The sequence below is a fragment of the Bacillus sp. AR8-1 genome (assembly GCF_008042345.1).
Lineage (GTDB): Bacteria > Bacillota > Bacilli > Bacillales > Bacillaceae_G > Bacillus_A > Bacillus_A cereus.
Window position 1 is genome coordinate 1 of record NZ_QNUB01000056.1, and the last position, 57,671, is coordinate 57,671.

The following is a 57,671-nucleotide window of genomic DNA, read 5'->3' on the forward strand; positions in this document are numbered from 1 at the left end:
TTATAATATAATATGCAAATTTATCACCTATTTTTATAATTCAAGCACCTATTATTAGGAAAAGAGAATATTTTATAATTAATTTACAACATAAATTTTGTCCATGTTTTAAACAATATGTATTTTGGAGGAGGTTAATTTGATTTTTTCAAAACTCATTGATCGGTACGCCTTATATGATTTACATAAAAAAAGAAGTGTAGCGTTTCAGTATACTTCCCTTTCTAACACTTCATTAAATATAAAGAACATAGAATCTTTTTATAAAGTAAAACCATCCTATATTCATTTTGACATTAAGCATTCAAAGCAGAAAAATGAATACATGGTTGGGCAATTCAAATATAAAAGCTCGGTTCAATCCGGTGATTCACGCAACGACTCTGTAACTGGGGAATTATTCTTACATAAAACTGAAGATGCACCTCATGTTATCTTTGTTCACGGTTGGAGAATGGATTCTAACGAACGTGTAAAAAAAATATTCCACGACCATATGACCAGCCTGAAGTGGAATATGTATTATTTCACTCTACCCTATCATTTTGAAAGAAAACCCGATCAATCCTTATTCAGTGGAGAGTACATGGTAAGTGCAAATATTGAACGAACAGTACAAGCAACTAGACAAGCGGTAGCTGATTTACGAGCTTTGATTAAATGGATTAAAGCAAATAAAAATGGGCCCCTGATTCTAATAGGAATTAGTTTAGGCGGATTTATTACTAACTTAACCTCTCTTGTTGAAGAAGAAATTGATGTGTTAGCATCCATTTTCTATGCAAATCGACTTTCTTATTCTATTTGGAATACAACTCCAGGTAAATTTATTAGAGAAGACTTGGAACATCATGGTGTTACGTATGATGATTTAATAGATTATTGGAAAATCACTGAACCGAGTCAAGCATTGCCAAAAGTAAAAAAAGAAAATATTTTATTAATTTCAGGTAAGCACGATCTATATGTGCATTCTGAGGATACAGACTACTTGTGGGAATCTTGGGAAAGACCTCCACGATATATTTATAAATGTGGGCATGCCGGGATCGTTCTTAAACGTAAAAAAATTGCAACTGATACTATTGATTTTATTCAAAATCGATTGAACTCCCCACACTTATCCAATGTCATGCCTTAAATCGCGAGATTACTAAGTACAAAATCTTATACTTATATTGTTATATTTTTTACTAGTCACCTTTGTAAATCTTCGCCCCTAGCCTTACACGATTGAAAATGAAATAAAATAAATAACTAAGGAACTAATTTACCATATGGAAAAACATTGCTCAACATTTTCACTAGTAGTCCCCGTATATGCAATATTACATATAAAAATCTTTATGTATTCCGTTATTAATTTAAAAGGAAATTATTCATCCATTAATCTATACCATCCGTATTTGCAGTTAAGGATACCCTAATTACATATGAAAAAGAGAGAAGAACATTGGTTAGTTCTTCTCTCTTTGTTTATTTTTAAGATAACTATCTATAAAATTTTGCTTTTCATAATTCTTCATGAGTCTAGAAAAGAATCTAATCCTTTTCTAGACTCAAAAAGAAATTTTTCTAATGTACATAATTACAACGACATTAAACCACTTTGCTCTTAAATCCACTACTTGTATTATTGATTGCATGAAACTCCTTCTTGAGAAAGGTTTTAATTTCCGAATATTCTGTTGACCGTTATAACATATCCAATTTACAATTTAATTGTGGTGTTCTTTCACAATTAAACTACTTAGAATACACTTCATTTATTTGAAAACAATTACAAATAGAGGTGCTAAAATGAAAACTAGAGTAAATCCAGAATTATTACAAGGGTTAGAGATGTTTCCGGATCTCGATTTACGCCCAGAAAATTTGCAATCAATCAGAGAAGGAATAGCTCAAATGAGACCACCTACCGTTGTTGATGACTCTCTTTCTTTAACAGATAAAGTCATTGTTGGGCCTGATGATAATCCGTTACCATTACGAATTTATCGTCCAAAATCAAATCATGAATCTTTACCTGTTTTATTATGGATACATGGTGGAGGTTATATCTTAGGGTCGATAGATGATAACGATGATACTTGTATGAGGTTTGCAAAAGAAGCTAGCTGTGTGGTCGTGTCTGTAGACTACCGCTTAGCACCTGAACACCCTTACCCAGCACCAATTGAGGATTGTTATTCAGCTTTAAAATGGATTGCTGATAATGCAAAGTCATTAAACATTGATTCGAATCGAATTGGGGTTGCAGGAGTAAGCGCTGGCGGTGGACTAACAGCAGCATTATCATTATTAGCCCGAGATCGAAAATATCCTTCAATTTGTTTACAAATGCCACTATATCCAATGATTGATGACAGAAATGATACACCTTCAGCGAATGAAATTAAAGAGGGATTTGTTTGGAACCAAAAGGCAAATGAAGCTGGCTGGAAAATGTATTTAGGAGAAATGTATGGAACGGATCAAATCCCTGTCTATGCAGCACCTTCTCGAGCTGAGGATTATAGTGACTTACCGTATACTTACACATTTGTTGGTCAATTAGATCCATTCCGCAGCGAAACATTAACCTATGTAAGCAAACTAGCACAAGCTGGTGTTGATGTGGAGTTTCATTTATATCCAAATGCCTATCACTGGTTTGAAGGGTTAAATCCAAATGCCGATGTATCTATTTATGCTGTGAACGAAATAGTACAAGCAATAAAGACTGGTTTCAAACGAGTATCCAAGGTTGAGGCTTAATCCCATTACAAGAGAAACACTTATAAATAGTATATATGTATTTATCATTTAAATATAATAGCCGATTCTAAATAAGAATCGGCTATTAATATGTAAAATCCGCCTAATATATTAAGGTTGAGAAACAGATATAAGATGTTTAGGCGATGTGTTTATTTCCTCTGCTAATGCTTTGATGTTCATCATGATTTGAAGTATTTCTTCTTTTGTTGTCCTTGGGTTGATAGAGCAAAGTCGAATTACTACTTTTTCTTTTAATTTAGTCGTACTTAGCATAGCAAATCCTCTTTGATTAATTTCTTCCACCAATTTTTTGTTTATTTCATGAATTGTATCTGTAGATGTTAGCTCACATGGAATATAACGAAAAGTAACAATTCCTAATTGGGCAGGTGTTACTACTTCCCAATCTTTTTCTTTCCTTAAAAACTCTTCAACTTGTTCAGCTAGCATAATGCCATGATCAATTGCCTCACGAAAAGCTGTAACTCCGAATGCTTTAAAAGAAAGCCATACCTTTAATGCTCTAAATCTACGAGAAAGTTCAATTCCACGCTCCCCAAAATTCACTTTTTCTTCTATATTAGTTTCTGTATCCTTAATATACTCTGGGATCATACGGAATGTTTCACTTAAATATTGGCTATTTCGAATAAGTACACAACCAACATCATAAGGCTGAAAAAGCCATTTGTGCGGGTCTAACGTTAAAGAATCGGCACGATGAATTCCACTTAATAACTCCCTTCCTTTTTCACTGAGAATTGCTGCAGCCCCATAAGCACCATCCACGTGTAGCCATATATCTTCATCACTACATACATCAGCCAATTCATCGAGGGAGTCCACCGCTCCGCAATTCGTTGTCCCTGCATTAGCAATAACACAGAATGGTTTTTTCCCTTTTAATCGATCTTCTTTTATTTGTTTTCTTAAAGTACTAACTGAAATTTTTAAATCTTCATCTGTCTCAATTCGGCAAATTTGATGCTGTTTAAAACCTAATACTTTAAGTGCTCGATCTACAGAAAAATGAGTTTGGTTAGAAAAATAAACAATCGTATTTTCTATGTCATTATTCAGCTTGACCTGTCTCGCTACAGTAAGTGCAGTCAAATTAGCCATGGAACCACCACTGACAAATAGTCCTTCAGCTGAATCAGGGAATCCTAGCATTGATTTTAACCAGTTAATTGTCGTTAATTCAATTTGTTCGGCACCTGCACCTACTATCCAAGCTGTAGGAAATACATTAAACCCACTTGCTAAAAAATCTGCTAATACACCAACATAATTATTAGGACCTGGCACAAAAGCCATAAAATGAGGATGATCCACATGAGTAATTTGATTAAACACATTGTTATTAAGAAAATGAAGTAATTCCTTTGGATTAGATCCGTTTTCCGGAATCGTTTCAATTAGCTTGTCTCTAAAAATATTACTATCAATCGTTTCTGAAACTGGTTTACTTTTTAAATGATTCATATGATCAACAATCAAGTCAACCGCTTGATATCCTAACTGACGCATCTCTTCGGCTGATAACTGCAAGTTTTTTGTCATTTGATTTACTCCTATTCTATTTAAAAAGGCGAGTTCTTGCTCGCCTTTTTATTTTTTATAATTTGTAATCACCAATTGCTTGTATTGGATTTTGAAGAATCATGTTGATTAATCCATGGATCTGATTTAATATTTCCTGTATTTTCTCTGCTTCATATACCGTTTGATCAAATCCAAACTTTATTGTAAGTTTTTCTTCAGGGAAGCACATAATTCCATACTTTACATGTGGCTCATCAACAACTTCGTAATCCGTGATAGCAAAATGTCTGTTTTCATTTGAAGAAAAGATTGCTGGATTAGTTGGATAGTTTTCAAAAACCCAAAGATGGTCAGTCAACTCAGTTTTTAATTGACTTTGCTTTTGTATATCAACAAATGAATAGTATGCATACTCATTACATTTCAATGTCTCTAGTTGTACCTTTTGCAGAAAATCCACAAAAGATTGCGTTTCTGTCCATGCTAATCGGATAGGCAAAATATTTGTGAACAGACCGAACATATTTTCAATTCCTTCTACTTCGGGAGGTCTGACTGATACTAGATTAGGCAATACTACTTCTCTCGTTCCGTTAAATTTGCCAAGCAATATTCCCCATACAGCTAGTAATGCCGTATTCATAGTTATATTATTTTTAGTTACAAATGTCTGTAACTGATCAGTCAAATCCTTGTCTAATGTTAAATCCATAAAAGTGAAGTTTAACCCTTCACTTTTAGATGGGACTTTCTTTTTAGGAATACTAATTTTCTGATTGTATCCTGATAAATAATCTCGCCAAAAATGACGTGCTTTCTCATGATCTTGTGCCAAAGTCCAATCTATAAATGTTTCAAAAGGTTTTACCATAGGTAACTCCGCCGTAGTTCCCGCATTTGTAGTTTCGTAGAGCTGGAATAATTCGTCTATCAAAATGCTGACGCTCCAACCATCACATAATAGATGATGGGAACTCCAAATTACCTTATACTCGTTATTACCTAGTTGGAATATACAGAGACGGGTCATAAGTTCACCATTTTTAAATCCTTGACTTAAATTTTCATTCATCCACTGATCTAGGAATTCTTGCTGTTCTTGTTTCGTCATCTCAATCAAGTTTTTTATTTCTGAATTTATTTGAACATCATATAGAACAGCTTGCCAAGGTTTTGCTTGTTCATCTTGCACAATTATTGTTCTTAAAGAATCATGACGATCAACTAATTGTTGGAAACACTGAATAAAGAGTTTAATATCCAGCTCCCCCTCAAGTGCCCAAATTGTTTGTTCAAAATATGCATTTGTATCAGGTTCATTCGTAGCATGCTCATAAATAACTTCCTGGAAAGGTGCTAGCGGGTAAATACGTTCTATTTTTATATCCGGCATTTTTTCTTGTATTTTGGTAAGTGTATGTTGATTAAGTTGTTTATCTTTAACATTTAGTAATGTAGCTTTATTATCGTTCATTATATTTACATCATTTGTTTGTGAACTTGAAAACTGGTCTAGCTTTTTAACAAATTGAACCATATCTCTTAATATAGGAAATGAAAATAGATTTTTTGGTTCAAGCTCGAATCCTTGTCGATACAGTCTAACGGACACTTGAATTGCTTTTATCGAATCTCCACCTAAGGCGAAGAAATGATCATTTACTCCAACTTGATCTATTTTGAGTACTTCTTGCCAAATACTAGTTAATATTTTTTCCATTTCAGTTTTTGGGGCAATAAATACTTCATTTTTTTGTTTCTCCGGAGTAGGGAGCGCTTTTCTATCTAATTTCCCGTTTGGAGTCAGGGGTAATTGGTCCAAATAAACAAAATAAGAAGGAATCATATAATCTGGCAAGTGATCTCGCAAATGCTTTCGTAGTTCTGTTGTACTAATATTTTGCTCAGTTACCACATATGCAACTAAAAATTTTATCCCGTTCTCATCTGTTTGATCAATTACGACAGCATGTTCGACTTGTTTATAAGTTAGAAGACAATGAGAGATTTCTTCTAACTCTACTCGATATCCCTGAATTTTCACTTGGTAATCTTGGCGGCCTAAAAATTCAATATATCCCTCAGAATGCATTTTTCCACAATCTCCTGTTTTATATATAAGACCAAAATCAGGATGTGAAACAAACGCTTCATTTGTTTTCTTTTCATCATTTAAATATCCTTTAGCAAGGCCCACTCCCCCAATATATAAATCTCCAATTACACCAACAGGGCACATTTTCTTTTCATAGTTCAACACATAATACGTTTGGTTTGCCAAGGGCATCCCGTATGGAATACTATTCCAATGTGATTCCACCTGTTTGACCGGATAATAAATTGACCAAATCGATGCTTCTGTTGCCCCTCCTAGTGAAACTACTTCTGCAATCGGAAAATGTCTTTTTATTTTTTCTGGTAAAGAAAGCGGAATCCAATCTCCACTATGTAAAACTAAACGTAAAGAAGGATATTCAAAATGAGAACCTACTTGATCCAATGCCAAATCCATGATTGCAGGCACTGTATTCCAAATTGTAATCCCTCTACGTTCGACAGTGCGGATTAATTCTTGCATGTCTCTCGGATCACGAATCATTACTAACATTGCACCTGTGCTTAAAGCTCCGAAAATATCGTATACAGATAGGTCAAAACACATGGAAGAGATACCAATAATACGATCATCTTCATTCACCTCATATTTTTGATTTATGTCTTGAATAGTATTTGTAACCGCTTGGTGAGTAATAATTACTCCTTTTGGTTTTCCTGTACTTCCTGAAGTGTATATAATATAGGCAATATCTTCTGGACCAGCAATAGCGGGCATATCTTCTGTTGTATAAAATGACAAATGATTTTCTTCATAAAGACTAGGTTCTAATAAAAGCTTGCATGAGCTATTTTTTAAAATATATGTTTGGCGATCTAAAGGATGATCGGGATCAATCGGAACATAAGCGGCACCTGATTTTAAAATACCTAACATATTAACAATTGTGTCAACTCGCCTTTTTGCTAAAAGACCCACTTTGTCACCTAGACCAATACCTTGCTCTTTTAAGAAGTGGGCAATTTGATTAGAACGTTTATGAAGTTCCGAGTATGTTAACCATTCTTGTTCAAATACCACTGCTACTTCATCCGGTGTACGTTTTACTTGGTCTGTAAATAATTGATACAGAGTAGTTGAAGGTATTTTTTCTGTTGTTTCATTGTATTGCTTAATTAAAGTTTGATCCGATTCTTTCATCTGCAAAGATGTTATATCGCTTTGTTTCACCAATTGTTCCAATAAGTCAACAAATTGGGAAAACATTGCTTCTATTACATCAACATCAAACAACTCTTCAACATAGTTCCAGCTAATTAGTAACTCTCCATTTTTTTCAATTACTACATTATCCAAATACACTTGTGGAGTCCGAGCATGAATATAGCGAAGAGAACCAAGTTGTTCCCAAGAGAAAGCACCTGCACCTGCTAACATCGAGGTGAAAACGATTGGCATAACTGCTTTTGGCGTCATTTGATGATATCGAGTAAAATCTCGAATAAAGTTAACTCCATCGTAATGACGATGTTCAAGGCCATCTAATAAAGTAGCTTGCGTTTCTTTTACTCTAGTAAAGAAAGTTTGCTCTGGTTTTACATCAACATCCAATAAAATAAGCGATGTGAAATCTCCAACAATCTGTTCTACTTCATCATGAACAGGATAACGGTTAAATACAGTTAAGTTAATTGCTAATCGACGTTGATTACTCCAATATGCCAACACATCACCATATATTGTACAAAGTAGAGCGGAAGGAGTTACCTCTTTCTCTTGTGCTAACTTTCGTAGCTTTGTCCATTTTTTATTATCCAGGATTTTTGTAAGTGATTGGAATTTAGGAGTAGCAATCTCTGCTGGATCCTTTTTTAACAGCAAAGAAGGTGCAAACGGAAAGTCAGGAAGCTTACTTGTCCAATAATCTTTTGCTGTTTTATATTCTTCGCTTTGTTCCATTTCATCATAGATAAACATATAATCTTGAAAATCAAAAGATAAAGATTCTAATTTTTGATTTGGTTTATAATAATAATGCAACAAATCCTGTCCAACAATGTTCATGCTTGCTCCGTCCATTAATAAAGCATCGTATCGAAAACATAATAAATACGTGTCTTCTTTTAAAAGAAAAGCTTTCAATTCAAACAAAGGCCATTGCCCCAAAGGGAATACATGGTTAGTCATTCGAGAACGCTCTTCTTGTAAGCGAGCATGTTGATTCCTATCATCTAAATCTATGAGACTCTCTATTTCAATCTCGTAATCAGGAACGCTTTGTAATATTTGCTGTTTTCCCTCTGGTAAAATTACAGCTCGCAACATTGGATGACGATGGATCACCTTTTGAAAACTTTTTGAAAGACGATTGATATCCAATGCTGTTTCATATTCAAAATATGTTTGAGGTGAAATACCACTTAATTCAAACTGTGAATTCCTTCCTAACATATACGCTGTCTGAACTTCTGTTAAGGAAAATGGATTAGACAAATCTTTAACATGAGTTGGTTTACTTTCAAAGTTTTCTTCTTTATGCTCTAACTTTACACAAGAACTCAGTTGAGCGATTGTAGGGTGCTTAAAAAAATCTGTTGTACTTATTTTTAAGCAGTCTTTTCTTAATAAATTAATTACCTGAAGTGCTTTAATGGATTCTCCTTTTAATGCAAAAAAATTATCATGAATACCGATTCCCTCAATCTCCATAACTTTTTCCCACGCACGCACCAATTTTTGTTCAATTTCATTGCGCGGAGCAACGTATGGAATTGATACATAATCCGTTTGGGTTATATCCAATAACCTTTTTCTATCCACTTTTCCATTTGGATTCAATGGAATCTCTTCTACCTGAATCATTTTTTCAGGAATCATAAACTCAGGTAATTTATCACTTAAATATTTTCTGATTTCACCAAAAGACACCTTGTTATCCGATACATAGTAGGCAGCTAATAATTTCCTATTTCCATACACTTGATCAACAACGATAGCCTGGTTTATTTCTGGATATTCCCTTAATTGAGTTTCGATTTCTCTTAATTCAATCCGATACCCTCGAATTTTCACTTGATGATCCATTCGACCTAAATACTCAAGTTCTCCATTAGGCAACCAACGAACGAGATCACCTGTATGATACATCATTTCCCCTGCCGCAAAAGGACTCTGTACAAATTTTTCATCTGTCAGTTTACTTTTACCAAGATACCCTCGTGCTACCGCTACTCCAGCAATGCAGAGTTCACCGGGAATTCCAAATGGTTTTAATTGGCCATACTTATTCAATATATAGGAATGATAATTCGGGTTAGGTTTGCCAATCGTAACTTCTTTGGAAGTGCTCAAGTCTTTTACTGTTGCGCAAATGGTTGTTTCTGTGGGACCATAAATATTTAAAATTGTTGCTTCACTGATACAACGAATTTTTTCAACCAAATCAATGGAAAATGCTTCTCCTGCTAATAAAATAGATTTTAAATCTTTTAGAAAATTTGCCCCTTCTGGATCACTCAAAATCACTTCCATTCGCGATGGCGTTGATTCCCATAAATCCACCTTATGTTTTTTGACCAAATGAGCCAATTCTTTTGTTGCAAACTGTTCCTCTGTAGCAATTACTACTTTTGAACCTTGCGTTAAAGGAAGACATATTTCTAACAAGGAAATATCAAAAGATACACTAGCAAGAAACAAGAATGATTGATTAGCTTTTACTTTTTCTCTCATTACATTTAAAAAATGAACTAGCGATTTTTGTTCTATCATTACCCCTTTTGGATTTCCTGTCGATCCTGATGTGTAAATAACATAAGCCAAATCATTAGGATTATGTTCTCGTACTAAATTACTTTCTTCACCTGGGGAAAGATATTCTTTATCAAGATACAGTACTTCACCCGCAAATTGCGGCAATACTTCCTCTGTTCGCTTACTAAGTAAATATTTTGCTTGACTATCTTGTAACATATATTCAATTCGTTCAGTTGGGTAGTTAGGGTCGATTGGTAAATACGCTGCTCCTGCTTTTAAAATCCCCATCATACCAATAATCATTTCTAATGACCGATCTACCATAACGCCAATAATACTTTCTTTTGAAACACCTTTACTTTGAAGAATAGAAGCCAATTGATTCGCTTTCTTATTCAATTCTCTATATGTCAAAGATTGATCATTACAAACAACAGCAATTTGATCTGGAGTTTTTAATACTTGCGCTTCAAACAAATCTTGAAATGATTGAAACAAGTCTATGCCCGTTTGAAAAGTATTCAATCCTTCTAACAACTCTTTTTCTTCTTCTGCAATAATACAAATATCTTTCAATGCCAAATTCGGATTTTGTGAAACTTGCTTTAAAACATAACAATACGAATTGGCAAACTGTTGCAAAGAAGAGAATGAACGGGACTTGCAAGAAATTTGAAATTCAAATTCATTATGTATTTCATTCCATTTTCTTCGTATCCATAGGGCTAAATTATTCTCTGCGTATTCTTCTAGCGAATTTTCATTATGTAATCCTTCCATCCCGATTACAATTTGAAAAGGAGTTAAATTGTGTTTAACTAATAATTCAGAGAGCGGATACTCCTGATTTTCATACCCGAATAAAGTCGTTTGTTCAATCTCATTTACTAATTGTTTAAAGGTGTGATGTGGCTGGATTTCACTTCCTAAAGGAATCAACTTATTAAGATTCTCACTTTGTTCAAGATTCTTTTCAATTATAGGAATACCAATAGTAATTCTTTCTTGATCTGTATAATGTGCCAAACAAACCCTTAAAGCGGCTTGAAACCAGCTAAATAATAATAAATCTTGAGACTTACTTATTTTTTGTATACTTTTACTAAATTCTACATTCACTATGACTTGAACGTACTCACAAGGTGTTTCTTTATTTAGTTGGTAATCGCTATTAAATTTAAATACAGAAAAATCGAGAATCTCGGAAGATAATTGCTCCTTCCAAAACGCTTCTACTTCTTTATTTTCATGAATTGAACTTCGATCTTTAATGTGCATTTTTACCTTTATCCCCCTAATATTCATTTCTTCTACTCGTTAATTTTTAAGCCAACTTCAAGCCCATGGAGAAACACTTGATGATTATCCAAACATAAAAATTGCTGAATATCTTCAAATTTCATATGACCAACTGAACAAACCCCTAAATTTAATGTTTCAGCAACCATATTTAAGGTAGCAGTGATAATGCCTGACTCAATACAAGCAAATAAATATCCATCTGAACCGTATTTCGGGATGGAAGCGTTCGCATTATAAACCAAATAAACTGAGAAGGCAGATTGAGTAAATAAATCCTGATTAATTAACTCATGATCACTTTTGATTACTTGATCAATGCTGTTTACAATCACAAGACTATTTTTTGATGGGTTATAATAATAAAATCCAGCTTTCATACCCTCTATACGTTTTGGTTTTACATAAACAAAGATATCAATGGGATAGAGCCCGCCTGCACTTGCGTAATGATAGTATATTTTTTCTTCCCTAACCTGTTTTAGAGTTGATAAGAATCGGGAAAATTCCGAAAAACTAATATGTTTTTCCATATCAAATTGACGACAAGATCTACGTTCCTTAATTATAGTAGGTAGCTCATTTGTTGTTTCAAGTTGAATTTCGGTCGACCGTGCAGCAACGTGCGTGCGATTTAATTGTTCACTCATATACTTATCTAACTTTTCTTTAGAAAAGCGAATCTGGTTGCTATATGGATTTGAAAAAATCTTTTCTTGTGAAGAAAATACTTCTCTTGGGTGTAATATGTTACTTACTAACACACGATTTTTTATCATGAGCTCTATGTTTTTTTGTGTCTCTTCTACATTTCCTAATGAAAAGCGCTCTACTAGTTCACTGATTTTCACACCTTTTTGAGCCATAAAATAAAGATCAGGAAACCACTCAGACAGAATACCTGTAAATCTCATTTCCCCTATCAAAACTTCATTATGCAACTTCTCCCAATGCTTAATCGGAGACCAGTAATAAATTTTCTCGCTCATATAACCCTCCATAAACGTTTAACTTATTTTTGAAATGCAATTTTCTAATCTTCAAAATTTTTTTTAGATTCTGTTCCTTGTCTCATAGTGATTATAAATACATGCACTTTAACGAAACTTGAAAATAATGAAATAACTTTTTCTTCATTAAAATTTTTTATTTCATCATAAAAAATGATTTTTTTTTGGATATTTCACATCCTTTCCCATAGTAATCCTATAAGGTATAAACCATTTATAACATTGAGAATATTCATGTATTTCCAATGTGAAATTATTGTAATGGATTGGAGAGCGGTTGAATATAGTTATTAAATCAAATAATGTTGAGAAAGTTTTATTTATTATATTGATAAAATTTTATGATGTAATTTATTACAAATAGATTAAGAAAAGAGTTTTAAATTTTTCTTAATCAGTTAGTGTGAAAATATCACATACTATTACATAGAATCGAGTTACTTACATTTCATATTCAAAATAGAGAAAAGACACCTTGAATGGTGTCTTTTCTCTATTTTAATTCCATATACTTTTTACTCCTTTGTTATTTTTAAACGATTTGTAGGAATTAATACAACTCGAACATCTAGTTCGTTATATGTTCGAATATATAATAAACATTATCTGAATTACGAATGTATTTCAGATAATTTTATAAATAAACTCAAAGATATCTTCTTCTCCTACTGCCATAAAAGAAATAATCTATTGCTTATTTCTTTTATTAAATTGTAATATAATTACAGTATGTGAAATTATATTACATTAACTTTAAAAACGAAGTGAGAATAATCTTCACTTCGCTTTTTTCATTTGCAATCCTTATTAAATTTGCTCAATGCAGTATTTATTTCCACATTCTTCGCTTTTATTTAATCCGTTTCTCTGTTTTTAAGACAAATGAACTTAATGCAGGAACTTTAATTTTATTGTCATGGACAACATAAAGTGGTTTACTTCCCGCCTGCTTCCCGTCTACTAGTACTTTCCAAGGCCCTTTCGATGGAAGTGTTATTTCAACCGCTTCTCTATTTGCATTGTGAGCCACCGTAAAGTATTCATTTTTATTCCCCTCTATTGTATAAGCTACCGTATTTTTCGGGGCACCTATAAATGAAACTTGTGTTTTTATTTGCTCTGCAGATGTCATTCGAAAAGCTGAGTACTTTTTGCGTAATTCTATTAACCCCTTCATATAATCTACTTCATTATTAAACGTTGCACGGCGCAACCAATCCATCTGGTTAATTGAATCTGGAGATTTGTAACTATTATGATCACCGTATTTCGTCCGCATAAACTCTTGCCCTGCATGTAAAAATGGAATTCCTTGTGATGTTAATAAAATTGAAGAAGACAATTTGTGCATTTGTTTTCGCACTTCATCGTTTTCACCTGGATTAGTTAACTCAAGTTTATCCCATAATGTATGATTGTCATGTGCTTCCACATAAGTTAGCACCTGCTCTGGATCTTGATAGGTAGACAAATTGGTATCATAGTCAATACCTGCTGTAATGCCTTTTTTAATACGATCTTCCATGTTTTGCTTTCCATTTACAAAACCATTTTCTTTCTCCTCAAATACACTACCTTTCAATCCATCACGTATATTATCGTTAAAATGAGCAATCCCTTTCATTTTCTCCGCATTTTTTTGATTTGCTTTCAACTCAGCTGCAAGAGGTGTATTTAAATCCCAGCCTTCTCCATGCAGTATAATAGAAGGGTCAATTTGATTAACAGCTTTACGTATTTCATTCATCGTTTCATAATCATGAATACCCATTAAATCAAAACGGAATCCATCTAAATTGTATTCTTTTGCCCAGTATGCTACAGAATCGATCATAAACTTCCTCATCATTTTTCTTTCTGAAGCAGTATCATTTCCTACACCGGTTCCATTTGCAAATGTTCCATCTTCATTGTAACGATAATAATAACCTGGAACTAACTTATGAAAATTAGATTCAGCAGCATTATACATATGGTTATATACTACATCCATCACCACACGAAGATTATTATCATGCAGTGTTTGAACCATTTGCTTTAATTCAGTTATTCGAACAGTCGGCTCATAAGGATTTGTAGAATAGGAGCCTTCTGGAACATTGAAATTTTTAGGATCATATCCCCAGTTATATTGCGGTTCATTTAAAGTCTCTTCATTTACTGAAGCATAATCAAATATCGGTAAAAACTGAACGTGAGTAACACCAAGATCCTTTATATGATCAAGTCCTGTTTTTACACCTTCTGGCCCTTTTGTTCCTTTTTCTGTTACACCTAAATATTTCCCTCTCTGTTTAATACCACTTTCAGGTTGGATGGAAAGATCGCGTACATGTAATTCATAAATAATAGCATCTTCCGGATTTTTAAATTTTGGCTTTTTGTTTGCTTTCCATTTTTTCGGATTTGTTTCTTCTAAATTAACGACTGCACCTTTATCCCCATTTACAGAAGCAGCACGTGCATACGGATCAACTGCTTCAGTCCACTTATCACCAATTTTGACTTTATACGTATAAAAGAGCCCTTTTTGGTTCCCCTTTAGTTCTGCAGTCCAAGTTCCTTTTTCACTTTGCTGCATGTTTATTTCAGTACCTATTTTATCGTTCCATTTTTTATATGTAACTAACTTCGCTTCACTTGCAGTAGGAGCCCATACACGGAACTTTGTATGTTGCGCGGTATATGTATTCCCTAGATCGTTACCACTATAATAAAATAAATTATCAAATTCCTCGCTACGAATGACTTTACCAATTTCAGTATTCGTATCAGCTAAGTTTTCTATTTTAAGTTTGTATGTTTGTTTTAAATCAATTTGCTGTTCCGTAATTATTTTAACCTTATTAGTAATATCTCCACTGTTTATATCATAAGGACTAATATCCTTAATTTTAATGCCTTCAATTTCAATTTTCTTTTCCCTAATATTAAATGGGACATTAGTCGTTACAGTAATTTCATGGAAACTATCAATAGTTGCTTTTTGAATTGAGAGATCCGATGAAGGCTTAGAGTTATATACTTTTTCATCACCCGAAAGAATCCATACTTCAGCACGACCGTCCTTTATATTTTCAATCCAACGATCTCCACCATCTTTTTCCCATTCATTTGTTCGAACTATAAATCCTACACGATTATAGTCACCGTCTATTTTTATCTTAGCGTATTTTCCAAATTCATCTTCACCAGTAAATTCATAAGATGTACCATTTGCATTTTCACCCCATAACCAAAGATTCCAATCTTTTGTATTTCCAAGCTTCTCTTTGTAATGAATGATAACTTCAGTTGTTTTCGAATTTGAAACTGCCCTCACACCCTGAAAGGAGAAAACAGTTGATAACATAACGATTAAAGTAAGTAATAAAACTGTTTTGTTAATTAATCTTTTTGTAATTTGCACCACATACACCCTTTCTTCAAATATTACTAGCGATTTATTATGCTTACACTGAATAACACTGCTTAAATTAATCTAGAAATCTCTTTTAATTCACCTCCATATTGGCTATTTTCACGTATGTATTTCAATGACCTTTTAATACGAAAACGTTTGCATTAATGCTTAAAAAAATAGATTTGTGTATGCCCTCATATATTTGTAAATGCTAAAAGGTCAGGGAAATCATTTTAAAGCAATCGTTTGTTATCGCTTTCATTTTATAGACTTTCTATCAAGAGGTCAATATATTATTAATTTTCTGTTTTTACACACTTTAAACCTTATTTGTTTGTCGCAACTTCTTATAGATAACGCACCTAATTATTGCTTAGTCAGTTTATTTTCAACAATACATAGCTACGTAAAAAAACAGCTAATATCCTTAAAATGATATTAGCTGTTTTTCATAATCTATTAATATATGAATGATGACTATGTTTCTAAATTACTTAATTTTTGCTGCATCAAATGCCTTTTGAACTGCTTGAACTTCAGCTGTATTCGCACCATATTTATTAGTTGCCACTCGAATACATGCTGATCTCAATTCTTTGAAATTAGAAGTCATGTTTAACTCATCAGTATTTGCATAATAGAAAATATCAAACATTTTATCTTCACCAATTCCTTTAACAGTCACTCCGTTATGAGTTCCGCCTTTTGCAATGAGATACGCAACTTTATTAATAATACTTGAATTAAAATGAACACCGCCTTGATCCCATCCATTAAAATCGTTAAATTCACTGTAATCATCTGGATAAGGTACTCCTAGTGAAGATGGAACAGAAGCTGGGTTTTCCATATCACGGAAAACAGATCCTGTTTGTTCTCCCATTGTCCAGTTAAAGTTTCCATTATTTACGTATTTCTCAATAGATGTTCCCATAATATCAGATAGTGCCTCATTAATCGCACCAGATTCCCCGTAATATTCAAGATTAGATTCGCTAGAAGTAACAGCATGTGTAAATTCATGTCCAGCTACGTCATATGCTTTAACAATAGGATCACCATATACAAGCATACTTCCATTATTAGCACTTAATGCATTCTGCCAATTCTTCGGATCATTCGTCTCTTCAGAATCCCAAGCGTGTACAACTGAAACTACCTTTTGTCCCTTATTATCAAAGCTATTACGCTTGTATTTATCTTTATAAAAATCAAATACTTTTGTTGCTAAGTAATGAGCACTTACCGCTTTTGGATCGTTAAATGTTGCCGAAGTACTAGTCGCTAATGTACCAGGATAATAGCTTTCTTCTTTAGTAATATCTTTGTAATTCACATCATATGTTTCAATCCCTTGCCCTCTTGTATAATCAGCAAGAGCATATTTGCCATTACTTTGTTTAGAGATACCAAATGAACGAGAAATACCTAAATCATCTTTTCCTGTTCCAGTTAATGATGTAAGACTGCTTTGTTTACTTTTCTTTAAAGCTCCAACTAGTTTGTCACTGGCCTTTAAGTTAGATTCTTGTACCATATTTTTTAACATATCACCATTTTGTGCATTTACTAAATAAGTACCAGAAACATAGTTTGGTGTTGCGGCTTCAAAGGTAACTTGGTATGCATTTTTAGCTTGTCCATTATTTTCATCAACAAAAATAACCTCTTTAACTTCTGGCTCAGTAATAAACTTGATATCGTTCCCGTACTTCGTATAAATAAATTGTTTTGCTTCATCTTTTGATAGATTAATAGGTTTTTTCAATTCTTCTTGTTTTAAATTTTGCGCGCTATCACCTGAAACACTTTTAATAACACCATTATTATCTACATGTGCAGTTAATTGATGGCCATATACTTCTTTTCCTTCGTATGTTTGCTGCATACGTACAAGTGTAGTTCCATCATACGAACCACGTTTTTGAAGGACTTTATAATCTACTCCTGCTTCTCCATTGACTTGTTTTTGGGACAGAGCTTGCTCTGTTTTCTCCTTAAGTGCATCCTTTACTACATTTTCTGGTGCCTTTTGTGACGGTTGTGTAAGTTCACCCGAACGGAACGATTCCTCCTGAATTTGAACTTGTAACTGATCTGTTTCCTCTGCATGACCTACCCCATATGGTGCCACAGCTGTTAAAGCTAATCCTGTTGTTAATGCTACCTTAGTTAATGTCTTTGTGTTTTTCATTATTTCACCTCGTATAATTTTTGAAATAGAAAGCTTGTACAAAGTATACTGTCTATTTCTGTCGGAAAAAAGAGAAAATACACAATTTATGTAACATTATGCAAAATTACATAAATTGTGGTCAATATTATAAATAATGAACGGAACACATATGAACATTAATTTGAATAAAAAAGAGTCCTTTTAGGCGCTCATCCAATTGGTTAATTATCTATATTCATTCTAATAAAAGTGCACTTACATCTAAATAACAACATAAAAACCCACTCTTTACTATTGTAAGAGTGGGTTTAATGCTATTAAAATAACAATTACTATAAGAAACCTTATAATTTATATTTTTTTAGTAATCCTACTAAGTTTTTTGTAAAATTCACCTTTTGTTTTTATATGCTTAAACTGATTTGGATTAATATTTGCTTTTTGTGAGAGTGCTACAATCTCTTCTTTTGTAATTGAATCTTTCGTATTTATAGATGCTATATTTGTGTATTTTCCGTCTTCTGTTTTTGGAATTTCTAAAATCCCTTTATTCACAAGATCAACTACAGCCTTATGCTCTGAAGAATGTAAATCTACACCAGTAATTTTCCAATTATGCATAACTTTCGGTGTGTATACACCGTTCTTTACCTCTTTTAAATATGTAATAGCAAGGTTACGAATGGTTCCACCTGTTTCTCCGAATGCATTCTCTTGTTTAGATGACCAAATTTGTTCAAACTTACGCCCCTCTAAAGCTCCCCCTTTTGCCTGAAGAGCCTCCATTCTATATGCATTCATTCCCAGCGTCATAACATCGCTCATTTTGATTGGTTTGTTTGTACGAATAGAGCGTAAATTTGTAATTCTGCTTCCGTATGGTTTTGTTAAGTCAATTTCGTATTTTACGCCTCCAAAGAAATCGTTCGTACTGTATTTAGATGCACGGCGGGTTTTATCAAAGCTAACGGTTACATCTCCGGCACGAGATGAGTTAAAATATCCTGCTGCCCATTCCATATAGTCTTTTAAATCTTTTCCAGAAATCTTATATACTGTAATTTCTCCCAAGGCATATTGGTAATTGTACGCAATATCTTTTTTCTTAATAGGACCTGTATCCAAACGGGCATAATCATTATCAATTTGATGGGCTACTACATCTGCTTTACTGTAGTAGAGCATGACTTCATGAAAGAAATCTGATAAAGGTGTTTCTTGAATCTGAACACTTGGAATACCCTTTATTTCATTTTCAGGAACAAGATTTCTACCCTTTAATTGAGCGACTACAACATTTGCATCTCCTCTCGCATATTCGTGAAAAGGTGTTAGTGTTTCTTCAAGTGTAGGATCAGATAATATCGTTGTTCCATCAGCATTTTTTACAGGTATAGCGGTAGCAGTTTTATCTTTTAAAACCAACTTCCCATCTTGCTTTGTAAAAGTAAGGTCAATACGTGAAATATGTGTTCCATATTTATCTGGCTCTGTAATAATTACGCCATTTACAACTTCTTTTTTTACAAGTTTATGCATGTGAGCCGCAAAAATAGCGCTTAGTTCCGGACAAGCATTTGCAATATCTTGAACACCAGTACCAGGGATACCATTCTCATTTTCTAATCCCATATGCATAACTCCTACCATTACATCTACTTTACCTTCTAATTCCTTAATTGCCTTTTTCGTCTCTTCTACCGGATTTTTCACCACTAAACCATCTAAGTGATCTGTCCCTTTTTCAAAATCACTAATCATTGGTGTATTCATACCAATAATCCCAACTCTAATTCCATCTTTTTCTACAATTGTATATGCAGGAAGAAAGCGCTCTCCATTTTCCTTATAAATATTTCCTGCTAACGTTTTTCCCTTATATTGCTCACTAACTTTTTTCAATGTATCTAATCCAAAGTTGAATTCATGATTTCCAAATGCCCAGGCATCATATCCCATTGTATTCATCGCTACCATCATTGGCGATTGTGGCTTATCGTTGAATAATTCTACTGAGTTTCCTTGAATTGTATCCCCGGCATCTACTAATATGGTATTTGGATTTTCTTGACGGACCTTCTTTATAACCGTATAAAGCTGCGTCAAACTTCCACTCATATTTGCTCCATCAAGCGCATAATCCCAAGGCATAAATCTACCATGAATATCTGCAGTACCTAACAATGTAATATTAACTTCAGATTCCTCAGCCTTAGAGATAGATGGTTTGACTATTACTGCCGTTCCAAGCAGTAATAGAATTACAAAGTAACATACATAGTTCTTCCATTTCATTTTTTGCATAATAATAATATTTCTCCCCTTTTTGTACTTTCATAAAGTTGCTTGAACTTTAAAAATGTAACTTATTATTCAGGAAACTTCAACTACAAAAGATAATTTTGAAGGTGGTTCTGTTGCAAAAATAAAGAGAATAAATTGCATACATCCCCTAACAGAATTGTATTTTATCGTTTTCTGACAGAATACTCCTTCCTTAAGCGTGTGAAGTGTACTTTCAAAATAAGAACATATCATTTATCATTATTTCAATTTATTAAAACGGGCATATACAATATGTTATGATGATTAATTTTTTGAATTTCGTTGCTGATTTATTTCCTTCTAAATAAAAACACTTTCAAAAAAATAACCCCGCTCTTCATTTAAGACGGGGTTACACTTATACAGAAAATCGGATAGTTTCATATTTTCTTAAGCTTATTGGTCACTTTCAACTAATTTCATTCTATTTTTGTTTTCTTCTGAATCAATATGAATCAACCATTTTCCTTGTTTATAATACGTATCAATAACTAGGGAATAATTTTTACTTTTCAATTTCACAAAGCAATTTTATCTCTTTGATTTGTAACATATGACGCTGTTCATGCAAATAGATCAGTTCTATCCACTGATCAAGGGGCAATTCTCCAAGAGCTGGATGCATCACTGATTTTTTCGCTAATACAGACTCATCTTCTATTGTACTCAGGAAACGCATCAATTCTTTTCTTGATTCGTTTAGCATATTGAGCATTTGCTCCACTTCAAATGGTTCTATACTTGGTTCAATCATTTCTGGAGCTATAAACTTTTTCGTTCTATCTAATAAAATAGTATGAATTTCTTTACGCACATTTTGGGTACTATCTAACTTTTTTAACCCTGAGGAAATAACTGTTATCACTCTCTCATCTAATAAAACTAAATGATGACAAACTTGTGCAATACTCCATTTATCCTTATCTGGTTTCCTATTAAATTGAGCATCACTCAACAAAGAAATTTCCTCAACTAATTGATTTCTCGTTTCATAAAACTTTTCATTTACAAATGTATCCATGCGGATTCTCCTTTCATTGCAACCTACATACTTAAATTTCTACGCTAAAAATATTATCTTCGAAAACAGATTTTCTTTCACTACTATTCCAATTTCATTTTAAAGCCACAAATGAAGTTATTTGTTTTTTTGTATGTTTTTAATTGGCACAAATAAATCAACCTCTAACTTTCCTTCTAGATCTTCAGCAACATTATTTAAGCAAAACTCTAAATTATCTCTATCATAATCTGCACCATACTCACTATTTAGTAGCCACTCTGCATACATGTATTGATACGCTTCACTTAATTTATGAGGTTCATCATAGAACTGGTATAGACCATATGTACCTCCATCTAATCTTTTAAATTGCACATCATGATACTTTTCTTTATCGAAGTTTTCAGGAATCGTAACACATGCATCATGCCGGCACTTATGACTTGCAACAAGTTCAGGATTATCTAATGATATTCCGATAAATGATTGCTCTGGTGGATACAGTTTATTTTCAATTGACCAGTTCAGTAACTTCCCCCAGTGATCTTGCGGTTCAAAGTAGCTACCAGTTCGTCTTATATACGCTACTTCTAATGGTGGTAATTTTTTTATAACAACTTTCATTTATATCTTCTCCCCTATAAATATGTACACTGTTTAATTAGCTTTTTTTAACATTTATTCCTTCTTAAATTAAAAGAATTCTCTAATCATATAAAGTGAAACTTTAATCAGCGGGAGATGAATTTTAATTGAAATATAATTGATTACTATTACTACTACTAAAGTAGTATGTACTTTCATCCTTTTATTTGATTTTACATTCTTTTTAAATCGATATATTAATTGTAAGAAAATAAAAAGGTGGAGGATTTTAATTGATTAAAGGAATATACGAAGCGCATTTACCAGTATAATGTCCTATCAATTTATCATTAAATAAATGTAAAAAATGACCCTATTTATTCATTTTTAATGCGTATGTATGTACATTTGTTAATTTATTCGATATATTATGGGTATTGAATGATTACGTAAAGTGTAAAGGTCGCTTATATAACACCTTATATTTTTATATCCGTGAAAACTACAAAGTGTATGAAAATCCATTTGTCAAATGAATTTAGTGCGGAAGGAGGTTTGTGGTTACTTCATAGGGTATAATAATCAGTTTTTACTGATAAAAATATAGGAGGCGACATAATGTTTCGTACGATTTCAAATTTCATGAGAGTAGCTGAGATAAGAAGGAAAATCCTTTTTACACTAGCGATGTTAATCGTTTTTCGAATTGGCACGTTTATTCCAGTTCCTCATACTAACGCAGAGGTATTAAAAGTACAAGATCAAGCTAACGTTCTAGGTATGTTAAACGTATTTGGTGGAGGAGCATTGCAACATTTCTCAATCTTTGCTGTAGGTATTACACCATATATTACAGCTTCCATCATAGTACAATTACTACAAATGGATGTTATACCTAAGTTTTCGGAATGGGCAAAGCAAGGAGAAATGGGGCGTAAGAAATCAGCTCAATTCACTCGATACTTTACAATCATTCTCGCATTCATACAGGCCATCGGAATGTCTTATGGCTTTAATAATATAGCAGGTGGACAATTAATAACAGATCAAAGCTGGACTACATACTTATTTATTGCGACAGTTTTAACTGCAGGTACTGCATTTTTACTTTGGTTAGGCGAACAAATTACCGCTAACGGAGTTGGTAATGGTATTTCGATGATTATCTTCGCAGGTCTCGTTGCCGCGATTCCAAATGTTGCAAATCAAATTTATTTACAACAATTCCAAAATGCTGGCGATCAGCTATTTATGCACATAATAAAAATTGTTTTAATTGGACTCGTAATTTTAGCGATAGTTGTTGGTGTTATTTACATTCAACAAGCTGTACGTAAAATACCGATCCAATATGCAAAAGCTGTTTCAGGAAACAATCAATATCAAGGAGCAAAAAACACTCATTTACCGCTTAAAGTAAATAGTGCTGGTGTTATACCAGTTATCTTTGCTTCTGCATTTTTAATGACGCCGCGTACAATTGCGCAGCTCTTCCCTGATTCAAGCGTATCAAAATGGTTAGTTGCAAATCTTGATTTCGCACATCCAATTGGAATGACACTTTATGTCGGTCTTATCGTTGCTTTCACATACTTCTACGCATTTATTCAAGTAAATCCTGAACAAATGGCTGAGAATTTGAAAAAGCAAAATGGATATGTTCCTGGTATTCGTCCTGGTAAAGCAACTGAACAATATGTAACTAAAATTTTATACCGTTTAACATTTATTGGTGCAATTTTCTTAGGTGCAATTTCTATATTACCGCTCGTATTCACGAAAATTGCTACGTTACCACCTTCTGCTCAAATTGGTGGTACAAGCTTACTTATCATTGTCGGTGTAGCACTAGAAACCATGAAGACTTTAGAAAGCCAGCTTGTAAAACGTCATTATAAAGGCTTTATTAAAAAAGTGAATTAATTATCAAAAACACAGTTGGTTATTTTTCCAACTGTGTTTTTGATTTTATCAGTCCTGTAATATACAGGGCTGTTGCTTTATTAAACTACATCTCCTTCTCTAATAACCGCCCTTTTTTGAAATAAGTCCGTAGTGTTGAACGATTGGCCAAAAATACACCAATCAATATAAGACAAGCTCCCATTCCCATTGTAGGATTTAAGGGTTCTCCTAATACGATATAACCTACGATAATTGCTATTAATGGTGATACATATAACCACGTCGATGGAAATACTGGGTTTGTTTTTGATAAGAGCCAGTAATATAATCCGTGTCCACCGATCGATCCGATAAATATGAGATATAAAATAGGCCATTGTACACTCCATGAAGTTAATACAGTTACATTTGGTTGTTCTACAATAATAGATGCGATTAATAGTAAAATCCCTCCATAAAACATTTGAATTCCGTTAATAAGAAATGGTGATACATTTGATAAATCTGAAAGTATTTCTTTCGAACGAATAGAGCCTATTCCGTAAAATAACTCTCCTATAACTAAAACAATACAAGCAATACTCCATATGAAACTTACTTGTTGATGCATTCCTGGTAAAGAAACAAATATAACACCTATTAGTGCAATAACTAAGGCAACGAGTTGTTCCTTTTGTAATTTCTCCCTATTCCTCTTTGCTTGTATTAATAAAATCATCATTGGTCCCGTAGCAGAAAGAACAGCAGCTAATCCCGAAGAAATATATTGTTCTGACCAATATAAACTTGCGAATGTCATAAATGTTAAACAAAATCCAGCATACATAATACGTTTTGAAAATATATGTGGCATAATTTCTTTTCGCTTTAATTTAAAAATAATCATAAGGATTATACCCGCTAAAAAGAAGCGAATTCCTGCTGAAAACAACGGTGGCGCCCCTGCTTCAATTCCAATTTTAATCGTTAAAAATGTTGTCCCGAAAATAATACATACTAAAATGTAATTAAAAATGACCATTTTACTTCCTCCTTTTTACTCTTAAAATGAGTATAGAGGCTATGGTGTATAACAGTGTATCGGTACATATAACAGTTACTTCAAGTTGTAGTTGATTCCCTATATATTTTTCGCTTTAATTAAATTAAAAAGAAAAATAGGTGAACCTATGAAGATTGTATTGCGTAAAGAATCAAACATACCGTATTACAAGCAAATATATATGCAAATTGTTGAAAGAGTACAAAGTGGTATGCTTTCACATGGTGAATCCCTTCCTTCTTTACGTTGTATGGCCACAGATTTACAAATCAATGTATTAACTGTTCGTAAAGCTTATAAACAGTTAGAAACGAAAGGGTATATACGCATCGAACAAGGAAAAGGTGCTTACATATATAAACGTGTAAAGAAAGATTTCAAACCGATACCGTATAAATGGCAACAATCAAGATCTATTAATGTTATGCGTTCTCAATATGCAATGAATAAACACCGTAAATATTATGATTTTTCACAAGCAATTCTGTATCCCCGTCTGTTACCAAATCCATTTTTGGCAGACGAAATGCATAAATTGCTAGATAAAAATCCGATGTTGTTAGCAACTTATGGGCCAGTTCAAGGCGATTATGAATTGCGAGTTGAAATAGCAAATTACTTAAATGAACACCAGAAATTAGTGACGGACCCATCTCAATTATTAATTACAAGCGGAGCACAACAAGGAATTGATTTAATTGCTCAAACATTATTAAAACCTGGAGATACTGTATTAGTAGAAAGTCCGTGTTACAGTGCCGCGCTTGATGTTTTCATCAATAAAGGTGTTCAAATCATTCCTGTTTCTCTTGATAATCATGGAGTTCGCTCCGACTTAATTGATGATATTTGTCAAAGTAAAAATCCCGTTTTATTGTATACGAATCCGACCTTCCAAAACCCGACAGGTACAGTAATGAGTAAAGAACGAAGAATGGAACTTATAGAACTAGCGGAGCTATATCAATTTTTTATCATTGAAGATGATTCTTTCGGAGAAATATATTTTGAAGATGCTGTAGTACCACCTCCAATCAAAAGTTTTGATAAGGATGGCCACGTAATATATATAAAAGGATTTAGTAAAACGTTAGCACCAGGATTGCGTATTGCAGCACTTATTGCCGGTGGCCCTATTTTTGAATGGCTATATGCAGTGAAAGGTTCGATGGATATCGGTAGTCCTTTATTAACACAAAAGGCACTTCTACCGTTTTTACGTGCGGAACGTATGAAAAATCATTTAGAAAAATTACGAACAGCTTTACAAATGAGACGTGATTTAACAATTGATATATTATCGCCATTAAAAGAACTAAACTTTGAAATACCAAATGGCGGTTTTAATTTATGGGTGACACTGCCTGATTCGATAGATCCCTTTACCTTATTACAAAAAGCAAATGAAGTAGATGTCTCTTTTTTACCAGGAACAGCTTGTCTATTAAATTACGAAACAAATGATAACCAATTAAGAATTAGCTATTCAATGTTAAACGAGAAAGATATGGAAATTGGATTAGAGAAATTACACGATACAATACGAAACAGTATTTGTTAGAAGTAATATCACAATAGCCAACAATAAATAATACCCGCAAATGAAAATGTATAGTATGGGATATTATCTATTGTTGAGCTTTTTCGTTATTCAAATCTAGTTACTCTATAAGCTGTAATCTTTATTATCATTCCACTTTAACTACAATCTTTCCTCTAACATGTTGTCCTTCACTCAAAATATGAGCTTCTCGAACTCCTGCTTCATTAAATGGCACCACTTTACTTATGATTGGTTTGATTTTTCCGTTTACAATTAAAGCTGATAATTCTTCTAATTGTTTCCCATTTGGTTTTAGCCATAAAAATCCTGATTTTATTCCTTCTACTTTTTGTAGTGGTTCATGAACAATGGAAACTAGAACACCACCAGGTTTAATAATTCGAAAACTTTTTTCTTGCACTTCGCCACCTATTGTATCTAACACAATATCAAAATCTGATACTAGTTCTTCAAATTTATCTTTTTTATAATCAATAACGAGATCCGCTCCTAAAGACTGTAAAAATTCTTTATTTTTACTACTAGCAGTCGTGGCAACAAAAGCTCCAAATGATTTTGCGATTTGGATTGCCAAACTTCCAACGCCACCAGCTCCAGCATGAATGAATACACGGTCATCTTCTTTTATTTTTGCGTAATCTACAAGACTTTGCCACGCTGTAAGTCCTGCAAGAGGAATAGAAGCTGCTTCTTCGTAACTAATATTATTAGGCATATGTGATACTAAATCTAATTGTACTGCAATGAATTCAGCATAAGAGCCGCTTCCTATATTTTCAGGTTTCGTAAACACTTTATCTCCTATATTGAAACACTCTACATCTTCTCCAACTTCTTCAATAACTCCAGCTACATCTAATCCTAAAGTGATTGGAAATGAAAAGCGTAACTGTTCTTGTAAGTCACCTTTTCTTATTTTCCAATCAACTGGATTAACAGATGTTGCATGAATACGTATTAATACCTCATTATTCTTAACAATCGGTTTTAAAACTTGTCTTTCTTTTAATTCTTCAACACTACCATATTGATCAATAACAATTGCTTTCATTTTCTCTCCTCCTTGCTGTTTATTTTAATAACATACAATTATTTCTCAAAATTTTTTGCCTTGAATTACCATATACTTATTTTTGGGGGTAATTATGCAAAAAGCATTATAAATTAAAACTTTAATCATTCCTCACCAATCGGGCTCTTACTGCCCGGCAAATAGCGGGATGAATTTCAAAAAGAATCTTACACACATCTTAGAATTATTCAAAACTGTATTATTAATTAAATTCAAAAGAAATGGGGCTAACTTTATGAGTGAAAAGATATTTAAAATAAACGGTATTGATATATGTACAGAAAGCTTCGGTAACTCTAATGATCCCGCTATTTTATTAATTATGGGAGCTACTTGTTCAATGATATATTGGGATGAAGAATTTTGTGAACAGTTGGCGAACACAGGGAAATTTGTTATTCGCTTTGATAACCGCGATGTTGGACGCTCTGTTACATATGAACCTGGCACTTCAAATTATTCAGTAACAGATATGGCTGAAGATGCAATCGGGGTATTAGACGCTTATCATATTGATAAAGCCCATCTTTTTGGTATGTCATTAGGTGGTATGATTGCTCAAATTGCCGCTGTAAAACATCCCGAAAGAATTTTGACGCTAACTTTACTAGCGACTAGTGTAATAGGATCTGATAATAATACTCGCGATTTACCCCCAATGGATGAAAGGATTTTAACACATCATGTAAAGAGCGCAAGTATAGATTGGACAAATAAAAATGATGTGGCAGAATATTTAGTTTCAGGATCTCGTCTATTATGTGGATCAGAACGAATATTTGATGAAAATAGAGTTTATACACAAGTAAAACAAGAAATAGAACGCGCAAACAATTTATTAAGTATGTTTAATCACGCTTTACTTCAAGGTGATGATGCATATGAAGGTGTACTTCACTCCATACAAGCACCAACATTGGTTATTCACGGAACAGACGATACAGCACTCCCATTTGAACATGGCCTCGCACTAATTGATGAAATTCCAAACTCAGTACTATTAACTCTTAAAGGGGCAGGTCATGAAAATCATCCAAATGATTGGGAAAGCATAATTACTGCCGTTTCTAAACATACATCTGAAATTTAGACAAACAAATAATTAACAGAATGGGCACAAATTGCATTGTGCCCATTCCATTTACAAACAAAAACCCATCACTGTATTCGTATGTATAGTGATGGGACTTCTTATATTTTTCTATGTTTAAAAAAATGGACAATCTAATTGATCAACAGATTCCCATAATTTTTTTTTTGCATTTTCGGTGGATGTATTTGCTTCTAGTGTCATGTTTTTAAAAGGGTTTACTTCGACTTTTAATAAGGATGAAGGCTCCACATATAATGAGAAAACATGGCTGCTTGGTAAAGCTTTTGAAACGTCAATATCTCCTACTTGTTTAAATAATTGCTGCGCAGCAAAAAAGAAGAAATTAGTTGGATTTGATTGTTTATTCAGCCACGCAAGCATTTCAGGTGATACCGATTTATGAATATTGATTTTTACTCGATCACCACGTTTATATCGCCTAGATCGCATACTTCCACCAACTAACTTATCGTTAAGTTTGTAAATCCTAACTCTTTTTGCTTATGCTCTCTATATTTTGGCGAACAAGTATAAACTAATAATCCTCGTGCATTTGTAAATAACGGATTATCTACAAAGATTACATTTTTGAGTCGTCCTTTTTGCTTTAAAATCATTTTTAAACTGTTTTTAATAATTACTGCACCCCCGCCATAAATAAACACGTATGGATCGTCTTTCATATCATCAATTTTATTTATAATATCTGTTGCAACACGTGCTGCTAAACCTAATAGCGCTGGCTGTGATTCCTCAACTAATAAGGTATTTCTCGGATGCTTATCATTTAAATAAATTTGATTGAATTCTGTAATACTATCAATCGTCTTAGTTGGATACTTCCGGTTCCATCTCGTAATGATTTGTAGTAACGTCTCTTTTACACCATAAGATAAACCTTTACTTAGTTGCGGACGGAAATTTACCCCTAATGAAACGACTTCTTCTGTCGTCCCTGCACCAATATCAAAAGAGAGTAGAGTTTTATCTACAAAATCAATTTCAGAAACTTGATTTTGCTCACATTCTATTTTATGTTTCACAACATTTCCTTCTTCATCGTATACAATGCCCCACGTCCCAGAAGCACCCTCAGGCAGGCATTTACAATACTCAATTGAAACATTAATTGTCACATCGCGTCCGTTCGGATAATGGAAAATAACCTTATGATTTCCCATATAACGTTTTGCATTTTCAGCAGCTATTTCTTGTGTAATAAGCTGCATAGGAAGAGCGACAGATAAATCATATCGAATATTAATATGGCTAGAAGTTGGACTTTGACGCATAGCGCTTACCGCCAAACCTGATAGTATTGTAATAACCATTAACTCATCCGTTGACTTATTTGATTTCTTCTCTACCTCAGTACCTTTTAATTGATCTTGAATGACTTTTTCTCCAACGATGTATCGTACATTATTTAGCATTAACGATGGCGAACTTATAGTCACATCAATGTGGTTTTCTAATTCAGATAATGAAACATCTACCTCGTCTAAGAGTCCTGTAGGCTCACCTATATATAAAGAATAAATACTCGGAATAAAAATAGGGTCTTGCCCTTTCACCATTAACTTCAAACCGTTGTTTCCTGCATCTGCACCAGCTTTTAAAAGTATAGACATAACTACCCCCTAAATTAATCTGACATCCCTTCCAAATATATGCGAGCCCATTCTTTTACATTCAAATGTATTGTAATTTTTTATTTATCATAAAACCAAAATATTGCATACTTACATATTATATGTAAAAAGTATTTGACATGATGCTTTTCCAATTTTATACTTATATTTGTAAAGAGTTTTTTACAATCGAGGGGGGCAATTATTTATTGAATACTAAAAAAACTATTTTTATAATCATTGTTTTAGCATTAATTGCAATACTAGTACATGGCACATATAAATACATCACTGAAGGTTCTATTTTGGGTGGTACGATTTTTGCTATCTCGTTAATACTTAGTAATTTAATTAATCACATTACTTGGGGAGATCCCCACGGTGTATCAGAAGAAAGTCAAGATGAAATGGGCCAACAAATTACATATAAAAGCTTTAAAATTGCGTATTTTGTGCTTGTAGTTGTAATGTTCCTTTTATTAATCTTCTCCGAAGGATTTTCTATGGGGGCTAATTTAGATGGCGTTAAAAACCTCCCTCTGTTCATCGCAATTTGCTCTTCATTCTTTATTTATCCTATTGTCGAACTCATAGTTGCAAAACAATATAAGTAAAAAGATGAGGTTTTCTACATGTAGAAAACTTTTATATTTACATACTCTCTACAATTGCTTTTAATTTATTCACAGTACGCCAATTCCTAACTGTAGCTGGTGTACATTCTTTATTTATCCTATTGTCGAACTCATAGTTGCAAAACAATATAAGTAAAAAGATGAGGTTTTCTACATGTAGAAAACCTCATCTTTTTATATTTACATACTCTCTACAATTGCTTTTAATTTATTCACAGTACGCCAATTCCTAACTGTAGCTGGTGTATGTAACTTCTGAAACTGGTTCATTAATTTAGAATTTCGAATGCTATTTTTGAAAAACAAATAAGCAACCTTCTCATCTATATAGCAATCTTCAAGTTCACTTTTAAATGTAAGCAATTGACTACTTTCCTCTTCAGAAAGTACATTAGCTAAAAAAGCAACATGAACACTTTCTCCTTCTAACAATGAATGAACTTCATACGGACATTGTTTAATAGTATTTATAAATTCACCATATGTTCTTAGCATGACTGGAACATCGAAATCAAATTCATTTTTTATTTCAGATTGTATTCGGTCCTTTAGAAAGTTTATATCTTCCTCAGATTCGAACACGATATTACCACTTTGTATATATGTTTTCACTTGTTTTAACCCTATTGATTCAAACACTCGTTTTAAATCAGCCATTTTGATTACTTTATGTCCACCGACATTGATTCCTCTTAGTAATGCAATATAAAGTGTCATATTATTCCCCTCACAATAAAATAAACTTATCAATTGAATCGATTTTCCCACTCATATTTCTCGGATATTTGTTTTAATTCTTCTAACATATCATGAATAGATAATACCTCAAATAAAATAATAGACTCACTTGAAAAATGGTGATGATAATGATTTGGTTTATAATCTTTTAAATCATTTTTATAACTCCAAAATTGCTTGTCTAATTCAGCAATAAGTTTCAAATGTTCCTCATCAATTTCATTACAACGGTTTCTCAATATAGCAATTATAGAATGAATTGTTCGTTGTAATATTTCCCTTTCACTTTGTGACCAGTCACAAGTCTCAATTGACACTCGAGCTAAATTATCTATATGGTAAATGATTTGCTGTAATATATGAAGTTGGTTCTGCATGGTTAAAAAGCTTCTCATTTCCTTCTTTGTATGTTGATGATATTTCCAATCTTTCTGCTCATATTGAACAAATTGTATCGCCTTATGCAATAATACAGTCAATTTAGATAAACCCTGAGCGGTCTCCTTTTTCATACCTTTTCCTGCAACTAATGCAGTAATCCATTCTTCCATAATATTTGCTGTTTTAGCAAATAGATCCTCTGTACATCCAAAAATCGTTTTCGTGTAGTGTGGTGGGAAAATGAAAAAATTCACTAAAGTAGATACTATAATACCAGTAGATGTAGTAGCTAAACGAATTAAAAATGCAGTGAAATAATGATCTGCCGTAATTGGAATCATAGCTACAGCAGTTAAAGTTGCGACTAATGTTCCCGCATGTAACCTTAGTTTTTGACATGTAACGATCGTAAACATCGCAGCTAATGCATAAGAAATTGCTTGATGACCTAAGAAAAATGTGAACGTCATGGCATATGCCGATCCAATTGTTGAGGCCGGAAAGCGAATAAGCCCTTTTTTTATTGAGTCTGTTGCAGTTGGTTCAATTGTAACAATTGCTGTTATTACAGCAAAAATAGTTGGAATGTTAAAAAATTCACAAACTAACACTGTAAGAAAAACTGCAATCCCAGTTTTAATCACTCTTCCCCAAACGATATTCCATTTTCTATCTTGATTCATTTTTTATATCCTTCATTTCTGTTTCATTTTATATACATATATTATATATTACTAAAATAAAAAAACCTACTACGTGAATATTCAAGAGTAAGTTTTCTATCTCATTATTTCATTATAGGTAAATGCATTATTATTTGTTGGCCAATTGGTCCCATTCTTCTAAAACCTTTATCCTCGAAGCCGACTTTTGCATATAAATTTTGTGCAGGAATATTTCTTTCATTCACAGCAAGTACAACTTCATTTTTTATTGGAAAATAGCTTTTTACAAACTCTTCTAATAATAACAATGACTTTTTAGCGAATCCTTTTCTTTGTCTATTGTGATTAATAGAAAATGACGTTAAAAGTAAAGCATCCTCATTATCTGTGAACTCCTTTACTCTATCTCCCGTTTCCAATACGAAAAGACCCACCGGTACGCCATTGTAATCTAAAATAACAATCACATTTTTTGTACGATCACTTTTTGCTTTTTCCAGTAATGCGCTTGGATCTGCTGTAAACTGAACTTGTTCACTTGGTAAAGTAAATGTTTGTATAACTTCTTTATATTTCTCCTTATACGGAACTAATTGAATTTCCCCTGTGTGTATGTTCATGCTAAACTCTCCCATTTTTTAGCTTATTAACTTATACCTTGCTGTGCTTTTGAATGCACTCTTCCATCTAAAAAGGTAATTTCAACAAATGAATTTGGATTGTTTCCTTTCCAAGCAAAAATTTGTTTAATTTGTGTAGAATGTTCTACCCCTTCTTCTATAAGTAAATCCCCTTCAAAACCAATTAAATCTTTCACTTCTGTATAAGTCATTCCTTCATTTATGTTCGAGAAATGATTTATATTGATAGATTCTTTCTGTTGCCTTTCCATCACAGTAGAAGAAGTTGCTGTTTGATTTTTCACTTCTTTTCTCTTTTCACACGCTGTCATACTGAAACCTAAGCATAAACTAAACAATATACATGCGCTTTTTTTCATCATAACAGTTGTCCCTCCCATCATAATTAAACCATATATTCCCTTAAAAATAAACTGAATATTTAATATTATAGTTAAAAACCTCGCACAATTAAGTACGAGGCTAATTTCATTTATTCAAATGATTATTTGATTGATCATCCTGTTCTTTTCTTAACTCTTGTTCTTCATCTTTTGGTAATTGTTTATCATTATCTTTAATTGGATTCGTTTCTCGATTTTCAATCATATCATTTGGAACTTGTGGCATTACTCGTCCCACAATAGCCGCTAATTCATCTAGTATACCTTCACCTGTTTTTCCTTTTTTAATTTGCTTTCCGATTTGTTTGAGGCGTTCATACGTATCAACATCTGCTACAACGACTGCATTAGCACCGTCAGGGTCATTTTTTAAACTTTCTGCAACAGAATATTTAATTGATTCAACACGAGTTCGATCAAGTTTTGCTTTTACGTCTATACCTACAATAGCATATTTTCCAACAACGACCGCTGTCGCATCATTCACACCTGGCACACTTGCTGCTAAAGATGCTAAATGATCTGCCGCTTTTTCATTTGGCTTATTTGATTTATTCGTATAATTAACATTTTTCATTGAAACATTTTTTTGTTCCGGCTTTTCGTTTGGGTTTTCTTTTGTTCCAATACTGCATCCAGTTATAACGAAGCAAAGCATTAATATATATATTAGAGTTTTCATTATTTTCACCACTTCACTTTTAAGGTTTAATCATAAATTTTTTCAACAGCTTGCATTTTCTTTACCTTTTCCTCGGCCCCGCTATTAGCATTAATGAATATTTGGTACGTATCTTTTCCTAAAGTACCTACAAATTCATAGCAAAGTACTTCATTATGCAAATCATTAACTACTACAGCTTTACGTTCTTCCATTACTTTTACATCCGGATTGATTTTCTTTCTTGCTTCTGCTGCAGTTAGCTTTGCCGATGGAACTGTTCGTTTTTGATGTGACGCTAAATATTCTTTTGCGGAGAACCCTACGATAGAACCGTCATCTAAAGCAATTTTCATTTGGATTGCTTCTGGATAAATTCGTACTCCATTTTCATTTACTACATACGTAAATACACCAACATTATCATATTGAGAGCTATCATAAAGCTCCATATTATTAAACTTATGGTCCTTTAAAAATTTTAAACCTTTACTACCTGCATCGTTTAAACTAACTTTCTGTTCTTTAATTTCGCGGTTATTCATAACCCAAATTGGATATCCGCCTTTTCCGGTAATATCCATATAGAACTCATTGTTCGTTGCTTCATCTTTAATTTTCACACTATAGAAGGATTCTTTCGCACCTTTTCCACTTTTCTCTACATCTACTTTTTCATTTCCTTTTAAATTTAAAAACGATTTGGCAATTTTCGCCGCTTCATCTTTAGAAATTGCCTTTCCTTCCGCTTCAAATCCGCCTTTTTTATTTTTTTGCGCACTTGTAAAGGTCGGTCCGAAGTTTGTAGAAGAATATGATGTTACGTTTTTCTCTACAGTTTTCAATCCATCAATAATTGTGTTATCTGCTGGATCACGATTTGATGCAAGTGCCATTTCTACATCCATCCAGCGTAAATTATTTTTCAAAACAAGATGTTGTACTTTTCTTAGTTCATCTTGTATATTTCCTGCATTTGAATATAAAGTTTGTAGCGTTTTATATTCTTGCTCATTTAACGGCTCTTTTTCTAAATCACGAATGGCTGCACGGTAACTGAAATCACCGATATTCGCTAAAAATTCTTCCGTTTTATTAAATGGCATTAATGTTAAAGGAAGTTGTCCAACATCTGAGCGAGCTTCAGATGTTAAACGCCATACATCCGCTAATGCAGGTGATAAAGATGATCGTGAATTCATCGCAAGTGTTGTGCCAATTTTATCGTGTAATAAATCGACTTCGTATGCTAAATCATGGAATGCACGTTGATAGCTATTTTCCGCTCGAATTAAAACCGCATTTTTCTCTTGGTGCTCTTTATAGCCCCAATAGCCTGTTCCTACTACACCGACTGTTAATAATACAATGATAATACCTCGTAACATTGTCCCACCTCCGCTCTATTTACAGAAAATATGTTTACCGATTTTTTTAATTTGTGGACGAGTCCAAATCCATTTACTAGTCGCAGTATCTGGATTGAAATAATATAAAGCATTTCCTGTTGGATCCCATCCGTTAATCGCATCTAAAACTGCTTTTTTTGCTGTTTCATTTGGCGTTAAATATATTTGTCCATCGGCTACTGCTGTAAATGCTCTAGGCTCAAAGATTACACCTGAAACAGTATTTGGGAATGACGCACTTGTAACACGATTCAAAATAACGGCAGCTACTGCAACTTGTCCTAAATACGGTTCACCACGTGATTCGCCGTATACTGCGTTTGCCATAAGCTGAATATCATTTTGAGAATAACCGTTCGGAACATTTGTCCCTTTATTTTGAGGTGGTTTATTCTCTTGTGCAGTTCCGCCGCTATTTCCTTTATTCGTTGTTGTCCCTTTATTAGCAGTTGACTTGTCATACTTCGTTGCCTTCACGAGCATTTGCTTCGTTTTAGCTCCAGCTAAACCATCAACGGGTAATCCGAATTTCTCTTGAAAATTCCGAAGTGCCCAGTATGTACCCCATCCGAAAACACCATCCACTTTTCCCGTATAAAATCCGTTATATTTCAAACGAGATTGCAGTTCAATGACATCTTCGCCAGATGCTCCTCTTTGAATAACTTGATTAGAAAAAGCTTCTACATTCTTTAGTTGTATACTACTGACCATTAAAGACAGTCCTATGAACGCAAGTAAAACTGCTATTTTAAAAATAGCTTTTTGGCGCATAATTTTCCCTCCTTAATTACGGAAATGATTTCTTGGTTATGTTTTGTAAAAGCCTCGCTTTTATGTAAAGAAGACAAAAAAATCCAAACTAATATCGTTGAAAAAATATGTAAACAATATAAAAAAAGGATGAAAGGAGTTCATCATGAAGAAATCGTTAAAACGTGTCGCACTCGTCATTCTGTTCCTAACAACATGTTCAAATATATATACAGACTCATCAATTGTTCATGCGCAGCCGCCGTATGCCAAATGGGGTAAACTTGCCGTAGAAAAGACGAAAGAACAATACCCAAAAGCAGAAATTATTGACTATCTTCATATAGGTAGAAAACCAAAAACAGTTCAAATAACTGTTGAAAAATTTAAATTGTGGTTACGTGAAGATGGAAAAGAATATGGTGTTTTTGTTGATGTAGAATTTGAAACGAAGACGGAGAAATTTATAAAGTTGTCGTTTCAGAAGACGAGTAGATAAAGTGAAACCCCACTGTTAAAAATGGAAACAGTGGGGTTCCTTGCATTTCTAAAATTCTTTCCTAAAGTTTCGATTCCCTAAAAATCTTACCAATATACAAATAGCGCCAATTACTACAGCTATCCCTATACTATATAAAAGTACTTTACCATATCCACCTATTCTCGGATCTAAAAACGGATATGGATACCAATTCACGATTGGACCACGTATTAAGCTATATACAACGTAAAAACACGGGAATAAGAGCCAACTTGCAGCTTGTTTCCAAGTGATTTTCTTAATAGGTGGATTTAAAATCCAATCTAAAAGCATTGCAATCAGCATGATATAATGTAGCACAGTATTTACCCATGGTATTGCCGTTTGAAGTGACTCTTCTAACCCTCTTAGTAACAAAAAATAAACGAGTCCTGTCGTAAGTATGTATACCGTTGCCGCACCACGAAGTATACTAAACTGTTCTGAGCGACCAAATGTAGCTGTTCCGATACTGCTTAAAAGGAGAATACATGCAACTAAAATGTTACTTTCAATAGTGAAGAAACTAAAAAAGTTAACTGGATTAAACGGCTTCACTTGTGCCCTAATTATGAATTGCGTAATAATGGCGCTACACACTAGAAGACTTAAACATAATCTAAATAAAGATAAAATTTTTTCATCCTTCATACATTCCCTCCTTTTCTTATATATAATTAGAATTTCCCTGTACATGCTCAATAAATAGTTTTAATGGAACAAGCCCACGTTTTGGCATATGACTACTTATAATAGCTACTATTTCTAACTGAGGAATGATAACGATGTATTGTCCGCCGTATCCCATAGCAAAATATATACAATACGGTATGTGAAATCTTCCGTTATCTAATACCCACCAGTGATATCCATATGCACCGACATGTTCATATGTTTCAAATAGAGCCCTACTTGACTCTTCTAACCATTTCGCTGATACAATTTCTTTTTCATTCCAATATCCATTTTGCAAACATAACTTTCCTAATTTTAATAAATCGGTAGATTTCATTTTCATACCGAAGCCGCCGACATATATACCTTGCGGATCTTGTTGCCACTCGTATTCGTTAATTTCTAATGGATCAAATAAATATTTCTTTGCAAACCGCTCTGTCGACATTCCAGTAGCTTCTTGAATAATATAGCTCAGTAAATGAGAAGAACCTGAATTATAATTCATTTTTGTAGCAGGTTCTTCAATTATTGGCTTTTCTAATATGTACTGTACCCAGTTCTCTGATTCTACAAAGTCATTTGGGAATACTACTCCATTTCCAAACTCTTTCCAATCCTCACCAGTAGTCATTGTTAATAAGTGATAAAGCGTCAAATCATGTTTTTCCCCAGGTACATTTTCAATCCACTCTGTAATCGGTGTATGTATATCATTTATATAGCTCTTATCAAGAGCAATACCAATTAATAAAGATACAATACTTTTTGTAATCGAATTTATTTTATATAATTTATTTGCACATTCAGGTGTTTTATAGTACTCAGTTGTTAATTCCCCTTTTTGATAAACAAGAAATGTATTCACTTTTTTCTTTTCGAATTTATTTTCTAGTTGCTTGAAATCCAAAAACTTTACCTCCATTTAAATAGTTACTCCATTTATTATATCTTGTTCCTTCATTTTAAACATAATTGTGCTCAAATAAAAATAAACCTGTCAGTCATAATGAACTGACAGGTTTATTTTTATAATTTCGTACGAACATTCCACAGCTCTGGGAAGAATTGTTGATCAAGTACTCGTTTTAAATAAGAAACACCGGAGGATCCACCTGTTCCCATTTTATATCCAATAATTCGTTCTACTGTTTTCATATGACGAAAACGCCATTGTTGTAGCCAGTCTTCAATATCAATCAATTTTTCAGCAAGCTGATATAAATTCCAATATTTTTTCACATCCGCATATACTTCTAACCACGCTGCTTCTACTGTTGCATCTTCTTCATAAGGTTGCGTAATATCACGGTTTAACACATCTTTATGAATAGGGAATCCTTCTTTTACTAATGCTTGAATCGCGACATCATATAGACTTGGTGCATGTAGCGCTTTATGAAGTCGTGCATGTAATTCTGGATCCTTTTCATAAATTTTTAATGCGTGTGGCGTTTTATAGCCAAGTGCATACTCAATCATACGATATTGATACGATTGAAAACCTGAAGCTTGACCGAGTGAATCACGAAACTCAATATATTCTGATGGTGTTAATGTCGCAAGAATATCCCAAGATTGAATAATTTGAGACTGAATTTTTGATACACGTGCTAACATTTTAAAAGCTGGTTGTAATTTATCTTGTTTAATAGATTCAATCGCCGCATTTAGCTCATGTAAAATGAGCTTCATCCAAAGCTCACTTGCTTGGTGAATAACGATAAATAACATTTCATCATGATGGTCCGATAATCTTTTTTGAGAAGATAGTAAACTATCTAATTGTAAATACTCCCCATACGTCATATTCTCTTTAAAATCCGTATGAATCCCTTTTTCCATAATTACTTTTTCATTTTCTTTCATATTAGCCAAACGCCCCTTTTATACGATTCTACTTATATTGGTCTAATAACGGCTCGAACTGGACTTCCATCTGCATCAGTTAATGCAAGTGGTAATGCAATAAGTTCATAATCACCGTCTGCTACATGATCTAGTACGACATTTTCTAAAATATGAATTCCATGTTTAAATAATTGATGATGCGCTGCTAATTCTTTATCATCTAGCGGATCAACTGATGGTACATCTACTCCGATTAAACGAATACCTTTCTCTGAAAGAAAAGGTGCTATGTCTGCACGTAAATGAGGGATCACATCTGGAAATTCTTCAGCTTTTCCATGTGAAGATGTACGTAATAATAATCGTTCTACACCTTCTAAATGAAAGCTTTCTAATTCCTTTTTCCCGATGCTTTCAAAATTAGAAACGTCAATAATCCGTGCTGGACCAACATAAACTTGAACATCTAAATCTAATACTTTCTTTCCATCATTATCAAAATGAAATGGTGCATCAATATGAGTGCCTGTATGAATACTCATCGTTAACTTTCCGACATTTACCGAGCCACTTTCTTCTTTTGACCATGAAACTTCATACGAGAACGGTGTGTCTCCTGGCCACGTTGCAATATTATTATTTAGCGGTTGTGAAATATCAATCCACTCTGATGTTTTCATATTTATGCCACAACCTCTCGCTTATTTTCAAACTGCTTATACTCTTCATTTTTCATAATTTTCTTTAATATTTGTACAGATTTCCACACTTCTTCGTATGTGTTATATAAAGCGACCGGCGCAAGTCTCACCCCATTTGGCGCTCTAAAATCTGGAATTACTCCATTTGCTTTTAGTGCTTTACATATACGTGCTGCTTCTGCATGCTCTAAATAAATGTGCCCGCCTCGTTTTTCATCCTCTAATGGATTTCCAATTGTAAATTCGAAATCTTTTAATTCATGTTCAATTAAATTCAGCATGTACCTCGTAATATGTAAAGATTTCTCACGTAAACGCTCAATACCAGCATCTTTGAAAATTTCAAGTGAACCAATTAATGGTGCTGTACTTAAAACGTGAGGTGTACCAATTTGATAAGCACCTGCATGATCAGCGGCTGTTAATGTATGCTCCATATCAAACTGCTTATCTTTTCTAGAACTAAACCATCCAGACAACCCTGGTAGTCTATTAAAATGTTTATTATTTACATAAATTCCTGCAACGCCACCCGGTCCTGCATTTAAATATTTATAATTGCACCAAACAGCAAAATCGACATCCCAATCTTTGAAATGATGCGGAATAGATCCTATTGAATGGCATAAATCAAATCCAATGTGAATGCCGCGTTTATGAGCTTCCGTTGTTAAACGTTTCATATCCAGAATTTGACCACTTCTATATAAAACAGAAGGTAATAAAATTAAAGCGATATCATCTTCCATCGCATAAATAATATCTTCTTCAGAAAGTGTTCTACCATCTCGGCTTTTCACTCTTACTAAATGCTCCTCTGGATCTAATCCTTTTAAACGAATTTGACTTTGAAGTGCATAAATATCTGATGGGAAAGTTAATTCATCCGCAAGTATTTTTGTACGTATTCCTTTCGGTTCGTAAAACGTCGCAATAACTTGGTGTATATTTGTAGTTGTAGAACCGGTTACAATAGTTTCTTCCGGTAAAGCACCAATAAGAGGGGCTGTAAGTTTACCTAATTTCTCTGAAAGGAAAAACCACGGGTGCTCACCTTCTGTCCAACCGTCAATGCCATACTCTTTCCACGAATCTAGCAACGTAAGTAATGATTTCTCTGCTCTTTTTGAAAGTAGTCCTAATGAGTTTCCATCTAAATATATCGTTCCTTCTTTTTTATAGAATTCAGTTTGAAAATCTTTCAGTTCATCATGTTTATCACATTCAAGCGCATATTCATAATTCGGTTGAAATGGTTCTTTATACATGGTGTCACCTTCTCTTAATTTTCTTTTTATTCTAACTAATTGAAATATATCACCTCAATTGATACGACGTCAATGATATTATGTCAGTTGACTTTATATATGAATTTCTTTTACAATACAGTTATATTTTCAGATATTTCAGTATAAAGAGGTGATTCTTTGAAAAACAGTACCCTTTCATCAAGAAAACACCGCTCCTTAGAAACGAAGAAAAAACTATTACACTCTGGTTACACTATTTTTATAAATAACGGATTTCAAAAAACGACAATTACACAAATTATTAAACATGCAGAAACTGGTTATGGAACAGCATATGTATACTTCAAAAACAAAGATGATCTCCTAATTAGTTTAATGGAAGATGTTATGAATCAATTTTATAATATTGCTGAGCGCTCTTTTTCTCCACAAACAAAAGAGGAAGCACATATAATGATCCAAAATCAAGTTAGAGCATTCCTGCAATTAGCAGATGAAGAACGCGCTATTTTGCAAGTTGTAGAGGAAGCGATAGGATTATCAAGAGAAATACGGCAAAAATGGGATGAGATTCGGGAACGTTTTATAACAAGTATTAAACAAGATATTACTTACTCTCAAGAAAGTGGATTAGCACAACCTAATTTAAATAAAGAGATTGTAGCACGCGGTTGGTTCGCGATGAATGAATCGTTTCTTTGGACTATTACGCAAAATGATAAAAAGATTAACTTAGAGGAAATTGTGTATACGTTAACGGAGATGTATACGACCGGGTTATATAAATAGCACACCTTCAATAAGTAAGGTGTGTTATTTTACATCTATAAAAATATATTATCTAGGTATGGTAGCGCTAAAGTAGGCTTTTCAGAAAATGAGAAATATTGTAGTTTTAAAGATTCACCATCTATCGATTTCAGTTTTCCACTAGTAATTTCACATTCAAACACAACAACAATATATTCTACTTGATCGCCATTCGGATATATATGACGGAACCTTTCCCCTCCAAATACCCCTTTTTGTTTTTTTACTTGCACTTTCAAACCCGTTTCTTCCCACACTTCACGAACTACCGCTTCTTCTGGAGTTTCTCCAGGCTCAATTGCTCCAGCTGGCAAACTCCAGTATTCTCCACCAGGATATTGAAATAAGATTTTCCCTTGCTCATTTTTAATAACAGCAGCTACACTCGGTATTAGAATTAGTTCATGGCCTAATTGCTCACGAATTTTTTTATAATATAGCGACATTGACATACAATTCTCTCCTAACCTATTAATAACTGTATTTTCTGATATTAATTGTATAATATTCTTAATACAAACTACTATATAGAAAGGATAAGAACATGTCACAAGAAAAACTTGTAAACAAGTTTCTATCGCTTTTAGGTGCTACAAAACAACCTACTAGCTTAAAGTTTTTAAATGAGCTTATTAAAGCTCATCAAGAAAAGGTAAAGTGGGAAACTCTTACTAAAATAATTGACTGGGAAAAAAGTAATGAAACAGAGGATTATTTTCCTTACATTGAGACATACATAAACCGTATTACAACAAAAGGTTTGGGCGGTACTTGTTGGACACACTCAATTGGATTCCATTGGTTACTATCCAATCTTGATTTTGATGTTCATTATATGTATGTATATGGATCCTGGACATTTATGTTTACGAGTTAATTTAGAGCAACCTTATTATGTCGATGTTGGTTACTGTGCGCCTTTATTCCAAGCTTATCCACTTTATGAAGCATTTCAAGTAAGTAATGTAAGAGAAACTTTCACTTGTGAAGTCTCAAATAATAGGATTAAAATTGCTAGAAATCCAGGTCCAGCAAAAATTTTACATACAGATCCAATACATTTATCAAGTATGAAAGAACTCATTACAAAGTCTAATGATTGGCGTATATCTCCTGTATTAAAGAAAATTCAGATTTTCGGTTATATCGATGGCATTCCGACTTCTATTAATAATAATGTTTTAAAACAATATTCCCAAGGTAAGAAAATAGAACAAAGCCTTACATTTTCTGAACTTAATTATTGGATAACAGAAAGATTTTGTATTAATTAAGAAATATGTGAAAGAGCTATTGAGATTTTCAATGAAAAATCTTCAAATAGAATATTACAAACAAGTTCTTTAATATCTTTAGGCTGAGGTAATTATCTTTTTAAAATATTTTAGTAGTGGCCATAAAGCATACTCCTTATGATCTACATAACTAACAACATCCCATTTTAACTTTTCATTAATTTCACTCATAAGTTGGGGTATTACTACTTCACCATATTTTTTAAAACATTCATGAGTTCCTTCGTAATTTTAAAATAAAGTTTGATTAAAAATATCGTGTTAACCCGTATTCTATGGTAAATAAAAAGAATCCATTTTGAAAAAGATTGATCAAAATGGATTCTTATCCAGCAGGTTTATGTTTTGGTTTTATAAAAAAGTTTGATCATTTTCTATCAATGAAAACAATTAATTGACTATTTTTATTATGAAAAGGTCGGAGCAGGAAATTCATCAATTTTGATACGAAGTAAACTATAAGGTTTCTGTCGTAAGTCTTTTCCATAATGAAATCTAGGCTGTCGATGTAATTGGTTCACAATGACATACAAATATTGATCCGGACCAATTGAAAAAGTATCCGGCCACAAAATTCTCGGATCATGTGCGATAGCTTCCATTATGCCATTTGGCAATATCTTACGGATACTGTTGTTTTCATAATCTCCAGCATAAACAGCTCCCTTTGCATCGGTGATCATTCCATCAGACGCACCTTTTTCTCCCCAATACTCCACATGATAAGGTAAATTCATGTCCGGTATCGTTCTGTCTCTCAAGGCTTCTGTTGAGATCGAGAACAAATGCCGACTGGTTAGTGGAGCAAAAAATAATATCTTTCCATCGGGAGAAATCGCAAGACTATCAGACGCCAACCTAAATGGAGAAGTTGAACCGTCTTTGTTTCGATTCATTAAAATTTGACCTTCTACTTTCGGTAAAAAATAGGGATCGGGTGAAGTTGAATTTGCTCCATTTAACCGTCTAAACGCGTTTCCATTTGATAAATCTACGACGATAATAGCTCCTGGTCCTCTTGAAGAAGAATCCGTTATATAGGCATAACCTGCTTTTCCAACACGAAAATCAAAACGGACATCATTCAGATAAGTTGTAGGCAGGACAACATCTTCTGTAAAGGTATATACTTTTCTTATTGTATTGGTTTCTAAATCAACAGCGACTAATTTTGCCCCCCCTTTAATAGGTTCAGAAAAATTGGGTGCCGCTGTATCTAATATCCAAAGCGTTCCCCTTCCATCAGCAACTACACTTTGGACACTGATGAAAGTCATTGGGATATTCTCGGGGTTAACCAAATTGGTTTGTAAATTAGGATAAGGCTGCAATTTATCCTCAAAAATTTCCGCCACCGTAAATTTAACATCGTCTCCCCATTTCGGAAAGCAAATGAAAATACGACCGGTTTCTGAAACAGTAACACCTGTAGGCATAGCCCCATAAAATGCATAAACTAGTTCTAAATTACCGAAATATTTTTCACTAGGTAACATAGGTTTCATAATATCCTCCTCAAGCATTCAAACGGGATATCTCCTATATATGATTTATATTTTTTCTAGTGCATGTTTCTTAATAAGTTTTTCTATACGAAAAGATGATTGAATTGATTGTTTTCGAAATTTAATAAGTCTGTCAGAAGAAAGGAAACATTTTAATTTAAAGGTCTCCAGATGAAGTAGAATTCAATTAGCAGGTAGCGAAGTTCAATATTCCCGAATCAACGTTAAGCTGGTATAAAAAATGGGGAAATTTCCCCCTTTAAATTTGTGAAAAAATGTACTTAAGCTAAACTGCCCGTTAGTTTAAGTGTAACACTTCACAAACAATCTTTTGAGTATTCTTATTATTCCCGTTTCCTCAACAATCTGGCCCTTTAATTGAACAATACAACTGAAATTTAAGGGGCAAAAAAAAACCTTATATTAATACAGGGTTTTATCAATCTTTTTTATAAATTATCAAACTTTATTTTAAATCAATACCACACTTTATTCCATGTTCCATGAGTGACTAACGGGTGCTTTGAACAAGAAAATAAAGGTGAGTACATATTATACATGACTAATATGCGCTCACCTTTATTTTTTAAAGATTTTTAGCTTTTAGGTCTTGATAATAATTTTTAGTGGTTGTATTAACAATTTATATTTAGTAAAATTGCTTTTTATGAATTTGATATAAGTCCAAAGAATTTCCTGGTCAATATAATAACGTATATCAGCACACTTTTTCTTTATTTATTCTACTTACAATTCCAACTATAAATTTATATTCAATCCTCCTCTTCTTAGTTTTTTTAAACCCTTCTTTCGTATCAAAAATAAAACAGGTTTTCCGAAACCAAATTCGTACATATAAAGACTCAAAATAAATAGGTTTTATAATTCCTCGTTCCTCAAATTCAGTTCCATCTTTATTTTCAGTTTCTGTTCGAACGAACCACCTATTTCCGAAGCCAATTTCAATATACTTCACATAAGTCCCCCTTTCAGAAATTAATTTCTAACTGTTCTATTATTTCCCCGGTAAGCGCACATTCCGACAGAACATGAGCCCACAAAGAAAAAGTAGCTTACAAAAATCTACTTTATAACTTATATTTTTGCATTCGTTTATAAAATGTACTACGGGGTACATCTAATAGTTTTGCAGCTAATGAAACATTTCCGTTTGTCTTTTGTAATGCTTCAATCATGCTATCACGCTGTATTTTTTCGCGAAAATTCAATGTATGTTCGGTTTTATTTTCAACTTGTAACTCAAGTTGTTGTTGATTTCCCATCATTGTTTGTATCAAAAGAGCGACTTGTTTTTCGCATATTTCCCGTCCTTGCGACAAAATGTAAATACGTTCTAATGCATTTACTAGTTCTCGAATATTTCCGGGCCATGTATGTTGTAAAAATTGATTGCAAATACTCTTCGGAAATACAACATTCCAATTCTTCCGTTCGCAAAAGTGTTGTATAAAATATGGGATATCCTCTTTTCTTTCTATTAACGATGGAACATATAACGGATAAACGTGCAAACGATAATATAAATCTTGACGGAATTTCCCTTCTTCTACTAACCGTAGTAAATCTTTATGTGTGGCAGTAATAATACGAATATTTACTGGTACCTCTTTTGAACTTCCTATTGGAGTTATTGTACGTTCTTGTAAAACACGCAATAATGCTACTTGCATCTCTGGTGGTACTTCACCAATTTCATCTAAAAATAATGTTCCTCCATTCGCTTGTTCAAATTTCCCTTTATATCCTTGACGTCGCGCACCTGTAAATGCACCTTCAGCATAACCGAACAATTCACTTTCTATTAATTCTTTAGGCAAAGAACCGCAGTTAACAGCTATAAAGGGCCCGTCTTTTCTTGGACTATTTTCATGAATCGCTCTCGCGACATATTCCTTTCCCACTCCTGTCTCACCACATACATACACACTAGCATCAGTCGGTGAAACAAGCTTAATTTCTTCTAGTGTGTGTTGAAATGCTCTGCTTGTCCCAGTAACTCCTGGAAAAGTAATTCCTTTTATAAATGTGAGAGCAGAATATGTATTCATTTGTTCGTTTTCCTTTAAATACATACATTTCCCAATCATTCTTTCATTACTATATACTGGTATCTCTAATTTAGTTTCTAATCCATGGTGCATTAACTCTTCAAGTTTCATTCTTGACCAATTATTTATTCGTTCACGAACGCTCTTACTCGCAGAAACGATAACATCACGATGATTACAAATAACTACTTGTTCATCACTATCAATGACATCTAAAAAACGATGAATTAAGTGTAATTCATTTTGATGAACTCTTATGCTACATTCACGTTCTATCGCATGTGCAATTGAAGTTACCATACCGAGCATATATGGATGCGAAAATTCAATTGGACAGGAGAAATCTAGAACACCAATTAATTTCCCGTCATCATTATGAATGGGAGCAGCCGCACAACTCCAGCTATGAGATACCACGGAGTAATGTTCAGTACCACTTATCATAATAGCTTCTTCAATTTCTAGCGCTGTTCCTATTGCGTTTGTCCCCACAGCTGCTTCCGTCCATTTTACACCTTCAATAAAATTAATATGTTTCGCTCGCTTTAACGTTTGTTTATTTCCACTTAACGATAGAACATAACCATCTGGATCGATTAATAATGCCATCATTTGTAGTTCATCAATGGTTTTTCTCATATTTTGTATTTGAGGGATTGCGATATCTAGGAAGATTTCACTCTTTTTCTTTTGATCTTGAAAAAAACTAGAAGACAAAATTTTCTGACCTTTATTCATGTGAGGATTCACATTTGCTTGTTTACATCGATGCCATGACTCTGAAATTCTTTCGTTTATACGGTTCGAATCAAGGACTCCTTCATTAATAAACTTTTTCCATGTATGTAAGTAAAACGGTGAAGCTAACATTGTATCATCTCCCTATTCATTGTTTTGGAGATCTGTAAAAACATACTTTTATTATAAAACTGAATAAAAGCGTTTTCAATAAAACTAGAAAGACGACACAAATATGTTAATAATTTGAATATCTTAATGCACTTCTTTATTCTTTTTTAGTAGCACTATATTTTGTATAATGGAAGCAAAGAAAATACATAACCAAAACCACTTTTGTGGATTACCGTTTATAAAGAAAACAATCACGGCTATTGCAAATAAAATAGTGGATGCTAAACTAAAATATAATTTTGTTTTCATTCCTATTATCCCTCACCCCTCTATTACTTTACAGTACATACTAACTCTTCATTTTTCATCTCTACTATGTACTCCTGTAAAACATATTCTTTCCCGCCATGGTTTTCATACAATTCATGTATTCTTCTAATATGCCTCTCGTCACTTCTAATTTTCGATTCTATTTCTTTATACTGTTCATAACTATCATATTCCCATATGGCAAATACTTCAGACGTACCATTCTTATTATCTTTCATCCAGCGTCCTATTAGCTTAGAACCATGCTTTAATTGATTAGGTAAGTTCGTGTTATTGAAATGATCATTAAATACTTCTATGAATTCATTTTTCACTACATAGTACTTCCTTCTGTAAAACATACTTCTTCACCTCTTTTATGAAAAGTATCAGTAAACCTTCCCATCACTACCGTATTATAATACTTTCCGTCCGATAGTCTTTTGTCATTTTTCAAAACGCCTTCTACTTCAAAACCTAATTTTTTATAAAGATGAATAGCTTTCTCGTTTGTCTCTAATACTTGTAAAGATATTTTATTTACTGCATTTTCGTCAGCCCATTTAATAGATTGTTGTAATAGGCTCTTACCCATTTTATATCCCCAAAACTCTTTTAAAATGCAAACGCCAAACTCCACTTTATGAGATAATCTCTTAAAATTTGATCCTTCACACCTTGAAAATCCAACGATTCGATTGTGCACTTCTGCAACTAAAAAGAGATTCTTCGCCTCTTCACTATCTGTTTTTATTATTTTTTGAAATCCTAGATTATCTATAAATCCCTCTCCAGCATCTCTATCCATATTTTCAGTTTCTCCATCAATCTGAACTCTAATTTTCGATAACTGGTCAGCATCTTTCTCAGCTGCAGAACGAATTGTATAAGTTGATCCATTTATATGAAACTCTTGCTCTTTTACAATCATGTCAAACTCCTTTCAAATGAATATAATGGCGCTATTACAACTTGTTTACCTTGTTTCTCAAAGTCCTGAACAGTTTCTTTACTAGCCTCTTCGTCAGTTATAATAATGTCAATTTTTTTTAGAGACTCTCCTCTTATAAAACAATCTATTCCAAGTTTATTATGCGGAACTAAACAAATATTTCTTCTAGCAATTTCACTTACTCTTTTACTAAAATAAGCAACTTCAGGTGTTGCGGTACTAATACCTTGTAATGAAATGCCTCCACCTGTAGAGAAATACAGATCAATAGAAAATCTACTTATCAATTCAGAGGCAAGTGTATCAGTAATATTCCCTGAAGGTTTTACTTTTCCGCCAATTAAATACGTATCAATATTCTTATATTCTCGTAGATAACCAGCTATTTCTATAGAATTCGTAATAACCGTAAATGATACTTCCGGTAAATATTTCAGCATCGCATTATGAACGGAAGCCCCACCAATAAAAATTGAATCACCTTCTTGTATATAAGATACCGCAACTCTTGCAATTGTGTCCTCATATATTGAGCTATCACTATAACGTTTAGTTGGTTCCGCAGCTAAGTTTCTCACTCGCGTAAGTTCAATTGCACCTCCGTGCGTTCTTTTTAATAAACCATCCTTTTCCATAATAGACAAATCTCTTCTTATAGAATCAATAGACATATCAAATCTTTCCGCAAGATCCTTTGCTATTACTCTTCCATCTGTATTAAGTAGTTCTAAAATTTTCTCTCGACGTTCTTCAGTAAACATGTTATCACCACCGTTATTGAAGGTTCAGAAACTTAAACTTTATTTTAATTATATGCATGCCTCTTCCGTTTTACAATATTTTCAATTCTTATTTATTCCGTTTTATACAGTCTTCTCCCTCTTTCTATCCTGTTAACTTGACAACCAAATAAATGTATATCTGTATATTACGCAAAAATACTTCCATTTACCTTCCTATTGATGTAAAATTATTCCTATGTTTTACTTTTTAATACAGAAAGGGATTACTATGAAATCATTAATCAAAACGACATGTACAGCATTATTATTTACTGGAATATTAACAGGATGTAATAGCAATACTACATCAAAACAAGAAAAGAGCGCTCTCAAAAAGAATGCAATGCACTATGGAGAAATAGTTAAAAACGAATACTATAGAGCGACAGTTGAAAATGCAAAGTTTGAAAAAATAGACAAAGAGCGGCGCCTTACTACTCGTGTTATGATTAATAATGTTCGGGACGATGGACAAACTATTGATCTTTCGGAAATAAAATATTTCATACAAGATGAAAAAACTGGTGAGAAATATGAAGGTGAAGCTCATCCGATAGATGACGAGCACTATAAAAATGTTCCACACGAATTCTCTTTAACTACTGACGTTGTGTTTGAACTGAAAACTTCACCAAAAGATTTAAATAATATGTATTTATACATAGATAGCAAAGCTGCGCCGTTAACAAATACATATTGGAAGCTTGATAATTTAGTATCTAAATAGAAAGACCAGTCTTAAATGACTGGTCTTTTTACATTCATACATTTACCTTTCATTAACACTTATATTCATTTTCTAATAACAACTTGAATAACATCAGCTAAACCAGTGTGCCCTTTCCCTTCAACTCGCTCTTGTTCTCCATTAAAGAAATGAATTACCTTATGTTCTTCACACCAAGTAAGGATATCAATTGGATCATACAGCATATCAACATCTTTTGGTCCACCAGTACTATAGTTTATTTGTTTTTTTGAGTAAACTTCAAACATAATTAATCCACCAGGTTTTATCGTTTGTATCATTTTATCTAATATCATTTTTTTATAATCATCATGAAAATGTCCAAATACCATAATTGCCGCATCATATTCATTTTCTGGCAAACTATCAGCTAATAAATCTACTTTTTTTGTATGCACGTTTACGTTATGCTTCTCTGCCAATTTTTTTGTCTTTTCTAATCCATCTTCCGAATAATCAATAGCTGTTACTTCGTTCCCTTGTCTTGCTAGAAATACAGCATTTCTACCTTCTCCCTCCGCAAATGCTATTACTTTATTGTGATTTGCTAAACGAAATGCTTGTTCTTTAATAAATGTATTAGATTCTTCCCCGTAAAAATATTCATCTGATTTATATCGATTATTCCAAAAATTATTCATCATCTTCTCTCCTTCTTCATATCATTTTCTAACTACAATTAAAGATATTAAAGAGCCTTTTTATCCTTAATTAATTTAAAAATAAAAGCAGATTAAAAATCCACTTTTATTTTTTTCGCAAGATCTACGATTTTTTGATTTCTTAACTCTTCTTCCATTTTCTCTTCTGCTGCGAGCATTGCCTCATTAATTAAACATCCAGGTTTGTCATGTAAACAACAGTCAAACAATGATGTTTTGCCTTCAATTGCATGTATAATATCTAAAAATGAAATATCTTCCCAATTCTTACTAAGCGAGTAACCGCCCTTTGGACCAGATGATGAGTGTATCATCCCTTCCTTCGTCAACTTAGTTAGTATTTTAGACAAGTACGTTGGTGAAACATTTTGCATTTCTGCTAATTGGTGAACACTAACTAACTTATTTGGTGTGGCCTTTGCCAGAAAAAGCATTGTATGAAGAGCATAATTTGTAGCTTTAGAATATTTCATAGTACAGCTCCTATTGTAGACTTCATGTATCTACAATAACTTTATTTTTTTATTATGTCAAACGTTTGTAATACTCCATACAACATTATTTCTTCACAAGTAATACATCTGCTGCGCAAATCGTCACTTCTCTAAATGGAGAGTCAAATAAAACACCTAGTTCAAAACCATCTTCAGTAAGAGCTATTTCATGATATAGCCACCAAGAACTGTCAAAGTTTTCCTGCATAGAACATTACTTTAATTACACTATCGTGTAGTGATGTCTTGTGTAACTGAGCGACATTTGACGGAAGTTTTTTCTCAATGGAATTAAAATATTCTACGTATGATTGATCTAATTGTGCCATTCTTTTCTCATAATCTGTTGTCCACTCTTGCATAAGTTTTTTCAGTTCACCTGATGGGTATTCTGAATTAATTGTTATGTTTTGTATAATTGAGTATATCGATTCAGGAAGGAATTTTAATAAATCTATTTTCCTTTCCTCTATTTCTTCCTTTAAACTTTGTATATCCATTTCCGACCATTCTTTTATAGACTCTATAAAACTTACAAATTCTAAAACTTGCATTTTTTTATACCATTCTCTTGTAAAATATTTCAATGACACCTCTCCTAAAATATCTTTACATCCAGTAAAAGCAATACATCCACTTATTATATCATTCCAATAACCATTTTTTCTAAAGAAATAATGTAAAAATGTAAATATTCCGCCTATTATTTCTAAAACTTCAGAATATTTACAAAAGTATAAAATTAGAATACATTTTAGCTGTACAAGATTCACCTGTACAAAAATTCAAACAAAAAGGGATGGTTATATGTTGAAGAAATTAGTAGCAGGGACATTAGTAGCGGGTTTTGCATTAACTGGAGGACTAGGTGCAGTAAGTGCTGAGGAAAAAAGTAACACAATTAAGTCATTTGATTATTTAAAAGTGGATGAACAAAATGTTAATTCATTTGCAAAATTAAGTGATCAGGATAAGAAAGATATCCAAATTACTATGGTATTACCAGAGCAAAATGAAAATGGAGATTGGCTAGCTTATGGTTTTACTAGCCGTGAAACATTGGATGCGTATATTGCAAAGGATAAAAAAGTAATTAAAAATAATATTAATCCTTTAGGTAGTGGTGCTGGTAGTACTGATTTTTACGAACATAAAGATAAAGGTGGTCAATATATTTACTGGAGCAGCGGCTTTAAAAACTTACCATCTAGCTGGAATGACAGAATTTCTTCTGTAAGTACAGCCTCACCTTCTGCAAGTTATTCAACGACACTTTGGGAGCACACTTCAACACAAGGATATGGAAAAGGTGTTATATTTAAACACGCTGATTGGTATGGTAAAACTGCTAATTTAGCTCCTGATTGGAACGATATTACTTCAGCGATTGAAATTAAAAAATAATAAGATATTCTATTAATAAAAAATCAAACCACTATTCTCTTATTTGTTTAGAGAATAGTGGTTTATTATATTTCCATTTAAGCATGTACAGCATGTCCTACCGCTTGCATTAACGCTTCATGAATTGCTTCTGATAAAGTAGGGTGTGCTGCAATATAATCTCTCATTATATCAGCGGTAACTTCTGTATGAATCATTATGGTTCCTTGACCAATAAGTTCAGTTGCATGAGGACCGATAATAGAAATCCCTACAATTTCTTGGTATTTAGGTTCTACAATGACTTTTACTTTACCTACTTGTTCTCCTAAAATAAGAGCTTTTCCGTTCGCTGTAAAAGGAAATTCTCCGATGAGAATATCACCATATTGTTCTCTTGCACCTTTTTCACTTAACCCGACACTAGCTATTTCTGGAGCTGTGTATATACAACGGGGCACAGCGTGATAATTTACTTTCACGTCTTCTCCGCTTGCGTGTAATGCTGCTGTCGTTCCTTCATGGAAGGCAACGTGAGCAAGCTGAATTCCACCGATCACATCACCAGCTGCGTAAATATGCGATACGTTCGTTTGCATATGTTCATTCACAGCAATCCCTTTATTTGAAAACTGAACCCCTGCCTTTTCTAATCCTAATTGTTGCACTCGTGGTTTTCTTCCTACAGAAACAAGAACAAATTCTGGAGTTACTTCGTGAGTAATTCCCTCGTATTCAAATGAAGCTTGCTTCTTATAGTTATTTAAACCTTTTAAAACTGCTCCCGTAAAAATTTTCACCCCATCTTTTTCTAATTTCTCTCTTAAAGTATTCGCGATATCTTCATCTTCACCAGGTATTAATTGCGGTGCCATTTCAACTATCGATACTTTTGTGCCAAGTCTACTATAAATGCTTGCAAACTCGCATCCTATTACACCACCACCAACGATTAACAATGAAGATGGTACACTTTCAAGAGACATGGCATGGCTACTATTTAAAATCCATTTTCCATCAAACGGAGCGAATGGTAATTCTGTAGGTTCGGAACCAGCTGCGATAATAAAGCTCTCTCCATCAACTACTTCTTCTTTATTTCCTTGTACAACTCGCATACGATGATCCGTTTCGAATTTCGCTTTTCCTTTTACAACTTTAATTTTATTTTTCTTCATTAAATATTGTATTCCTTGGACGAGTTGCATTACGATTTGTGATTTCCTCGCCTGTATTTGATCCCAATCAATTGATATACTTCCTGTATTAAGCGTAACCCCATAATCATTCGCTTTTCTCACAATGTCATGTACTTCAGCACTTTCTAACAGTGATTTCGTCGGCATACACCCAACATTTAAACATGTTCCGCCAAGGTCAGCTTCATCAATAAGAGTGACATCTTTGCCATTTTGAGCCGCGGTAATTGCTGCTACATAGCCAGCAGGTCCGCCCCCAATAACAACTAATTTACTCATTCTCTCACCTTCTCTTTATAAAAGAATTGTTATAGGTTCTTCTAAATAATGTTTAATTGTGCGTAAAAATGCAGCTGCTGGTGCACCGTCTAATACACGATGATCGAATGTTAAACTTAAAGGTAACATACTTCCTTTTCTTAATTTTTTCCCTTTAAATACAGGAACATGTTCAATTGCACCTACACCTAAAATACCAGTTTCAGGTGTATTTAATACCGGTGTGAAATATTCAATACCAAAGCTACCTAAATTACTAATTGTAAATGTCGTTCCGTGCATATCATCACTACTTAAGCTACCTGCTCGTGCCTTTTGTGCCATATTCTTAATCTCTTTAGACAACTCTACTAAAGATAAATTATTTGCAAAGCGAATAGCTGGAACGACTAACCCTTTTTCTAATGCGACTGCCATGCCTAAATGCACATGTTCAAATTGATGAATTGCATCATCTATATAAGCGCTGTTCATTTCTTTATGCTCTCCAAGTGCTAATACAACAGCATACGAGACGAAATCCGTAATAGTTAATTTATTATCATATCTTTTTTGTACAACTTCCGCTATTACTTTATGTAAAGCAACTAAATCTGTTACATCTACTTTCATCGTTAACGTTAATTGTGCGCTATTTTGTAAGCTTGCGTGCATACGATTTGCGATTGCTTTACGCATACCAGTAACAGGAATCGCTTTACTTTCTTCTCGTTCAGATATTTCCGGAACGTTTACTCTTACCTCAAGTGCTTTTAATACATCTGCCTTTGTAATCCTTCCGCCAGGACCTGTACCAACTAATGCCTTGATATCCAGATTTTCAGACTTTGCAATTTTCTTGGCTACAGGTGAAATTTTAATTCTTTGCTTCGATACTTCTTTCCCATTTGCTTCTTGATTTTGTACATTTTGTACTTCTATATTAGATGTTTTTTCTTCTACAACATGTGTGCTTTCCTGCATTTCTACCTTTTCATTCGGTTTACCGATGTAGCAAATTACAGTACCAGGCGGCACTCCTTCATCTTCACTTACAGCTATATCAAGTACCGTACCATCAGCTGGCGCTTCAATTTCCGTTTCAATTTTTTCTGAATTAATACTAGCAATTAGTTCTCCTTTTGCTACATTATCGCCTGCTTTAATATTCCAGCTCGTAATAATACCTTCTTTCATCGCCATACCTAACTTCGGCATTACAACTTCTACAGCCATGTCTCTCTCTCTCTCCCTTCTCATCGTTTTATTACACATGTAATAAAGATTGGTCTCCGATCATTTCTGATACAGTTTCAATTACTTTTTCTGGTGTTGGCAAATACAACTTTTCAAGTGGTGGTGAGAACGGAACAGGTGTATGTGGTGCTGTAATTCGTTTAATAGGTGCATCTAACAAATCAAAACCTTTATCCGCTACAATTGCCGCAATATCTGTTGCAATACTACATCTAGGATTCGCTTCGTCAATGACGATAAGACGATTTGTTTTTTCAACAGATGATAAAATAGTATCTTCATCAAGTGGTGATAAAGATCGTGGATCAATTACTTCTACTTCAAGCCCCTTTTTCGATAATTGCTTTGCAGCTGCAAGCGCTGTATGAACTTGCTTTCCGATTGCGACAATTGTTACATCAGAACCTTCCCGTTTAATATCTGCTTTTCCTAATGGAATTGTATAGTATCCTTCTGGCACTTCACCTTTCATATTGTAAAGTGTTTTATCCTCAAAGAAGATTACTGGATCATCATCTTCAATTGCCGCTAATAATAAGCCTTTTGCATCATACGGTGTGGAAGGAACAACAACTTTAATACCTGGTATGCTCGTAAATAATGCGTACAAACTTTGTGAATGTTGAGCTGCTGCACTAAAACCAGCGCCATGCATCGTACGTACTGTAACGGGTACTTTTGCTTTACCTCCAAACATATAACGGAATTTCGCACCTTGGTTTAATACTTGGTCAAGACAACTACCGATAAAATCATTAAACATTAACTCAGCTATCGGACGTAACCCAGTTGCAGCAGCTGCCATCGCAGCTCCCATATAACCCGCTTCAGAAATTGGTGTATCCAATATACGATTTCGGCCAAACTCTTGTACAAGTCCTTTCGTAACACCAAGAACACCACCCCAAGCTTCATCATCTTGCAGGTGATCAACTTGTGCACCGCCTGCAACATCTTCACCTATTAAAATTACATTTTCATCACGACTCATTGAGATTTTCATCGCTTCATTAATTGCAGTTGACATACTTACTGTTCTAGTCATAATTTTTCACCCTCCTCTTATTTGTAAGAAACGTATACATCTTTTAATAATTCTTCATCGTCTGGGTATGGACTATTTTCACTAAATTCAATGGATCTTTGTACTGCATCATCTACTGCTTTTTCCATATCAACAAGTTCAGATTCTGTTAATAAACCTTCATGAATTAAATGCTTACGGAAATTCACAATTGCATCTTTTTCGTTTAAATGTTCTTCTTTTTCTTCTGATGTTTTATATGTTTGCGCTTCACCTTCGAAATGACCATAATTACGATATGTCATACATTCAATAATTGTTGGACCATCACCATTACGCGCACGTTCAACTGCTTCTGCAGCAGCTTTATATACAGCTAGAAGATCTTTTCCATCTACTTGAACACCTGGAATATTATAAGCTTTTGCGCGATCAGCGATAGAATCACAACTTGAAGCATATTCAAATGTAGTTGCTTCACCGTAACCGTTATTTTCTGCAATAAAAATAACTGGTAACTTCCAAATCGCCGCTAAATTAACCCCTTCATGGAATGTTCCTTCATTATTTGCTCCGTCACCGAA

Annotated in this window: 47 protein-coding genes and 3 pseudogenes (1 of these 50 running past the window's edge); 11 read left to right on the top strand and 39 right to left on the bottom strand. The window is 33.5% G+C overall.

Going from position 1 to position 57,671, the window contains the following annotated elements; all coding sequences use genetic code 11:
• Positions 1-139: 139 nt before the first annotated feature.
• On the top strand, positions 140-1,141 hold the full coding sequence (locus DN400_RS26520; protein WP_061660932.1) for an alpha/beta hydrolase: 1,002 nt from the start codon (positions 140-142) through the stop codon (positions 1,139-1,141).
• Positions 1,142-1,800: 659 nt separating this feature from the next.
• Positions 1,801-2,757 carry an alpha/beta hydrolase gene (locus DN400_RS26525; protein ID WP_000857944.1) on the top strand — a complete coding sequence of 319 codons (957 nt, stop codon included), beginning with the start codon at positions 1,801-1,803 and terminating at the stop codon, positions 2,755-2,757.
• Between the two features lie 111 nt (positions 2,758-2,868).
• Here the strand turns inward: DN400_RS26525 and DN400_RS26530 are convergent, their stop codons facing one another.
• The 8 genes from DN400_RS26530 to DN400_RS26565 form a co-directional block, all read right to left on the bottom strand.
• Positions 2,869-4,323, bottom strand: a complete 1,455-nt coding sequence (locus DN400_RS26530; RefSeq protein WP_147802033.1) for a pyridoxal phosphate-dependent decarboxylase family protein — start codon at positions 4,321-4,323, stop codon at positions 2,869-2,871.
• A 55-nt stretch (positions 4,324-4,378) separates the two neighbouring features.
• Entirely contained in the window at positions 4,379-11,395 is a 7,017-nt protein-coding gene (locus tag DN400_RS26535; protein ID WP_147802034.1) for a non-ribosomal peptide synthetase, read from the bottom strand.
• Positions 11,396-11,427: 32 nt separating this feature from the next.
• Positions 11,428-12,405, bottom strand: coding sequence for a SagB/ThcOx family dehydrogenase (locus DN400_RS26540; protein WP_137073756.1), 978 nt, complete (start codon positions 12,403-12,405; stop codon positions 11,428-11,430).
• Between the two features lie 871 nt (positions 12,406-13,276).
• Complete coding sequence (gene pulA / locus DN400_RS26545) at positions 13,277-15,835, bottom strand: type I pullulanase (RefSeq protein WP_147802035.1); 2,559 nt, start codon at positions 15,833-15,835, stop codon at positions 13,277-13,279.
• Between the two features lie 484 nt (positions 15,836-16,319).
• Entirely contained in the window at positions 16,320-18,023 is a 1,704-nt protein-coding gene (locus tag DN400_RS26550; protein ID WP_000799184.1) for a M4 family metallopeptidase, read from the bottom strand.
• A 333-nt stretch (positions 18,024-18,356) separates the two neighbouring features.
• Positions 18,357-20,309, bottom strand: a complete 1,953-nt coding sequence (locus DN400_RS26555; protein WP_098907575.1) for a bifunctional metallophosphatase/5'-nucleotidase — start codon at positions 20,307-20,309, stop codon at positions 18,357-18,359.
• A 526-nt stretch (positions 20,310-20,835) separates the two neighbouring features.
• A complete protein-coding gene (locus tag DN400_RS26560; RefSeq protein ID WP_000379380.1) occupies positions 20,836-21,351 on the bottom strand; it encodes a DinB family protein in 516 nt (171 codons plus the stop codon).
• 117 nt (positions 21,352-21,468) lie between these two features.
• Positions 21,469-21,957 carry an AraC family transcriptional regulator gene (locus DN400_RS26565; protein ID WP_147802036.1) on the bottom strand — a complete coding sequence of 163 codons (489 nt, stop codon included), beginning with the start codon at positions 21,955-21,957 and terminating at the stop codon, positions 21,469-21,471.
• 579 nt (positions 21,958-22,536) lie between these two features.
• Here DN400_RS26565 and secY point away from each other — a divergent pair.
• The gene (secY, locus tag DN400_RS26570; RefSeq protein WP_000490135.1) at positions 22,537-23,841 is read left to right on the top strand and encodes a preprotein translocase subunit SecY; all 1,305 of its coding nucleotides are present in this window, start codon (positions 22,537-22,539) and stop codon (positions 23,839-23,841) included.
• Between the two features lie 85 nt (positions 23,842-23,926).
• Here the strand turns inward: secY and DN400_RS26575 are convergent, their stop codons facing one another.
• The gene (locus DN400_RS26575) at positions 23,927-24,844 is read right to left on the bottom strand and encodes a DMT family transporter (protein ID WP_000234339.1); all 918 of its coding nucleotides are present in this window, start codon (positions 24,842-24,844) and stop codon (positions 23,927-23,929) included.
• Positions 24,845-24,992: 148 nt separating this feature from the next.
• Here DN400_RS26575 and pdxR point away from each other — a divergent pair, with 148 nt between their 5' ends.
• Positions 24,993-26,426, top strand: a complete 1,434-nt coding sequence (gene pdxR / locus DN400_RS26580) for a MocR-like pyridoxine biosynthesis transcription factor PdxR (protein WP_000706779.1) — start codon at positions 24,993-24,995, stop codon at positions 26,424-26,426.
• 127 nt (positions 26,427-26,553) lie between these two features.
• Here pdxR and DN400_RS26585 read toward each other — a convergent pair whose 3' ends face one another.
• Positions 26,554-27,480, bottom strand: a complete 927-nt coding sequence (locus tag DN400_RS26585) for an NADP-dependent oxidoreductase (protein WP_098907576.1) — start codon at positions 27,478-27,480, stop codon at positions 26,554-26,556.
• Positions 27,481-27,736: 256 nt separating this feature from the next.
• Here DN400_RS26585 and mleBCA point away from each other — a divergent pair, with 256 nt between their 5' ends.
• On the top strand, positions 27,737-28,591 hold the full coding sequence (gene mleBCA / locus DN400_RS26590; protein ID WP_063547478.1) for a BCA family alpha/beta fold macrolide esterase: 855 nt from the start codon (positions 27,737-27,739) through the stop codon (positions 28,589-28,591).
• Positions 28,592-28,708: 117 nt separating this feature from the next.
• Here the strand turns inward: mleBCA and DN400_RS26595 are convergent, their stop codons facing one another.
• Together DN400_RS26595 and DN400_RS26600 are read right to left on the bottom strand one after the other, a co-directional pair.
• A complete protein-coding gene (locus tag DN400_RS26595) occupies positions 28,709-29,044 on the bottom strand; it encodes a hypothetical protein (protein ID WP_001257761.1) in 336 nt (111 codons plus the stop codon).
• 11 nt (positions 29,045-29,055) lie between these two features.
• A complete protein-coding gene (locus DN400_RS26600) occupies positions 29,056-30,225 on the bottom strand; it encodes a ParM/StbA family protein (protein WP_000025622.1) in 1,170 nt (389 codons plus the stop codon).
• Positions 30,226-30,434: 209 nt separating this feature from the next.
• On the opposite strand from DN400_RS26600, the gene DN400_RS26605 reads away from it, so the two are divergent.
• A complete protein-coding gene (locus DN400_RS26605; protein ID WP_001093141.1) occupies positions 30,435-30,839 on the top strand; it encodes a hypothetical protein in 405 nt (134 codons plus the stop codon).
• 37 nt (positions 30,840-30,876) lie between these two features.
• Here DN400_RS26605 and DN400_RS26610 read toward each other — a convergent pair.
• From DN400_RS26610 to sleB, 8 genes and pseudogenes are all read right to left on the bottom strand, one after another.
• Positions 30,877-30,951, bottom strand: a pseudogene (locus tag DN400_RS26610) (DUF1697 domain-containing protein); the annotation flags it as partial.
• A gap of 89 nt (positions 30,952-31,040) precedes the next feature.
• Complete coding sequence (locus tag DN400_RS26615) at positions 31,041-31,577, bottom strand: DUF1697 domain-containing protein (RefSeq protein WP_065228946.1); 537 nt, start codon at positions 31,575-31,577, stop codon at positions 31,041-31,043.
• Positions 31,578-31,606: 29 nt separating this feature from the next.
• Complete coding sequence (locus tag DN400_RS26620; RefSeq protein WP_098205146.1) at positions 31,607-32,662, bottom strand: aromatic acid exporter family protein; 1,056 nt, start codon at positions 32,660-32,662, stop codon at positions 31,607-31,609.
• Between the two features lie 104 nt (positions 32,663-32,766).
• Positions 32,767-33,279 (bottom strand): GNAT family N-acetyltransferase, encoded by a 513-nt coding sequence (locus tag DN400_RS26625; RefSeq protein WP_147802037.1) that lies wholly within the window; start codon positions 33,277-33,279, stop codon positions 32,767-32,769.
• 11 nt (positions 33,280-33,290) lie between these two features.
• Positions 33,291-33,647 (bottom strand): hypothetical protein, encoded by a 357-nt coding sequence (locus DN400_RS26630; protein WP_016512697.1) that lies wholly within the window; start codon positions 33,645-33,647, stop codon positions 33,291-33,293.
• Between the two features lie 106 nt (positions 33,648-33,753).
• Positions 33,754-34,350: a YhcN/YlaJ family sporulation lipoprotein gene (locus DN400_RS26635; RefSeq protein ID WP_000854060.1), complete on the bottom strand. Its 597-nt coding sequence runs from the start codon at positions 34,348-34,350 to the stop codon at positions 33,754-33,756.
• A 26-nt stretch (positions 34,351-34,376) separates the two neighbouring features.
• Entirely contained in the window at positions 34,377-35,717 is a 1,341-nt protein-coding gene (ypeB, locus tag DN400_RS26640; protein ID WP_016081334.1) for a germination protein YpeB, read from the bottom strand.
• A gap of 15 nt (positions 35,718-35,732) precedes the next feature.
• The gene (gene sleB, locus DN400_RS26645) at positions 35,733-36,512 is read right to left on the bottom strand and encodes a spore cortex-lytic enzyme (protein ID WP_001249053.1); all 780 of its coding nucleotides are present in this window, start codon (positions 36,510-36,512) and stop codon (positions 35,733-35,735) included.
• 145 nt (positions 36,513-36,657) lie between these two features.
• On the opposite strand from sleB, the gene DN400_RS26655 reads away from it, so the two are divergent.
• A complete protein-coding gene (locus DN400_RS26655) occupies positions 36,658-36,990 on the top strand; it encodes a DUF3889 domain-containing protein (protein ID WP_016512695.1) in 333 nt (110 codons plus the stop codon).
• A gap of 48 nt (positions 36,991-37,038) precedes the next feature.
• On the opposite strand, the gene DN400_RS26660 is transcribed toward DN400_RS26655, so the two are convergent.
• The 5 genes from DN400_RS26660 to kynU all read right to left on the bottom strand — a co-directional run bounded on the left by DN400_RS26660 (position 37,039) and on the right by kynU (position 41,506).
• Positions 37,039-37,662 carry a Pr6Pr family membrane protein gene (locus DN400_RS26660; protein WP_147802038.1) on the bottom strand — a complete coding sequence of 208 codons (624 nt, stop codon included), beginning with the start codon at positions 37,660-37,662 and terminating at the stop codon, positions 37,039-37,041.
• A 16-nt stretch (positions 37,663-37,678) separates the two neighbouring features.
• Complete coding sequence (locus DN400_RS26665; RefSeq protein WP_000346232.1) at positions 37,679-38,596, bottom strand: serine hydrolase domain-containing protein; 918 nt, start codon at positions 38,594-38,596, stop codon at positions 37,679-37,681.
• Positions 38,597-38,715: 119 nt separating this feature from the next.
• A complete protein-coding gene (kynA, locus tag DN400_RS26670; protein ID WP_025118391.1) occupies positions 38,716-39,555 on the bottom strand; it encodes a tryptophan 2,3-dioxygenase in 840 nt (279 codons plus the stop codon).
• Positions 39,556-39,587: 32 nt separating this feature from the next.
• Positions 39,588-40,217 (bottom strand): arylformamidase, encoded by a 630-nt coding sequence (gene kynB / locus DN400_RS26675; protein WP_000858069.1) that lies wholly within the window; start codon positions 40,215-40,217, stop codon positions 39,588-39,590.
• Positions 40,218-40,219: 2 nt separating this feature from the next.
• The gene (gene kynU / locus DN400_RS26680; RefSeq protein ID WP_000276261.1) at positions 40,220-41,506 is read right to left on the bottom strand and encodes a kynureninase; all 1,287 of its coding nucleotides are present in this window, start codon (positions 41,504-41,506) and stop codon (positions 40,220-40,222) included.
• Between the two features lie 159 nt (positions 41,507-41,665).
• Between kynU and DN400_RS26685 the strand changes: the two genes are divergently transcribed.
• Positions 41,666-42,277: a TetR/AcrR family transcriptional regulator gene (locus DN400_RS26685; protein WP_097923867.1), complete on the top strand. Its 612-nt coding sequence runs from the start codon at positions 41,666-41,668 to the stop codon at positions 42,275-42,277.
• A gap of 35 nt (positions 42,278-42,312) precedes the next feature.
• Here the strand turns inward: DN400_RS26685 and DN400_RS26690 are convergent, their stop codons facing one another.
• Complete coding sequence (locus DN400_RS26690) at positions 42,313-42,750, bottom strand: NUDIX hydrolase (protein ID WP_098311771.1); 438 nt, start codon at positions 42,748-42,750, stop codon at positions 42,313-42,315.
• A 92-nt stretch (positions 42,751-42,842) separates the two neighbouring features.
• On the opposite strand from DN400_RS26690, the pseudogene DN400_RS26695 reads away from it, so the two are divergent.
• Positions 42,843-43,572: pseudogene (locus tag DN400_RS26695) on the top strand (arylamine N-acetyltransferase family protein).
• Positions 43,573-44,000: 428 nt separating this feature from the next.
• Here the strand turns inward: DN400_RS26695 and DN400_RS26700 are convergent.
• From DN400_RS26700 to DN400_RS26725, 6 genes are all read right to left on the bottom strand, one after another.
• Positions 44,001-45,098 carry an L-dopachrome tautomerase-related protein gene (locus DN400_RS26700; RefSeq protein WP_033657518.1) on the bottom strand — a complete coding sequence of 366 codons (1,098 nt, stop codon included), beginning with the start codon at positions 45,096-45,098 and terminating at the stop codon, positions 44,001-44,003.
• 718 nt (positions 45,099-45,816) lie between these two features.
• The gene (locus DN400_RS26705) at positions 45,817-46,074 is read right to left on the bottom strand and encodes a DUF3977 family protein (protein WP_000873825.1); all 258 of its coding nucleotides are present in this window, start codon (positions 46,072-46,074) and stop codon (positions 45,817-45,819) included.
• 112 nt (positions 46,075-46,186) lie between these two features.
• On the bottom strand, positions 46,187-48,037 hold the full coding sequence (locus DN400_RS26710) for a sigma-54-dependent Fis family transcriptional regulator (protein ID WP_098532791.1): 1,851 nt from the start codon (positions 48,035-48,037) through the stop codon (positions 46,187-46,189).
• Positions 48,038-48,351: 314 nt separating this feature from the next.
• Positions 48,352-48,690: an NIPSNAP family protein gene (locus DN400_RS26715; protein ID WP_147802039.1), complete on the bottom strand. Its 339-nt coding sequence runs from the start codon at positions 48,688-48,690 to the stop codon at positions 48,352-48,354.
• On the bottom strand, positions 48,663-49,259 hold the full coding sequence (locus DN400_RS26720) for a GNAT family N-acetyltransferase (protein WP_097853366.1): 597 nt from the start codon (positions 49,257-49,259) through the stop codon (positions 48,663-48,665). Before DN400_RS26720 ends, DN400_RS26715 begins: the two co-directional genes overlap by 28 nt.
• Positions 49,256-50,041 (bottom strand): DeoR/GlpR family DNA-binding transcription regulator, encoded by a 786-nt coding sequence (locus DN400_RS26725; RefSeq protein ID WP_000493642.1) that lies wholly within the window; start codon positions 50,039-50,041, stop codon positions 49,256-49,258. Before DN400_RS26725 ends, DN400_RS26720 begins: the two co-directional genes overlap by 4 nt.
• A 250-nt stretch (positions 50,042-50,291) precedes the next feature.
• Here DN400_RS26725 and DN400_RS26730 point away from each other — a divergent pair, with 250 nt between their 5' ends.
• Complete coding sequence (locus DN400_RS26730; protein ID WP_071713678.1) at positions 50,292-50,789, top strand: hypothetical protein; 498 nt, start codon at positions 50,292-50,294, stop codon at positions 50,787-50,789.
• Positions 50,790-50,854: 65 nt separating this feature from the next.
• On the opposite strand, the gene DN400_RS26735 is transcribed toward DN400_RS26730, so the two are convergent.
• The 3 genes and pseudogenes from DN400_RS26735 to DN400_RS26745 all read right to left on the bottom strand — a co-directional run bounded on the left by DN400_RS26735 (position 50,855) and on the right by DN400_RS26745 (position 52,553).
• Complete coding sequence (locus DN400_RS26735; RefSeq protein ID WP_071713677.1) at positions 50,855-51,454, bottom strand: class I SAM-dependent methyltransferase; 600 nt, start codon at positions 51,452-51,454, stop codon at positions 50,855-50,857.
• An 89-nt stretch (positions 51,455-51,543) separates the two neighbouring features.
• Positions 51,544-51,945, bottom strand: a complete 402-nt coding sequence (locus tag DN400_RS26740; RefSeq protein ID WP_000877649.1) for an Rrf2 family transcriptional regulator — start codon at positions 51,943-51,945, stop codon at positions 51,544-51,546.
• A gap of 85 nt (positions 51,946-52,030) precedes the next feature.
• Positions 52,031-52,553: pseudogene (locus DN400_RS26745) on the bottom strand (DUF4085 family protein).
• Between the two features lie 220 nt (positions 52,554-52,773).
• On the opposite strand from DN400_RS26745, the gene DN400_RS26750 reads away from it, so the two are divergent.
• A complete protein-coding gene (locus DN400_RS26750) occupies positions 52,774-53,370 on the top strand; it encodes a hypothetical protein (protein WP_071713675.1) in 597 nt (198 codons plus the stop codon).
• A 77-nt stretch (positions 53,371-53,447) separates the two neighbouring features.
• Here the strand turns inward: DN400_RS26750 and lpdA are convergent, their stop codons facing one another.
• The 4 genes in view from lpdA to acoA are tightly spaced (at most 31 nt apart) and all read right to left on the bottom strand, a layout consistent with a single transcriptional unit that may run on beyond the window.
• Entirely contained in the window at positions 53,448-54,827 is a 1,380-nt protein-coding gene (lpdA, locus tag DN400_RS26755) for a dihydrolipoyl dehydrogenase (protein WP_086387388.1), read from the bottom strand.
• A gap of 15 nt (positions 54,828-54,842) precedes the next feature.
• Entirely contained in the window at positions 54,843-56,042 is a 1,200-nt protein-coding gene (locus DN400_RS26760; protein ID WP_147802040.1) for a dihydrolipoamide acetyltransferase family protein, read from the bottom strand.
• 31 nt (positions 56,043-56,073) lie between these two features.
• Complete coding sequence (acoB, locus tag DN400_RS26765; protein WP_071713673.1) at positions 56,074-57,108, bottom strand: acetoin:2,6-dichlorophenolindophenol oxidoreductase subunit beta; 1,035 nt, start codon at positions 57,106-57,108, stop codon at positions 56,074-56,076.
• Between the two features lie 17 nt (positions 57,109-57,125).
• On the bottom strand, positions 57,126-57,671 hold the 3' portion of the coding sequence (acoA, locus tag DN400_RS26770) for an acetoin:2,6-dichlorophenolindophenol oxidoreductase subunit alpha (protein WP_000921262.1). The gene runs 453 nt beyond the window's last position; 546 of the gene's 999 nt are visible here — the last part of the coding sequence; its start codon lies beyond the right edge, outside the window; it ends in the stop codon at positions 57,126-57,128.

Excerpts from the sequence above, each read along its gene's own strand:
- DN400_RS26525 (WP_000857944.1), top strand. The coding sequence starts at position 1,801 with ATGAAAACTAGAGTAAATCCAGAATTATTACAAGGGTTAGAGATGTTT.
- DN400_RS26530 (WP_147802033.1), bottom strand. The coding sequence starts at position 4,323 with ATGACAAAAAACTTGCAGTTATCAGCCGAAGAGATGCGTCAGTTAGGA.
- DN400_RS26535 (WP_147802034.1), bottom strand. The coding sequence starts at position 11,395 with ATGCACATTAAAGATCGAAGTTCAATTCATGAAAATAAAGAAGTAGAA.
- DN400_RS26540 (WP_137073756.1), bottom strand. The coding sequence starts at position 12,405 with ATGAGCGAGAAAATTTATTACTGGTCTCCGATTAAGCATTGGGAGAAG.
- DN400_RS26550 (WP_000799184.1), bottom strand. The coding sequence starts at position 18,023 with ATGAAAAACACAAAGACATTAACTAAGGTAGCATTAACAACAGGATTA.
- DN400_RS26555 (WP_098907575.1), bottom strand. The coding sequence starts at position 20,309 with ATGCAAAAAATGAAATGGAAGAACTATGTATGTTACTTTGTAATTCTA.
- DN400_RS26560 (WP_000379380.1), bottom strand. The coding sequence starts at position 21,351 with ATGGATACATTTGTAAATGAAAAGTTTTATGAAACGAGAAATCAATTA.
- DN400_RS26565 (WP_147802036.1), bottom strand. The coding sequence starts at position 21,957 with ATGAAAGTTGTTATAAAAAAATTACCACCATTAGAAGTAGCGTATATA.
- secY (WP_000490135.1), top strand. The coding sequence starts at position 22,537 with ATGTTTCGTACGATTTCAAATTTCATGAGAGTAGCTGAGATAAGAAGG.
- DN400_RS26575 (WP_000234339.1), bottom strand. The coding sequence starts at position 24,844 with ATGGTCATTTTTAATTACATTTTAGTATGTATTATTTTCGGGACAACA.
- pdxR (WP_000706779.1), top strand. The coding sequence starts at position 24,993 with ATGAAGATTGTATTGCGTAAAGAATCAAACATACCGTATTACAAGCAA.
- DN400_RS26585 (WP_098907576.1), bottom strand. The coding sequence starts at position 27,480 with ATGAAAGCAATTGTTATTGATCAATATGGTAGTGTTGAAGAATTAAAA.
- mleBCA (WP_063547478.1), top strand. The coding sequence starts at position 27,737 with ATGAGTGAAAAGATATTTAAAATAAACGGTATTGATATATGTACAGAA.
- DN400_RS26595 (WP_001257761.1), bottom strand. The coding sequence starts at position 29,044 with ATGCGATCTAGGCGATATAAACGTGGTGATCGAGTAAAAATCAATATT.
- DN400_RS26600 (WP_000025622.1), bottom strand. The coding sequence starts at position 30,225 with ATGTCTATACTTTTAAAAGCTGGTGCAGATGCAGGAAACAACGGTTTG.
- DN400_RS26615 (WP_065228946.1), bottom strand. The coding sequence starts at position 31,577 with ATGACACTTTATATTGCATTACTAAGAGGAATCAATGTCGGTGGACAT.
- DN400_RS26620 (WP_098205146.1), bottom strand. The coding sequence starts at position 32,662 with ATGAATCAAGATAGAAAATGGAATATCGTTTGGGGAAGAGTGATTAAA.
- DN400_RS26625 (WP_147802037.1), bottom strand. The coding sequence starts at position 33,279 with ATGGGAGAGTTTAGCATGAACATACACACAGGGGAAATTCAATTAGTT.
- DN400_RS26630 (WP_016512697.1), bottom strand. The coding sequence starts at position 33,647 with ATGATGAAAAAAAGCGCATGTATATTGTTTAGTTTATGCTTAGGTTTC.
- DN400_RS26635 (WP_000854060.1), bottom strand. The coding sequence starts at position 34,350 with ATGAAAACTCTAATATATATATTAATGCTTTGCTTCGTTATAACTGGA.
- ypeB (WP_016081334.1), bottom strand. The coding sequence starts at position 35,717 with ATGTTACGAGGTATTATCATTGTATTATTAACAGTCGGTGTAGTAGGA.
- sleB (WP_001249053.1), bottom strand. The coding sequence starts at position 36,512 with ATGCGCCAAAAAGCTATTTTTAAAATAGCAGTTTTACTTGCGTTCATA.
- DN400_RS26655 (WP_016512695.1), top strand. The coding sequence starts at position 36,658 with ATGAAGAAATCGTTAAAACGTGTCGCACTCGTCATTCTGTTCCTAACA.
- DN400_RS26660 (WP_147802038.1), bottom strand. The coding sequence starts at position 37,662 with ATGAAGGATGAAAAAATTTTATCTTTATTTAGATTATGTTTAAGTCTT.
- kynA (WP_025118391.1), bottom strand. The coding sequence starts at position 39,555 with ATGAAAGAAAATGAAAAAGTAATTATGGAAAAAGGGATTCATACGGAT.
- kynB (WP_000858069.1), bottom strand. The coding sequence starts at position 40,217 with ATGAAAACATCAGAGTGGATTGATATTTCACAACCGCTAAATAATAAT.
- kynU (WP_000276261.1), bottom strand. The coding sequence starts at position 41,506 with ATGTATAAAGAACCATTTCAACCGAATTATGAATATGCGCTTGAATGT.
- DN400_RS26690 (WP_098311771.1), bottom strand. The coding sequence starts at position 42,750 with ATGTCAATGTCGCTATATTATAAAAAAATTCGTGAGCAATTAGGCCAT.
- DN400_RS26700 (WP_033657518.1), bottom strand. The coding sequence starts at position 45,098 with ATGAAACCTATGTTACCTAGTGAAAAATATTTCGGTAATTTAGAACTA.
- DN400_RS26710 (WP_098532791.1), bottom strand. The coding sequence starts at position 48,037 with ATGTTAGCTTCACCGTTTTACTTACATACATGGAAAAAGTTTATTAAT.
- DN400_RS26715 (WP_147802039.1), bottom strand. The coding sequence starts at position 48,690 with ATGTTTTACAGAAGGAAGTACTATGTAGTGAAAAATGAATTCATAGAA.
- DN400_RS26720 (WP_097853366.1), bottom strand. The coding sequence starts at position 49,259 with ATGATTGTAAAAGAGCAAGAGTTTCATATAAATGGATCAACTTATACA.
- DN400_RS26725 (WP_000493642.1), bottom strand. The coding sequence starts at position 50,041 with ATGTTTACTGAAGAACGTCGAGAGAAAATTTTAGAACTACTTAATACA.
- DN400_RS26730 (WP_071713678.1), top strand. The coding sequence starts at position 50,292 with ATGAAATCATTAATCAAAACGACATGTACAGCATTATTATTTACTGGA.
- DN400_RS26735 (WP_071713677.1), bottom strand. The coding sequence starts at position 51,454 with ATGATGAATAATTTTTGGAATAATCGATATAAATCAGATGAATATTTT.
- DN400_RS26740 (WP_000877649.1), bottom strand. The coding sequence starts at position 51,945 with ATGAAATATTCTAAAGCTACAAATTATGCTCTTCATACAATGCTTTTT.
- DN400_RS26750 (WP_071713675.1), top strand. The coding sequence starts at position 52,774 with ATGTTGAAGAAATTAGTAGCAGGGACATTAGTAGCGGGTTTTGCATTA.
- lpdA (WP_086387388.1), bottom strand. The coding sequence starts at position 54,827 with ATGAGTAAATTAGTTGTTATTGGGGGCGGACCTGCTGGCTATGTAGCA.
- DN400_RS26760 (WP_147802040.1), bottom strand. The coding sequence starts at position 56,042 with ATGGCTGTAGAAGTTGTAATGCCGAAGTTAGGTATGGCGATGAAAGAA.
- acoB (WP_071713673.1), bottom strand. The coding sequence starts at position 57,108 with ATGACTAGAACAGTAAGTATGTCAACTGCAATTAATGAAGCGATGAAA.